At 69.1% G+C, this 55,688-nt stretch carries 52 protein-coding genes, 1 other RNA gene and 1 pseudogene (2 of these 54 only partly in view); 39 read left to right on the top strand and 15 right to left on the bottom strand.

Annotated features, from left to right (window positions below):
- Together ASD38_RS06315 and ASD38_RS06310 are read left to right on the top strand one after the other, a co-directional pair.
- Positions 1-696 carry the 3' portion of a hypothetical protein gene (locus tag ASD38_RS06315; protein ID WP_056458639.1) on the top strand. 216 nt of this gene lie to the left of the window's left edge, so the window shows 696 of its 912 coding nt (coding positions 217-912); its start codon lies off the left edge, out of view; it ends in the stop codon at positions 694-696.
- 10 nt (positions 697-706) lie between these two features.
- Positions 707-1,558: a hypothetical protein gene (locus ASD38_RS06310; protein WP_056458636.1), complete on the top strand. Its 852-nt coding sequence runs from the start codon at positions 707-709 to the stop codon at positions 1,556-1,558.
- On the opposite strand, the gene uvrA is transcribed toward ASD38_RS06310, so the two are convergent.
- Positions 1,555-4,464 (bottom strand): excinuclease ABC subunit UvrA, encoded by a 2,910-nt coding sequence (gene uvrA, locus ASD38_RS06305; protein WP_056458635.1) that lies wholly within the window; start codon positions 4,462-4,464, stop codon positions 1,555-1,557. The genes ASD38_RS06310 and uvrA overlap by 4 nt on opposite strands.
- A 212-nt stretch (positions 4,465-4,676) precedes the next feature.
- On the opposite strand from uvrA, the gene ASD38_RS06300 reads away from it, so the two are divergent.
- Entirely contained in the window at positions 4,677-5,141 is a 465-nt protein-coding gene (locus ASD38_RS06300) for a hypothetical protein (protein WP_056458633.1), read from the top strand.
- Between the two features lie 52 nt (positions 5,142-5,193).
- Here ASD38_RS06300 and ASD38_RS06295 read toward each other — a convergent pair whose 3' ends face one another.
- Positions 5,194-5,931 carry a DUF1223 domain-containing protein gene (locus tag ASD38_RS06295; RefSeq protein ID WP_056438027.1) on the bottom strand — a complete coding sequence of 246 codons (738 nt, stop codon included), beginning with the start codon at positions 5,929-5,931 and terminating at the stop codon, positions 5,194-5,196.
- A gap of 184 nt (positions 5,932-6,115) precedes the next feature.
- Between ASD38_RS06295 and ASD38_RS06290 the strand changes: the two genes are divergently transcribed.
- Complete coding sequence (locus tag ASD38_RS06290) at positions 6,116-6,304, top strand: hypothetical protein (RefSeq protein ID WP_056458630.1); 189 nt, start codon at positions 6,116-6,118, stop codon at positions 6,302-6,304.
- Positions 6,305-6,470: 166 nt separating this feature from the next.
- Here the strand turns inward: ASD38_RS06290 and ASD38_RS06285 are convergent, their stop codons facing one another.
- A complete protein-coding gene (locus tag ASD38_RS06285) occupies positions 6,471-8,276 on the bottom strand; it encodes an ATP-binding protein (RefSeq protein ID WP_056438022.1) in 1,806 nt (601 codons plus the stop codon).
- A gap of 94 nt (positions 8,277-8,370) precedes the next feature.
- On the bottom strand, positions 8,371-8,841 hold the full coding sequence (locus tag ASD38_RS06280) for a DUF1203 domain-containing protein (RefSeq protein WP_056438019.1): 471 nt from the start codon (positions 8,839-8,841) through the stop codon (positions 8,371-8,373).
- 205 nt (positions 8,842-9,046) lie between these two features.
- Between ASD38_RS06280 and ASD38_RS06275 the strand changes: the two genes are divergently transcribed.
- A complete protein-coding gene (locus ASD38_RS06275; protein WP_056458627.1) occupies positions 9,047-10,645 on the top strand; it encodes an ABC-F family ATP-binding cassette domain-containing protein in 1,599 nt (532 codons plus the stop codon).
- On the opposite strand, the gene ASD38_RS06270 is transcribed toward ASD38_RS06275, so the two are convergent.
- The 4 genes from ASD38_RS06270 to ASD38_RS06255 form a co-directional block, all read right to left on the bottom strand.
- Positions 10,620-12,200: a peroxidase family protein gene (locus ASD38_RS06270; RefSeq protein ID WP_082560686.1), complete on the bottom strand. Its 1,581-nt coding sequence runs from the start codon at positions 12,198-12,200 to the stop codon at positions 10,620-10,622. The genes ASD38_RS06275 and ASD38_RS06270 overlap by 26 nt on opposite strands.
- 274 nt (positions 12,201-12,474) lie before the next feature.
- Entirely contained in the window at positions 12,475-12,921 is a 447-nt protein-coding gene (locus tag ASD38_RS06265; RefSeq protein ID WP_056438010.1) for a hypothetical protein, read from the bottom strand.
- A 3-nt stretch (positions 12,922-12,924) separates the two neighbouring features.
- Positions 12,925-13,251, bottom strand: a complete 327-nt coding sequence (locus tag ASD38_RS06260) for a rod-binding protein (RefSeq protein ID WP_056438007.1) — start codon at positions 13,249-13,251, stop codon at positions 12,925-12,927.
- Positions 13,251-14,363 carry a flagellar basal body P-ring protein FlgI gene (locus ASD38_RS06255; RefSeq protein WP_056438004.1) on the bottom strand — a complete coding sequence of 371 codons (1,113 nt, stop codon included), beginning with the start codon at positions 14,361-14,363 and terminating at the stop codon, positions 13,251-13,253. The genes ASD38_RS06260 and ASD38_RS06255 overlap by 1 nt, the downstream gene beginning before the upstream one ends.
- Before the next feature lie 233 nt (positions 14,364-14,596).
- On the opposite strand from ASD38_RS06255, the gene fliX reads away from it, so the two are divergent.
- The 3 genes from fliX to ASD38_RS06240 all read left to right on the top strand — a co-directional run bounded on the left by fliX (position 14,597) and on the right by ASD38_RS06240 (position 17,604).
- Complete coding sequence (gene fliX / locus ASD38_RS06250; protein ID WP_056438001.1) at positions 14,597-15,025, top strand: flagellar assembly regulator FliX; 429 nt, start codon at positions 14,597-14,599, stop codon at positions 15,023-15,025.
- 175 nt (positions 15,026-15,200) lie between these two features.
- Positions 15,201-15,629: an RNA polymerase-binding protein DksA gene (gene dksA / locus ASD38_RS23210; protein WP_012287706.1), complete on the top strand. Its 429-nt coding sequence runs from the start codon at positions 15,201-15,203 to the stop codon at positions 15,627-15,629.
- A 145-nt stretch (positions 15,630-15,774) separates the two neighbouring features.
- Positions 15,775-17,604 carry a DUF885 domain-containing protein gene (locus ASD38_RS06240; RefSeq protein ID WP_056458621.1) on the top strand — a complete coding sequence of 610 codons (1,830 nt, stop codon included), beginning with the start codon at positions 15,775-15,777 and terminating at the stop codon, positions 17,602-17,604.
- Positions 17,605-17,608: 4 nt separating this feature from the next.
- Here the strand turns inward: ASD38_RS06240 and ASD38_RS06235 are convergent, their stop codons facing one another.
- Positions 17,609-18,220 carry a pyridoxamine 5'-phosphate oxidase family protein gene (locus tag ASD38_RS06235; protein WP_056437991.1) on the bottom strand — a complete coding sequence of 204 codons (612 nt, stop codon included), beginning with the start codon at positions 18,218-18,220 and terminating at the stop codon, positions 17,609-17,611.
- A gap of 51 nt (positions 18,221-18,271) precedes the next feature.
- Complete coding sequence (locus ASD38_RS06230; RefSeq protein WP_056437988.1) at positions 18,272-18,628, bottom strand: response regulator; 357 nt, start codon at positions 18,626-18,628, stop codon at positions 18,272-18,274.
- Between the two features lie 332 nt (positions 18,629-18,960).
- On the opposite strand from ASD38_RS06230, the gene ASD38_RS06225 reads away from it, so the two are divergent.
- From ASD38_RS06225 to ASD38_RS06215, 3 genes are all read left to right on the top strand, one after another.
- On the top strand, positions 18,961-19,785 hold the full coding sequence (locus tag ASD38_RS06225) for a crotonase/enoyl-CoA hydratase family protein (RefSeq protein WP_056437986.1): 825 nt from the start codon (positions 18,961-18,963) through the stop codon (positions 19,783-19,785).
- Positions 19,785-20,435, top strand: a complete 651-nt coding sequence (locus ASD38_RS06220) for a DUF3052 family protein (RefSeq protein WP_056458618.1) — start codon at positions 19,785-19,787, stop codon at positions 20,433-20,435. The genes ASD38_RS06225 and ASD38_RS06220 overlap by 1 nt, the downstream gene beginning before the upstream one ends.
- A gap of 109 nt (positions 20,436-20,544) precedes the next feature.
- A complete protein-coding gene (locus tag ASD38_RS06215) occupies positions 20,545-21,573 on the top strand; it encodes a tetratricopeptide repeat protein (protein ID WP_056458615.1) in 1,029 nt (342 codons plus the stop codon).
- Between the two features lie 144 nt (positions 21,574-21,717).
- Here the strand turns inward: ASD38_RS06215 and ASD38_RS06210 are convergent, their stop codons facing one another.
- A complete protein-coding gene (locus ASD38_RS06210) occupies positions 21,718-23,199 on the bottom strand; it encodes a flavin-containing monooxygenase (protein WP_056458612.1) in 1,482 nt (493 codons plus the stop codon).
- 178 nt (positions 23,200-23,377) lie between these two features.
- On the opposite strand from ASD38_RS06210, the gene ASD38_RS06205 reads away from it, so the two are divergent.
- From ASD38_RS06205 to murG, 15 genes and pseudogenes are all read left to right on the top strand, one after another.
- Positions 23,378-24,271, top strand: coding sequence for a DMT family transporter (locus ASD38_RS06205; protein ID WP_056437975.1), 894 nt, complete (start codon positions 23,378-23,380; stop codon positions 24,269-24,271).
- On the top strand, positions 24,268-24,987 hold the full coding sequence (locus tag ASD38_RS06200) for an N-acetylmuramoyl-L-alanine amidase (protein ID WP_056458610.1): 720 nt from the start codon (positions 24,268-24,270) through the stop codon (positions 24,985-24,987). Before ASD38_RS06205 ends, ASD38_RS06200 begins: the two co-directional genes overlap by 4 nt.
- Positions 24,987-25,589: an FMN-binding negative transcriptional regulator gene (locus tag ASD38_RS06195; RefSeq protein ID WP_056458607.1), complete on the top strand. Its 603-nt coding sequence runs from the start codon at positions 24,987-24,989 to the stop codon at positions 25,587-25,589. The genes ASD38_RS06200 and ASD38_RS06195 overlap by 1 nt, the downstream gene beginning before the upstream one ends.
- Positions 25,590-25,595: 6 nt before the next feature.
- A pseudogene (locus ASD38_RS25060) lies at positions 25,596-25,705 on the top strand (hypothetical protein); the annotation flags it as partial.
- Positions 25,706-25,757: 52 nt separating this feature from the next.
- Positions 25,758-26,155, top strand: an RNA gene (gene rnpB, locus ASD38_RS06465) — RNase P RNA component class A.
- Between the two features lie 313 nt (positions 26,156-26,468).
- Complete coding sequence (locus ASD38_RS06190) at positions 26,469-26,936, top strand: division/cell wall cluster transcriptional repressor MraZ (RefSeq protein ID WP_056458602.1); 468 nt, start codon at positions 26,469-26,471, stop codon at positions 26,934-26,936.
- Positions 26,933-27,913 (top strand): 16S rRNA (cytosine(1402)-N(4))-methyltransferase RsmH, encoded by a 981-nt coding sequence (gene rsmH / locus ASD38_RS06185; protein WP_056458600.1) that lies wholly within the window; start codon positions 26,933-26,935, stop codon positions 27,911-27,913. The genes ASD38_RS06190 and rsmH overlap by 4 nt, the downstream gene beginning before the upstream one ends.
- Positions 27,910-28,371, top strand: coding sequence for a cell division protein FtsL (ftsL, locus tag ASD38_RS06180; protein WP_056437957.1), 462 nt, complete (start codon positions 27,910-27,912; stop codon positions 28,369-28,371). Before rsmH ends, ftsL begins: the two co-directional genes overlap by 4 nt.
- The gene (locus ASD38_RS06175) at positions 28,368-30,122 is read left to right on the top strand and encodes a peptidoglycan D,D-transpeptidase FtsI family protein (protein ID WP_056458597.1); all 1,755 of its coding nucleotides are present in this window, start codon (positions 28,368-28,370) and stop codon (positions 30,120-30,122) included. Before ftsL ends, ASD38_RS06175 begins: the two co-directional genes overlap by 4 nt.
- Positions 30,119-31,576 (top strand): UDP-N-acetylmuramoyl-L-alanyl-D-glutamate--2,6-diaminopimelate ligase, encoded by a 1,458-nt coding sequence (locus tag ASD38_RS06170; RefSeq protein ID WP_056437952.1) that lies wholly within the window; start codon positions 30,119-30,121, stop codon positions 31,574-31,576. The genes ASD38_RS06175 and ASD38_RS06170 overlap by 4 nt, the downstream gene beginning before the upstream one ends.
- Positions 31,569-32,972 (top strand): UDP-N-acetylmuramoyl-tripeptide--D-alanyl-D-alanine ligase, encoded by a 1,404-nt coding sequence (locus tag ASD38_RS06165; RefSeq protein WP_056458594.1) that lies wholly within the window; start codon positions 31,569-31,571, stop codon positions 32,970-32,972. The genes ASD38_RS06170 and ASD38_RS06165 overlap by 8 nt, the downstream gene beginning before the upstream one ends.
- On the top strand, positions 32,972-34,087 hold the full coding sequence (mraY, locus tag ASD38_RS06160) for a phospho-N-acetylmuramoyl-pentapeptide-transferase (RefSeq protein WP_056437948.1): 1,116 nt from the start codon (positions 32,972-32,974) through the stop codon (positions 34,085-34,087). Before ASD38_RS06165 ends, mraY begins: the two co-directional genes overlap by 1 nt.
- Before the next feature lie 13 nt (positions 34,088-34,100).
- Positions 34,101-35,516 (top strand): UDP-N-acetylmuramoyl-L-alanine--D-glutamate ligase, encoded by a 1,416-nt coding sequence (murD, locus tag ASD38_RS06155; RefSeq protein ID WP_056458593.1) that lies wholly within the window; start codon positions 34,101-34,103, stop codon positions 35,514-35,516.
- A 209-nt stretch (positions 35,517-35,725) separates the two neighbouring features.
- Entirely contained in the window at positions 35,726-36,898 is a 1,173-nt protein-coding gene (gene ftsW / locus ASD38_RS06150) for a putative lipid II flippase FtsW (protein WP_056437943.1), read from the top strand.
- A gap of 88 nt (positions 36,899-36,986) precedes the next feature.
- Complete coding sequence (murG, locus tag ASD38_RS06145; RefSeq protein WP_056458590.1) at positions 36,987-38,072, top strand: undecaprenyldiphospho-muramoylpentapeptide beta-N-acetylglucosaminyltransferase; 1,086 nt, start codon at positions 36,987-36,989, stop codon at positions 38,070-38,072.
- An 18-nt stretch (positions 38,073-38,090) separates the two neighbouring features.
- Here the strand turns inward: murG and ASD38_RS06140 are convergent, their stop codons facing one another.
- Positions 38,091-38,684: a DUF1579 domain-containing protein gene (locus tag ASD38_RS06140; protein WP_200945993.1), complete on the bottom strand. Its 594-nt coding sequence runs from the start codon at positions 38,682-38,684 to the stop codon at positions 38,091-38,093.
- A gap of 162 nt (positions 38,685-38,846) precedes the next feature.
- Here ASD38_RS06140 and ASD38_RS06135 point away from each other — a divergent pair, with 162 nt between their 5' ends.
- A complete protein-coding gene (locus ASD38_RS06135) occupies positions 38,847-39,074 on the top strand; it encodes a hypothetical protein (protein ID WP_056437937.1) in 228 nt (75 codons plus the stop codon).
- A gap of 60 nt (positions 39,075-39,134) precedes the next feature.
- Here the strand turns inward: ASD38_RS06135 and ASD38_RS06130 are convergent, their stop codons facing one another.
- The gene (locus tag ASD38_RS06130) at positions 39,135-39,614 is read right to left on the bottom strand and encodes a hypothetical protein (RefSeq protein ID WP_156390599.1); all 480 of its coding nucleotides are present in this window, start codon (positions 39,612-39,614) and stop codon (positions 39,135-39,137) included.
- Positions 39,615-39,704: 90 nt separating this feature from the next.
- Here ASD38_RS06130 and murC point away from each other — a divergent pair, with 90 nt between their 5' ends.
- From murC to ftsZ, 8 genes are all read left to right on the top strand, one after another.
- Positions 39,705-41,123, top strand: coding sequence for a UDP-N-acetylmuramate--L-alanine ligase (gene murC, locus ASD38_RS06125; RefSeq protein WP_056458587.1), 1,419 nt, complete (start codon positions 39,705-39,707; stop codon positions 41,121-41,123).
- The gene (locus tag ASD38_RS06120; protein ID WP_056458584.1) at positions 41,120-41,587 is read left to right on the top strand and encodes a DMP19 family protein; all 468 of its coding nucleotides are present in this window, start codon (positions 41,120-41,122) and stop codon (positions 41,585-41,587) included. The genes murC and ASD38_RS06120 overlap by 4 nt, the downstream gene beginning before the upstream one ends.
- Complete coding sequence (murB, locus tag ASD38_RS06115) at positions 41,584-42,492, top strand: UDP-N-acetylmuramate dehydrogenase (protein ID WP_056458580.1); 909 nt, start codon at positions 41,584-41,586, stop codon at positions 42,490-42,492. Before ASD38_RS06120 ends, murB begins: the two co-directional genes overlap by 4 nt.
- Positions 42,493-42,693: 201 nt before the next feature.
- Positions 42,694-44,106 (top strand): M20/M25/M40 family metallo-hydrolase, encoded by a 1,413-nt coding sequence (locus ASD38_RS06110; protein ID WP_056458577.1) that lies wholly within the window; start codon positions 42,694-42,696, stop codon positions 44,104-44,106.
- A 228-nt stretch (positions 44,107-44,334) separates the two neighbouring features.
- A complete protein-coding gene (locus ASD38_RS06105; protein WP_056437920.1) occupies positions 44,335-45,291 on the top strand; it encodes a D-alanine--D-alanine ligase in 957 nt (318 codons plus the stop codon).
- Entirely contained in the window at positions 45,260-46,171 is a 912-nt protein-coding gene (locus tag ASD38_RS06100; protein WP_056458575.1) for a cell division protein FtsQ/DivIB, read from the top strand. Before ASD38_RS06105 ends, ASD38_RS06100 begins: the two co-directional genes overlap by 32 nt.
- 31 nt (positions 46,172-46,202) lie before the next feature.
- The gene (gene ftsA, locus ASD38_RS06095) at positions 46,203-47,528 is read left to right on the top strand and encodes a cell division protein FtsA (RefSeq protein ID WP_056437914.1); all 1,326 of its coding nucleotides are present in this window, start codon (positions 46,203-46,205) and stop codon (positions 47,526-47,528) included.
- Positions 47,529-48,007: 479 nt separating this feature from the next.
- Entirely contained in the window at positions 48,008-49,543 is a 1,536-nt protein-coding gene (gene ftsZ, locus ASD38_RS06090; protein ID WP_056458573.1) for a cell division protein FtsZ, read from the top strand.
- Positions 49,544-49,629: 86 nt separating this feature from the next.
- Here ftsZ and ASD38_RS06085 read toward each other — a convergent pair whose 3' ends face one another.
- Positions 49,630-49,899, bottom strand: a complete 270-nt coding sequence (locus tag ASD38_RS06085; RefSeq protein WP_056458570.1) for a hypothetical protein — start codon at positions 49,897-49,899, stop codon at positions 49,630-49,632.
- Positions 49,900-50,053: 154 nt separating this feature from the next.
- Between ASD38_RS06085 and ASD38_RS06080 the strand changes: the two genes are divergently transcribed.
- Positions 50,054-50,524 carry an Lrp/AsnC family transcriptional regulator gene (locus ASD38_RS06080; protein ID WP_056437904.1) on the top strand — a complete coding sequence of 157 codons (471 nt, stop codon included), beginning with the start codon at positions 50,054-50,056 and terminating at the stop codon, positions 50,522-50,524.
- A gap of 10 nt (positions 50,525-50,534) precedes the next feature.
- On the opposite strand, the gene ASD38_RS06075 is transcribed toward ASD38_RS06080, so the two are convergent.
- Positions 50,535-50,825 carry a DUF1330 domain-containing protein gene (locus ASD38_RS06075; RefSeq protein ID WP_056458568.1) on the bottom strand — a complete coding sequence of 97 codons (291 nt, stop codon included), beginning with the start codon at positions 50,823-50,825 and terminating at the stop codon, positions 50,535-50,537.
- A gap of 1,090 nt (positions 50,826-51,915) precedes the next feature.
- Here ASD38_RS06075 and ASD38_RS06070 point away from each other — a divergent pair.
- From ASD38_RS06070 to hmgA, 3 genes are all read left to right on the top strand, one after another.
- Positions 51,916-53,037 carry a pyridoxal phosphate-dependent aminotransferase gene (locus ASD38_RS06070; RefSeq protein WP_056458565.1) on the top strand — a complete coding sequence of 374 codons (1,122 nt, stop codon included), beginning with the start codon at positions 51,916-51,918 and terminating at the stop codon, positions 53,035-53,037.
- A gap of 175 nt (positions 53,038-53,212) precedes the next feature.
- Positions 53,213-54,274, top strand: a complete 1,062-nt coding sequence (hppD, locus tag ASD38_RS06065) for a 4-hydroxyphenylpyruvate dioxygenase (protein ID WP_056458562.1) — start codon at positions 53,213-53,215, stop codon at positions 54,272-54,274.
- A gap of 153 nt (positions 54,275-54,427) precedes the next feature.
- Positions 54,428-55,688 carry the 5' portion of a homogentisate 1,2-dioxygenase gene (hmgA, locus tag ASD38_RS06060; protein WP_056437891.1) on the top strand. Its footprint extends 23 nt past the window's final position, so the window shows 1,261 of its 1,284 coding nt (coding positions 1-1,261); the start codon lies at positions 54,428-54,430; its stop codon lies off the right edge, out of view.

Genomic DNA, 55,688 nt, shown 5'->3' with positions numbered 1-55,688 from the left:
ACGATTCTGATCGCCTCGATCATGGGAGCGGCCGTCTACCGCGCGATCCTGCGACCGACCGAGGCGCCGCTGACCCGGCTTCGGTTCGGCGGCGACGAACTGCGGCTGATCCTGCTGTCGGTGATCGTGAGCCTGTTGTTCGCCGTGCTGTCCCTCGCGCTGTTCATTCCCGTGGCCATTCTCGGGGTTGCGATCGGGAGCGGCTTTGGCCACGGCGAGTCGGTCGGCGCGACGGCCGGCGTGGTCCTGGTGACGCTGCTGGGCTATCTGCTCGTCCTGATCGGCCTGGTCTATTTCGCGGTCCGCCTGTCCCTGGCCGGGGTGATGACCTTCGCCGAGCGCCGGCTGCGGGTGTTCGAGTCGTGGCGGCTGACCAAGGGACGGTTCTGGCCGCTGCTGGGCGCCTATGGTTTGGCCGTGGCGCTGATGATCCCGATCTACCTGGTGATGACGACGCTCTATTTCGGCGTCAGCGTAGCCTTCGCCGGCGGCGACTTCAGCCGGGCCGCGAGCGAGGTCTTCCAGCCCGACATGACCACCCTGGCGGCCTATTTCAGCCCCGCCCGCATCGCCTATCTGGTGTTCGGCGGGGCGGTCGGCGGCGTGCTGACCGCCGTGACCTACGCGCCCGCCGCCGCCGTCTATCGCGACATCGCCGAAACCCGTCCGGAAAACCAGGCCGAAGTGTTCAGCTAGGGGGCGGGCCATGACCTCCAAGACCCTGCCCTGGCGCGACGCTGTCCTGTCCGGTTTCCGGCTCGTCGCCCGTAGGCCGGCGGCGGCGGCTTGCTGGGCTCTGTTATTCACCGTGGAAAGCCTGGCGGTCAGGGGATCCAAACTGGCTTTCGCGCAGGGCGTCGCGGCCGGGGGAAGTGTCGGACGCCTGGCGGTCGCGACCGGGATCTTCGCGGCGGTCGTCGATCTGCTGGCCTTCGCCATCGTCGGGGCGGCGGTGATGCGCGCGGTGATCCGCCCGGGCGACCGCGGCGCCTGGCCGCGGTTCGGAGGCGATGAGCTTCGACTGCTCTTGCTCGCGGCTCCAGTGCAGGTGATCGGGATTTTGGTCACGGGAATCCTGATCGGCTTGGCCATCGGATTCCTGGGGCTGGGCCCGCGCTCGTTCGGCGCCCTGGGCATGACCGGGACCATGGTCATGCTGGCGATCCTGGGCGCCCGGCTCGCCCTCGCCGCGCCGCTGACCATCGCCCGACGGCGTCTGACGGTGCGCGAGTCCGTCGCCCTGACCCGGGGGCGCCATCTTCAGCTGGCCGGGATCCTGGTCACGGTCATGGTCATAGCCGGCTTGATCAGTGTGTTCAGCCAGTTCGCGCGCGACGTGGTCGCCAACCTGCTGCAGGCCAACCGACCGCCAGGCCTGCTGGGCTCTCCGTCCCTCTCAGAAGCCCTAGAGGCCGCGTTCCCGCTCGGCCAGCTGCCGCTCCGGCTGATGTCGGGCGTCACCAACGCCCTGGCGACGGCGATCCAGGTCGCCCCGCTGGCCCATGTCTGCCGCGAGCTGGCGGGCGACCCGGTTGACCGGATCGCCGCCGAGCCCTAGGCCCGCTTGGCCGCCTTCAGGGCCGCGACGCGCTCCAGCCGCCGCTCCTCGTGGCGGGCCAGGACGTCCTTCAGATAGCGGCCGGTCCAGCTGGTCTCGACCTTGGCCACGTCCTGGGGCGAGCCCACGGCGACGATCTCGCCGCCTCCGTCGCCGCCTTCGGGACCGAAGTCCACCAGCCAGTCGGCGGTCTTCACGACGTCCAGGTTATGCTCGATGACGACCACGGTGTTGCCCTGGTCGACCAGCTCGTGCAGCACTTCCAGCAGCTTCTTGGTGTCCTCGAAGTGCAGGCCGGTGGTCGGCTCGTCGAGGATGTACAGCGTGCGGCCGGTGGCGCGCTTGCTGAGCTCCTTGGACAGCTTCACCCGCTGGGCCTCGCCGCCCGACAGGGTCGTCGCCTGCTGGCCGACCTTGATGTAGCTGAGGCCCACGCGCTTGAGGGTCTCCATCTTGTCGCGGATCGGCGGCACGGCCTTGAAGAAGTCGGCGGCCTCCTCGACCGTCATGTCCAGGACGTCGGCGATGGTCTTGCCCTTGAACAGAATGTCCAGGGTTTCGCGGTTGTAGCGCTGGCCCCGGCAGACGTCGCAGGTGACGTAGACGTCGGGCAGGAAGTGCATCTCGATCTTGATCAGGCCGTCGCCCTGGCAGGCCTCGCAGCGGCCGCCCTTGACGTTGAAGCTGAAGCGGCCGGGGCCGTAGCCGCGCGCCTTGCTTTCCGGCAGCTGGGCGAACCAGTCGCGGATCGGGCCGAAGGCGCCGGTGTAGGTGGCCGGGTTCGAGCGCGGGGTCCGGCCGATCGGCGACTGGTCGATGTCGATGACCTTGTCGAAGTTCTCCAGCCCCTCGATCCGCTCGTGCGAGGCCGGGGCGTCGCTGGCGTTGTTCAGGCGGCGCGCGGCGGCCTTGTACAGGGTCTCGATCGTGAAGGTCGACTTGCCGCCGCCCGACACGCCGGTGATGCAGGTGAAGGCGCCGACCGGGATCTCGCCGGTGACGTCCTTCAGATTGTTGCCCCTGGCCCCGACGACCCGCAGCATCTTCTTCTTGTTGATCGGCCGGCGCTGTTCGGGCACCTCGATCTCGCGCACGCCGGTCAGATACTGGCCGGTGATGCTGTTGGGATTGGCCATGATGTCGGCCGGCTTGCCCTCGGCGACGATCTCGCCGCCGTGCACGCCCGCCGCCGGACCCATGTCGATCACATAGTCGGCGGTGAGGATGGCTTCCTCGTCGTGCTCGACCACCAGCACCGAGTTGCCCAGGTCGCGCAGGCCCTGCAGCGACTGCAGCAGGCGGGTGTTGTCGCGCTGGTGCAAGCCGATCGACGGCTCGTCCAGCACGTAGAGCACGCCGGTCAGGCCGCTGCCGATCTGGCTGGCCAGGCGGATGCGCTGGCTCTCGCCGCCCGACAGGGTGCCCGAGCCGCGCGACAGGTTCAGATAGTCCAGGCCCACGTCGACCAGGAACCGCAGGCGGTCGTTGATCTCCTTCAGGATCCGCCGGGCGATCTCCATCTGCTTGTCGGAGAGGTGGCCTTCCAGCGCCGTGAACCAGTCGCGGGCCGGGCGGATGGCCAGGTTCGAGACGGCGGCGATGTCCAGGCCATGGATCTTCACGGCCAGGGCTTCGGGCTTCAGGCGCTTGCCGTGGCAGACCTCGCAGGGGGTGTCGGACTGGTAGCGGCCCAGCTCCTCGCGCACCCAGCTGGAGTCGGTCTCGCGCCAGCGGCGCTCGAGGTTCGGCAGCACGCCCTCGAAGGGCTTGGCCACTTCGTATTTGCGGGCGTTGTCGTCGTAGACGAACTTGATCTTCTCGCCCTTGGAGCCTTGCAGCACGATCTGGCGGGCGCTTTCCGGCAGCTTGTGCCAGGGCTCGTCCATCGAGAAGCCGTAGTGGCGGGCCAGGGCCTGCAGGGTCTGGGTGTAGAGCGGCGAAGGCCCTTTCGCCCAGGGCGAGACGGCGCCCTTGTGCAGGCTCTTGTCCTTGTCGGGAATGACCAGGTCGGCGTCGAAGGCCAGCTTGGCCCCCAGGCCGTCGCAGGCCGGACAGGCGCCCGCCGGGTTGTTGAACGAGAACAGCCGCGGCTCGATCTCGGCGATCGTGAAGCCGCTGACCGGGCAAGCGAAGCGTTCGGAGAACAGCAGCCGGCGCGGCTCCTTCTCGCCTTCCTCGACATTAGCCCACTCGGCGACCGCCAGGCCATCGGCGAGACGGAGCGCCTGCTCCATCGAGTCAGCTAGACGCTGCTCCATGCCCGGCTTGGTGACGATGCGGTCCACGACCACGTCGATGTCGTGCTTGAACTTCTTGTCGAGGATCGGGGCGTCCTCGATCGGATAGAACTCGCCGTCGATCTTCAGCCGCTGGAAGCCGGCCTTCTGCCACTCGGCGATCTCTTTCCGATATTCGCCCTTGCGGTCGCGGACGACCGGGGCCAGCAGGTAGAGACGGGTGCCTTCGGGCAGGGCGGTGATCTTGTCGACCATCTGGCTGATGGTCTGGCTCTCGATCGGCAGGCCGGTGGCCGGCGAATAGGGAACGCCGACCCGCGCCCACAGCAGGCGCATGTAGTCGTGGATCTCGGTGACCGTGCCCACCGTCGAGCGCGGGTTGCGCGAGGTGGTCTTCTGCTCGATCGAGATGGCCGGCGACAGGCCCTCGATCAGGTCGACGTCCGGCTTGCTCATCAGCTCCAGGAACTGGCGGGCGTAGGCCGAGAGGCTCTCGACATAGCGGCGCTGCCCCTCGGCGTAGATGGTGTCGAACGCCAGCGAGCTCTTGCCCGAGCCCGACAAGCCGGTCAGCACGACGAGCTCTCCCCGCGGGATGTCGACGCTGACGTTCTTGAGATTGTGCTCCCGCGCGCCGCGCACGCGGATGAAGTTCAGTTGTTCAGCCATGTTTTCCGGAACGCGTGGGGGCCGTGGGGGGAGCCGCGGCGCGACGGCTATATGTAGGGCGCGGGACGGGAATTAACACAAGAACAAGATGCGAACAAATGTCGCGGGTGCGTGCTTGCTCCAGCTGCTGACAGTAGGTGTCAGCAGGAGGCTCGCTGTGTGGTCAAGCTCGCCCCTTGTCTAAGTCCGGCGAAGGTTCCTAAGGTTGTCGCATGAACAGGGTTCGCCAGATTCTCGCCGCCGCCGCTTCGTTCGCCGCCCTGCTCGTGGCCGCGCCCGGCCACGCCGCCGAGCCGTCGGTGTTCGCGTCGCTGGACATCAACAAGGCGCAGGGATGGGCGGACGCCCTGGCCGCCTGCGACATGACCCGGTTCTTCCTGTCGAATCCCGACCTGGAGGCCGGCACGATCATCGCGCCAGGCGGGGGCATTCTCTACAAGCCGCTCTTCATCCCGGAAAAGACGCTCTACACGCCCTCGCTGAACGACGCGCTCGACACCTTGGTGCTGGTCGGCCAGGTCAAGCGTGAGGAGGTGGTCGAGGCGCGCTTCCAATTCGCCTCGACGCTGATCCCGCGGTTCCACAAGGCCGGCGAGGTCGACAAGGCCTTCCTTAAGGACCAGATGAAGCTCTGCAACGTCCTGACCGACGACGTGAAGAAGCGTTACGGCGGCTAGAGCGTGACAGCCGAAAGTGGATGCCGGTTTCGGCGTCCGTCACGCTTCTGAACTAGAGCCGCGCCGCCGCCAGGATCGGGCCGCCGTTCTTGGCCTGGACCAGCACCGCCGTGCGCAGGGCCGGATCCGCGGGCGGCAGGGTGGCGAACGCGACGGGCGCGCCGTTCCAGCCGCCCAGCCGGGTCAGTTCACGGACCACGTCGCGGTGGGGCAGGGTCTTGCCGTTGTTCTCGCCGCGCTGGATGGCCACTTGCTGGACGCGCGGATCGTAGCGCACCAGCCAGACATCGGCGCCGGCCTTGGGCGCTTGGCCCGCTCCGATCTCGACCCGGCCGCGCGACAGGGCGACGCTGGCGTCCACGGCCGGCCGGGCGCGGCGCAGGGCGGCGTCAAGCTCGCGGGCGTTCACGCCGATCAGGTCTTCGCGGCCCTCGACCACCATCTGCGGCGTGCCCAACTGGGCGCCCAGGCCGCGGGCATAGGCCTTCTGCCGGTCGGTGAAGGCCGGCTTGGCGAAGGTGTCCTTCCAGCCCAGCTGGTCCCAATAGGTGACCCCGAAGCTGAGCGCCAGGACATCGGGCCGGTCGGCGACGGCGTTGAGATTGGCGTTGGCCGGCGGGCAGGACGAACAGCCCTGGCTCTGGAACAGCTCCAGCACCACCGGGCGTTGGGCCGAGCCGCCGGCGGCCGCCCCCGGGGCCGACAGGGCCCAGGCCCCGACGGCCGCCGCCAGGACGCCGCCGGCCGCCAGGCTGGCCCAGGCCGTCTTCCGCATCGTCGTTCGTGTCATGGCGCGCGTCCCTGTTGACCGTCGAGGATCAGTTCGCGGCGGGGCGGGTCAAGGTTACAGCGTTCACGAACAATAAACCGCCTTTGGAAGCGCAACCTTCAGCACCGCCGGTGTCTAACGAAGCAAGGCCGCGCATCGAGCGCGCCGTTCGAGGACGACCAGCGTGGCCAAGGCGGCGGCGAAAATGGATGCGAAGCCGGCGACCCCCGCGGCCTCGGAAGCTCCGGCCAAGGGCAAGGGCAAGGGCGGCAAGGCCGCCAAGGTCGCTCGCCAGCGGTCCGAGATCGACGACATCATCACCCTGGTGGTCTGCGTCGCCTGCACGATCTGGGCCCTCAAGATCATCGTCGACCTGGGCGCGCTGAGCTTCTAGGCGGCTCGATCGGCGTCGCCCGATCTTTCAGCCGTCAAAGACGCTGTCATCCCGGACGTAGCGCAGCGCCGATCCGGGACCGACGCGTGAACTCGGCGCTTCCGGCGGTCCCGGATCATCGCTGCGCTACGTCCGGGATGACAGCTCTAGGATGTAGCTGGAGCAGTTACCCCAGCACCGCCGCGGCCGCGCCTTTCGGTGGACCGCTCAAGGCCGCGTCCAAGGCCGCCACCAGGCGTTGGGCCGCGATCGGCTTGGCCACGAAGCCGTCCATGCCGGCGGCGAGATAGCGGTCGGTCTCGTGGGTCAGGACGCTGGCGGTGACCGCCAGGATCGGCGTGCGGCTCCGGCCCTCGACCACCTCGCGCGCGCGGATGACCCGACCGGCCTCCAGCCCGTCCATGCCCGGCATGTGGATGTCCATCAGGATGGCGTCCCAGGGGGCCGCCTCCCACATCGCCACCGCCTCGTGACCGTCCCGCGCCACGCCGCAGGCGACGCCCATATGGCTCAGCATGGCCTGGAGGACGGTGCGGTTGGTGGCGTTGTCGTCGACGACCAGCATCTTCAATTCGCCGTCCATCGCCGGTTCGTCGTGCGCCGCTTGCGCGGGCGCCGGCGGGGCCAGCGGCGCCAGGGCCGGGCAGGGCGCCTCGAAGGTGAAGCAGGCGCCGCCCTGGGCCGGGCTTTCGAAGCTGATCTGGCCGCCCATCAGCGTCATCAGCTCGCGGCAGATGGCCAGGCCCAGCCCGCTGCCGCCCGTGCGGCGCGTGCTCGATCCGTCGACCTGGACGAACTTCTCGAAGATCTGGGCGCGGCGGGCCTCGGGCACGCCCAGGCCGGTGTCGGTCACGGCGCAGGTCAGGGTCGAGGCGTCGCCGCCGATGCGCACGGCCACGTGGCCCGAGTCGGTGAACTTGATGGCGTTGGAGATCAGGTTGCTGAGCACCTGGCGCAGCCGCGCGACGTCGCCGTCGCGCCAGCCGCCGGCTCCGGGCGCGACCTCGAGGGTGAACGCCAGACCCTTGTCGTGGGCCAGGCCGCCATAGAGTTGGCCCAGGGTGTGGGTCAGGGCGTCCAGGTCGAACGGCGCCCGGACGATCTCCATCTTGCCCGCCTCGATCCGCGAGATGTCGAGCACCGCGTTGATCACGTCCAGCAGGGTGGCGCCGGAGTCGTGGATCATGGCCAGACGGGCGCGCTGGGCGGCCGACAGCGTGTCCCGCTCCATGGCCTGGGCCATGCCCAGCACGCCGTTCAGGGGCGTGCGGATCTCGTGGCTCATGGTCTCGAGGAATTCGGTCTTCACCCGGCTGGCGGTCTGGGCGACGACGGCCAGCTCCTGGGCCTCGGTCCGCAGGCGGCGGTTCTCCTCGAGCTCGGACTCGAGCTTGCGGTTGAGGGCGTCGGACGCCAGGCGGGCCCGCAGTTCGCGCATCACCGCGCCGCGCATCAGGGTCGACATGCCCAGGGCGGCGAAGGCGCCGGCCACGCCGATGAAGCCGTACTGGCTGACCAGGTCGCCCGGCGCGTTGCGGGCCATCAGCACAAGGCCGACGGTCGCCGCGCCGACGCTGGCCAGGGCCACGCGCCGGGTCGGGGCCGAGGTGGCGAACACCAGGGCCATCAGCACGAAATAGACCAGCTTGGCCGGTTCGAAGTGGAAGGACTGGTAGGCCGCGACATTGGCCATGAAGAGCGCGTTCATCGCCACGGCGGCGGCTTCCAGCGCTGGCATCCGGGGCGGGTTGGTCTTCAGCCGGCGCCACAGCCAGAATCCGGCCGCGGCGGCGACCACCGCCAGCCCCTCCAGCACGACCAGGGCCGCGCCCTTTTCATAGAAGGGGTGCGACAGGCTGATCACGCAGTAATAGGTCGCGGCGGCCACCAGATAGCCACGCAGAATCGGCAGGTACGACCCGACGATTTCCTGCGTCGGTATGGGCTCGAGCCTGCCGATCGTACGCCTCATGAGCTGCGCGCCCTTTCTGCCTTCTGGCTTGAGCGGCACCCTAGGAGATCGGGGTTAAGTTGCAATTGAGACCGCTACCGTTCGCGGACGAAGTCTAGGTCGCGCGGTCGATCCTTGCAGCGTAGCAACCGGGCTTGGCGTAATGGGCGTGCAGGTAGGCCACGTCGGGATTTTCCAGCATTCTCTCGATCACCGGGACGGCGACGGCGCCCTCGATCACGTCGGCGTCGCGCAGCATGCCGGCCGCGTCGAATCCGCGCAGGGACAGCAATCGGCGGCGCAGGGCCGGGGGCAGGGCGTCGTTGGTCGAGGCCGGGGCCCGGGCGGCTTCACGGACATAGATGGCGTGGCGCGAGCGGAACGGCGTGTCGGCGGCCTGATGCTCGTGGTTCAGCAGGATCAGGGTCTCGCCCGGCGCGGCGTCCTCCAAGGTCACGCGGCACGGAAAGGCGAACGGCGCGTCGGCGACGACGCGCAGCATGCCGCGCTCGGCCAGGGTCGCGTCGTCGAGGGCGAACAGCGGCGCGAACGGCTCGATCGGCAAGCTGGAAACGGTGAAGGACATGGCGGGCTCCTGAGATCGGAGCCTGATCCTGACGTCGGCCGGACCAGGCCGACACCCGATCCTTGCGGTCGGCCGAAACTTGCCGAACGCCGGTCGATCGCTTAGAAAGTCGTGCTCGAAACCCCGGGCCGACCGATGGAGGCAACCATGGACATTGCGATGGACGACCGTTTCGCCCTTCCCACTGACCTGACCGTGGTTTCCCATGCCCGCCTTCATCACCCTGGATTCCGTCAGCGCCGCCGCCCCTGACGGCCGCGTCCTCTTCGACCATCTGAACCTGACCATCGGGGCCGAGCGCATCGGCCTGGTGGGCCGCAACGGCGTGGGCAAGTCCACGCTGCTGTTGCTGATCGCCGGGGCCCGCGCGCCGACCTCGGGGACGATCAATCGCGCCGGCGTCGTCGGGGTGCTGCCGCAGCTGCACGCCCCGCCGCCGGGCGCGCGCCTGGCCGACCTGCTGGGCGTCGGACCCGCCTGGGACCGGCTGTGCCGCATCGAGGCGGAGGAGGGGACGCAGGAGGACCTCGTCGAGGCCGACTGGACCTTGCCGGGCCGCGTCGCCGCCGCCCTGGCCGAGATCGGGCTGTCGCGCTGGGACGCCTCGCTTCCGGCGGCCGAGCTCAGCGGCGGCCAGATGACCCGCGCGGCCTTGGCCGGGCTGCTGATCGCCGCTCCCGACGTCGTCCTGCTGGACGAGCCGACCAACAATCTCGACGCCGCCGCCCGCAGCCTGCTGGCCGACGTGTTGCGGCGCTGGAAGGGCGGGGCGGTGGTGGTCAGCCATGACCGGGCCCTGCTGCGCGGCATGGACCGCATCGTCGAGCTGAGCAGCCTGGGCGCGACCAGCTACGGCGGCGGCTACGACCTCTACGCCGAACGCAAGGCCCAGGCCGTGGCCGCCGCCGAGCACGGCCTGGAGGCCGCCGAGCGCCAGGTGCGCCAGGCGGCCCGCGAGGCCCAGGTCGCCCGTGAGCGCAAGGCGCGCCGCGACGCCGCCGGCCGCAGGTTCGCCGCCAAGGGCAGCGAGCCGAAGATCCTGCTGGGCGCCCAGGCCGAGCGGGCCGAGTTGAGCGGCGCGCGCGATGGACGGCTGGCCGATCGCGCCGCCCACGACGCCGCACAGGCCCGCGAGGCCGCCGACGCCCGGGTCGAGCGTCTGCGCCGCCTGGCCTTCGACCTGCCGTCCTGCGGCCTGCCCGCCGGGCGGCTGGTGCTGGATTTCGACGCCGTCGGCCTCGCCTATCCGGAGGGGCCGCCGGTGCTGTCGAACCTGAGCTTCCGTCTGACCGGTCCCGAGCGCGTGGGATTGGTCGGCGCCAATGGGACGGGCAAGTCGACCCTGATCCGGCTGGCGACCGGCGGCCTCGCGCCCACCGCCGGCGCCGTGACCCGCGGCGTTCCGGCGGCCCTGCTGGACCAGCGGGCGGCGGTGCTGGACGAGACCCAGACCATCCTGGAGAACTTCCGTCGCCTGAACCCGGCCGCCGGCCAGAACGAGGCCCACGCCGCCCTGGCGCGGTTCCTGTTCCGCAACGTCGCCGCCCACCAGACGGTGGCCACGCTCAGCGGCGGCGAGCGTTTGCGGGCCGCCCTGGCCTGCGTGCTGATGGCCGCCGAGCCGCCCCAGCTGCTGATCCTGGACGAGCCGACCAACCACCTGGACCTCGACTCGGTCCAGGCGGTGGAGAGCGCCCTGGCGGGCTATGACGGCGCCCTGCTGATCGCCAGTCACGACCAGGACTTCCTCGACGCCGTGGGGGTGGAGCGGCGGATCGTCAGTGATGCCGGTCCACGAAGTTGATCAGCGACGCGATGGTGAAGCTTGCCGGATCCTCGCCCTCCAGATCCGGCTGGAAGGCCGGAAAGACGCTCAGATAGGAGAACTGGTCGTTGAGCAGCAGCGCCGCGAAGGTCTCCGCCACGATCGTGCTGCCCACCACGCCCAGCCGGTGACCGCCAAGCGATCCGCCGTCCTTCTGGGTGATCTCGGCCTCGCGCAGCACGTAGTACCAGAGCGGGGCGTTCATCTTGAACCCATGGAACTGGTCGTACACGGCCAGGCGCTTGGCGGCGGTCGCCGCATCGAGGTTGCCGGGGTCGCGCCACAGCGCGTCGTCGCTCAGGGGCGTCTCGCCGATCGCCAGGGCGACGCGCTGGCCGGAGGGCAGGCCGAGCGCGCGTCCCCGCACCAGGTTGCGGGCCGCCAGCGAGCGGCGCCAGTCGGGCGTCTGGCCCTGCATCTCGGGAAGCTCGGCGAGCTGGCCGACCAGCAGGGAGTCGATCCGGTAGCTGGGCTGCGGAACGATCTGACCGTCGAGGGCGCTCGTGGCGGCCACTCCGGCGAAGAAGAAGCTCCAGTCGATCCCCCAGAAATCGGGAAGGGGGCCAAAGCCGTTCAGATTGTTGCGGGGTTCCGGATCGCCCGAGAACACGGGGATGCGCGGGTGCTTTGCGTCGATGTCGGTCAGCACCGGATTGTTGAGCGAATAGCTGGGCCGGATCATCGAGTGGCCGAAGCGATAGGCCGCCACCGCGAATTCCACCGGGATGAAGGGGTAGGTTTCCGGCTCCTTGCGATAGAAGCGCAAGGCGGGCAGACCCTGGCTGAAATAGGTCGCCCAGACGTTCCGGTCGAGGATCGTCTTCAGGAAGTCGTTCACCACCAGCCACTGGTAGTGGAAGCGCACCTGCTGCTGGACCTTGAGAAAGCGATCGGGCGTTCCCTGGGGCGTCAAGCCGATCAGGATGTTGTGGAAGTCGGTGAACAGGGCGTGGAACTGCGAGACCAGCTTGTTCTCGTCGTTGCGGGGATCGCCCGTCATGGCCCGGCCGTCGGCGTTGCGGGCCAGGTCAAAGCGCGGCGGCAGGCCCGTCGGCGCCTTGTCGCCGCCCTGGTGCAGGCTGCAGAACCCGTCGGCGGCCCTGTAGAGATAGGGCTGATCCGAGGGGCCCTTGCCGTAGAGGCTGTCGAGGTCGAAGCGCGAGGTCCGGAAGTCCTGCACGGCGCGGGGATCGTTCACCCGGTCCAGGCTGGACGCGGTGTCGAAGGTCAGGTCGTGGTCGATGAACTGGCCGAAATAGGTGTAGCCGGCGGTGATCTCCGGGTTCTCGTCCTCGGGCTCTGCCTCGGTGATCGGGGCGCCGGGATCGGCCTTGAGCATGCTGCCGGCCAGCGCGATCAGCGCCTCCAGCGAACCGGGGAAGGTGGTCTGGGTGTCCGCGCCATAGACGGCGACGGGAAGGTCCGGAAACATCCGGCCGAACCGTCCGAAGCCTGACTCTGATCGGACCAGGTCCTGGACCTCGACCCCGGTTGGCGGCAATCCGCGAAGGAGCCGCCCGTGTTCGCTGGACATGCGTGTCTCTCCGTTCGGCGCGGGCGGCCGGCCGCGCGGACCAGGCCCCTTCGCTGGGTGGAACTGATGGCGTCCGGAGCGGCTGGCGACGGCCCGGACGACGCAGCGTCCCATCATCCGCCGAAGCCCACGCGTGACGGCGGTCACGGTCGTGGAGCCCATGCGCATCGCCCCGCCCCCGCGATGAAGCGGGGGCGGGGCGAGGTGGTCTTTGGCGATGTGAAGCGGGGCGTCGCGCCTCGGTCCGACGAGCGGATATCGCCCCCGGCGAGCCTTAGGCCCGTTGGTTCAGCGTGATCGCCGTGCCGTTCTGGCGATAGGCCGCGCCCTGGGCGCCGGGGCCGTAGCCGGAGGCGGTGGGGCGTTGTTCGGCGACTTCCTGGGCGATGGCGCGAACCAGGCCTTCGGTGACGGTCTTGGCGGCGGTGACAGCGCGGCCCTGGCGGGCCAGGACGGAGTCGAAGGCCTCGGTGGCGCGCACCAGGCGTTGGCGGCGCTGGAGCGAGGCGCCCGACACCAGGGCGACGTTGCCGCGGACCCGGGTCGACTCGTGGCGATAGAGGTTGGCCAGCTTGGCCACTTCGTCGACGTACTGCGCCGCCTCGTGCGGACGACGAGCCTCGAAGGCGGCCGACTGCCGGGCGATCAGGTCGGTCAGGCGCTCGGTCAGGATGATCAGCTGTTCGACGCGGTCGTCGCAATCGAGGGCGGTGAGGGCCATGGGCTACTCCTTCAGACCTTGCATCTTCAGCATTTCCTTCTGCACGGCGGCGGCGACGCCGATGCCGCCGGCCTTGGAGACCTGCTTGGCCATCTCCTCGGCCAGAAGGGACTTGAACATGTCCTCGCCGGCCCCGCCGCCGCCGATGTCCGGCGTCTTCATGCCGGCCGTCATCGACTGCATCATCACCGACAGGAACGAGGCCTCGAACTTCTGGGCCGTCTCGCGGATCTTGCCGCGCTTGAGCAGTTCGGCGGTGGAGGCGGCGGTCGGGCCGACGATGTCGACGCCAGAAGTCATGGGCGGGGTCGCGATCGTGGAGAGGTTCATCACATCACCTCGATTTCGGCTTGCAGGGCGCCCGAGGCCTTGATGGCCTGCAGGATCGAGATCATGTCGCGCGGGGTGACGCCCAGGGCGTTGAGGCCGCCGACCAGGCTCTTGAGCGAGGCGCCGCCGCCCAGGGTCAGCAATTGCCGGCCGGTCTCTTCGTTGACGCTGACGGTCGACTGCGGGACGACCTTGGTCTGGCCCTGGCTGAACGGGGCCGGCTGGCTGACGGCCGGAGTCTCCTGGACCGAGATGGTCAGGTTGCCCTGGGCGATCGCCACCTGGCTGATGCGGACGTCGTCGCCCATGACGATCACGCCGGCCACCTCGTCGATGATCACCTTGGCCGGGGCGTCGGGTTCGACCTCCAGGTTCTCGATGGCGGTGACGAAGCTGATCATGTCCATGCCGGCGGGCGGACGGACCGCGACGATCGTCGGGTTCTGGGCCTGGGCGCAGTTGGGGAAGCGGCCGTTGATGGCGTCGGCGATGCGACGCGAGGTGGTGAAGTCCGGATTGCGCAGGGTCATGCGCAGCACGTCCATGCTCACCATCTGGAAGCCGGTCTCCTTTTCGATGATGCCGCCGGCGGCGATCCGGCCCGCGGTCGGAACACCTTTCGTGACAGAACTGCCCGAGGCCCCGCCGGCCGAGACCGCGCCGGTCTGCACCGAGCCCTGGGCCACCGCGTAGGTCTGGCCGTCGGCGCCTTGCAGCGAGGTGACCAGCAGGGTGCCGCCCAGCAGACTCTTGGCGTCGCCGAGGGTCGAGACCGTGACGTCCATGCGCGCGCCGGCCGCCGAGAACGGCGGCAGGTTGGCCGTGACCATGACGGCGGCGGTGTTCTTGGTGTTGAGGTTGCCGTCGCGGACGTTGACGCCCTGGCGCTCGAGCATCGCTTCCAGGCTCTGCTTGGTCATCGGCGCGTTGCGCAGGCTGTCGCCCGAACCGTTCAGGCCCACGACGATGCCGTAGCCGACCAGCTGGTTGTCGCGCACGCCCTCGAAGGCGACGATGTCCTTGATGCGCGACTTGGCGTCGGCCGGGGTCGAAACCAGGGCGACGGCGGCGAGGGCGAGCCCCAGAACGGAAGCAAAGAATGAACGAGACATGGCGATCCTGCGGCGGGGTGGCATCCCCGCGCCGTCCCATGCCAGAACCGGGCCAGTCTGAATGTGTTGAAAAGTTCAATGAAATCAGTCGAAAGGCGGCGATTTTCTGCCTGCGACATTCTGGTTCGGCAGATTCTGCCCGGCATTAACCATACCGCAAGCGGCGCCCAGCAAGATGTGGTTAACGGGGAGGGGGTGACTCCCTTGATCGGCAGTCGGAACAGGATTTCGTCATGAAGGTTTCCAGCACGGGAGGCGCGGGCGCGGTTGGCGCATCGCGGGCCAAACCGGTGGGCGGCGGATCGGGGTTTTCCCTACCTTCGGTCGGCGGCGCCGGCGCCGCTTCCGGAGTCGCCCAGACGGGCGGCGTGGCCGGGATCGGATCGCTCGACGCGCTCCTGGCCCTGCAGGCCGACATGGACCCCACCGAGCGCAAGCGCCGGGCGGTGAAGCGGGCCGGCGGCCTGCTGGACCTGTTGGACGCGCTGAAGCTGGCCACCCTGGACGGCGAGGTTTCCACCGGCACGCTGTCGCGACTCAAGAGCGCCGTGCGCGAGCATCGCGAGGCGACCGACGATCCCAAGCTCGAAGCCATTCTCAATGAAATCGAGACCCGCGCGGCCGTCGAGGCGGCCAAGCTCGAACAGATGCGACTGGGCTGAAAACGCTGATGAAACCGTATCTTAAGAAACACGGTTCTCTGAATATCCCCAGAAACGCGGCATTCGTGCACGGCGGTGAACACGCCGCTCACGCGACGTTCATTGAACCGGGCTATCGTTTTGGTATAAGCACCCGGCCTGACCTGGGCGGAGTTCATCGGGGCGTGAGGCGTTAATGCAAACGGCCACTGTTCTTAAGGTACCAGACTCGTATCGTCCGTCGGATGACGAGCCTTTCATGAACGAGCGTCAGCTTGAGTATTTCAAGCAGAAGCTCCTGGCATGGAAAGAAGAGATCCTCCGCGAATCTCGCGAGACGGTCTCCCATCTGCAAGCTGAGACTGAAAACCATGCCGACCTCGCCGATCGCGCGTCGTCGGAAACTGATCGGGCGCTGGAACTTCGCACCCGGGATCGTCAGAGAAAACTTATCTCGAAAATCGACCAGGCGTTGCGCCGAGTCGAGGACGGTTCCTACGGCTATTGCGAGGAAACCGGCGAGCCGATCGGTTTGGCTCGACTGGACGCGCGGCCCACCGCGACGCTCAGCCTGGAAGCCCAGGAGCGTCACGAACGTCGGGAACGGGTTCACCGCGACGACTGAGGTCACCGACCTCGACTGGATGTGTTTTCGAGCGGCCCCGCCCCACGGCGGGGCCGTTTTCGTTTCGGGTGTTTCCATGGTCGGACTGAGGTGATTTGCTGAAGTCTTCGCCCCGGAAGGGCCGCGGCGACCGGGGAATTTCATCATGACCATGACGCGTCGCCATCTCCTGGCGACCAGCACGGCGGCCGCGAGCCTCGCGCCCTTCGCCGCCGCCTTCGCCGCGCAGGCCGGCTCGCCGGCCGCGGGACCCGTCGCCGACGCCAAGCTGGCCGCCCTGCTGGACAGGTTCGTCGAGCAGATGCTGACCGACTCGCCGGAAACCGCCACCTCGCTGGGCCTCGACAAGGGCGCGCGGGCCGGGCTGAAATCGCGGCTGTCGGGCGCCTCGACCGCCGATCGCCGCGCCCAGGTGGCCGCCGCCGCCGACCGGGTCAAGCGACTGTCGGCCATCGACCCCAAGAGCCTGAACCCCCACGACCTGACGATCCGCGACACCGTGCTGGCCGCCCAGACCCTGACTGTCGAGGGCGGGGCCTTCTCGTACGGCGTCGACTACGCCAACCCCTATGTGGTGACCCAGCAGAGCGGCGCGGTCTCCGGCGTTCCCGAGTTCCTCAACTCGCAGCACGCCGTCAACACCGCGGCGGACGTCGACGCCTACCTGGCCCGCACCCACGCCTTCGCCAAGGTGCTGGACCAGGAGACCGCCCGGATCGGCGAGGACGCCGGCGCCGGGGTGATCGCCCCGGCCTTCATCCTCGACACCGCCATCGCCCAGCTGACCGAACTGCGCGGCCAGGCGGCCGGAAGCACCCAGCTGGTCGCCTCCCTGGCCGAGCGGGCCAAGGCCAAGGGGCTGGCCGATCCCTCGGCGGCCGAAACGAAGATCGTCGCCGACGAGGTGTTCCCGGCGCTCGACCGGCAGCTGGCCGCCCTGAAGGCGGCGCGCGCCAAGGCCACGGCCGACGCCGGCGTCTGGAAGCTGCCCAAGGGCGACGAATACTATGCCTGGGCCCTGCGCGTGGGCACGACCACCACGATGTCGGCCGACCAAATCCATGCGATGGGCCTGGAGCAGGGCGCGGCCATCGCCGCCCGCATGGACCCGATCCTCAAGGCCCAGGGCCTGACCCAGGGCGGCGTCGGCGAGCGGGTCACCGCCCTGACCAAGGATCCCCGCTATCTGTACCCCGACAGCGACGCCGGCCGGGCCCAGCTGCTGGCCTATCTGGAGGACCGCATCGCCGCCACCCGGCTGATGATGCCCAAGCTGTCGCGCCTGGGGCTGAAGGCTGAGGTCCGGGTCAAGGCCGTGCCCAAGGAGATCGAGGCCGGCGCGCCGCAGGGCTACATGAACTTCGCCGCCCTCGATGGCTCGCGGCCGGCGATCTACTACATCAACCTCAAGGACATCGGGAACTGGCCGAAGTTCACCCTGCCGACCCTGACCACCCACGAGGCCATCCCCGGCCACGCCTGGCAGGGCGCCTACCTAGCCGAACGGTCCAGCCAGATCCCGCTGATCGCCTCGCTGATGGGCTTCAACGCCTTCATCGAGGGCTGGGCGCTCTATGCCGAGCAGCTGGCCGACGAGGGCGGCTTCTATGACGGCGATCCGCTGGGCCAGCTGGGCTATCTGCAGGCCCAGCAGTTCCGCGCCGCGCGGCTGGTGGTCGACACCGGCCTGCACCACAAGCGCTGGACCCGCGAGCAGGCCATCGACTACCTGGTCACCACCACCGGCCGGGCGCGACCGGCCATGACCAGCGAGGTCGACCGGTACTGCGCCAACCCCGGCCAGGCCTGCGGCTACAAGGTGGGCCACACCGAGATCGTCCGCCTGCGCGAAATGGCCAAGGCCAAGATGGGCGGAAAGTTCGACCTGCGCGACTTCAACGACGCCGTGGTCTCGACCGGCGGCGTGCCGCTGACCGTGCTGGCCGAGGTGGTGGATCGGTACGTGGCGGGCTAGCGGCTCACCACAGGCTCGCCGCCGCCCGCTCGGGCCAGGCCTTGTCGTAGTCATCGCCCCCGACCGCGTCCTCGCTCATCGCCGCCAGCATGGCGCCGGGCGAGGGCAGGTCGCGGGGATCGACCTGGCTTTCGGCCTTCCACAGGCCCGAGCGGACGATGGCGCGGGCGCACTGGAAATAGGCCTCGACCACGGTCACCACCAGGCAGGTGCGCGGCGCCTTGCCGTCGACGGCGAAGCTCCGCAGCAGGTCGGGATCGGCGCTGACCACGGCGCGGCCGTTGACCCGGAAGGTCGTGCCCGAGCCGGGGATCAGGAACATCAGCGCCACGCGCGGATCGCGGACCACGTTGCGCAGGCTGTCGATGCGGTTGTTGCCGCGACGGTCGGGCAGGATCAGGGTCCGCTCGTCCTGGATGCGGACGAAGCCGGCCTGGTCGCCGCGCGGGCTGCAGTCCAGGCCCTCGGGGCCGACGGTGGCCAGGGCCAGGAACGGCGAGGCCTCGATCAGGGCGCGATAGTGCGGGGTGATGCGGTCGGCGACCTTGACGATCGAGGCCGGGACCGGGGCCGGCGCGTAGAGGGCTTCGAGCGTTTCGAGGTCGTCGATGATCATGGGCGGCTCCCCTCAAGGGCCGCCAGCATAGCGGGTGTCTCGGCGGCGCGCCTAGACGCTGGCGTTCTGGACCATGGCGCAGGCCTCGGCCAGGCGGTGGGGCGAGATCGGCTTGTCGACCACGGCGCGCGTGCGAGGGGACAGCTGGTCGGCGTTGCCGGTCACATAGACCACGGGAATCGGCCCCAGCCGGGCGAGGATCGCGGTGACCGCCTCCACGCCGGTGCCGCCGATGATGCGATAGTCGGCCGTGATCAGATCCGGCGGGCGCCTTAGGGCGCAATCGAGCGCCGCCTGGGGGCTTTCCGCGATATCGAAGGTGTCGAACCCTTGCTCGCTGAGCAAAGCCTCGACCTCCATCGCGATGAGGATTTCATCCTCGATGATCAAAGCATGTCTCTGGGACATGTGCACTGCACGCCACCGCTTCTTAAAATCGTCCCTGCAGTTAGTAGAAGCCTATGATTCCCTTCCGCGCCAACGCTTTTTACGGCTCAGCTTGTCTAAAAAGCCGCTGGGCCGTTGTTGCGTCTGGTTCGCAGCTCGCAAGTTCTTCCAGGTGTTGTGTGTGATCACAAAAAGAAGCGCTGGGTCTTGTCCATCTCGGTCGAAGTCCGGGATTTACCTTAGTTTGTAAAACAAAGCCCGCCGAGCGTTGGTCTCTTGCCTCTCCCTCGCCGATTTGCGCTATGCAGATCAAAAATGGCCCAGGCCAGAAACCCCGCAGGAGCGCCCTCGCCATGTCGCAAGACACCCCTTCCACCCTTCCGCCGCTGATCCTCACCGAGAAACGCGGCCACGTCGCGATCCTGACGCTCAACCGACCCGACGCCATGAACGCCCTGGGCGCGCCCGGCGACGGCGACCAGGTGGCGGCGGCCTGCGAGGCGATCAACGACGACCAGGACATCCGCTGCGTGATCCTGACCGGCGCGGGCCGGGCCTTCTCGGCCGGCGGCGACGTCAAGGCGATGAAGGCGCGGGAAGGGGCGTTCGGGGGCAACGGCGTCAAGATCCGCGACGGCTACCGCAAGAACATCCACCGCGTTGTGCGGGCCATCTACGGCCTGGAGGTTCCGTCGATCGCCGCGGTCAACGGCGCGGCCATCGGCCTGGGCTGCGACGTGGCCTGCATGACCGACATCCGCATAGCCGCCGACACCGCCAAGTTCGGGGTGACCTTCCTGAAGCTGGGCCTGATCCCCGGCGACGGCGGCGCCTGGCTGATGCCGCGCACGATCGGCATGAGCCGCGCGGCCGAACTGCTGTTCACCGGCGACGTCATCGATGCGGCCAAGGCCGAGGCCTGGGGCCTGATCAGCAAGGCCGTGCCGGCCGAGACGCTGATGGACGAGGCCATGGCCCTGGCCACGCGGATCGCGCAGCAGCCGCCCCACGCCCTGCGCATGGCCAAGAGCCTGCTCAAGCACGGCCAGACCGCCAGCTACGACACCCTGATGGAGATGAGCGCCGCCGCCCAGGCCATCGCCCACCACACCGACGACCACATGGAGGGCGTCGACGCCATCCTCGAGAAGCGCCAGCCCAACTTCCGGGGTTCGTGATGGGCAAGGAGGCCAAGGGCGTCTGGGGCCAGCTCTCCGACGGCGAGAGCGACGGCAAGCTGGTCTGGGAGCCGCCCAAGCTGATCTTCCGCGGCGCGGTGCGCGGCATCTTCCAGGGGCACGCCCTGCGCGACCTGCGGGTCGAGGGCGATGACCTGGTGCTGACCGACGGTACGCGCTTCACCCTGGAGCCAGGCCAGGCCGACAAGTGGCTGCACGCCATCCATAATCCGCCCGGGCGGCTGGACAAGCTGGGCGTCAAGGCCGGCCAGACGGTGGTGGTCCAGGCCATAGACGACGGCGAGTTCCTGGACGAGCTGTCGACCCGCGTCGAGCCGGTCGAGGCCTATGAGGACATCGACCTGCTGTTCCTGGGCGTCGAGGATCTGGCCGATTTCGACCAGCTGGAAGACCTGGTCGGCGGGCTCGGGCCCAAGGGCGCGATCTGGATCGTCGCGCAGAAGGGCAAGGGCGCGCCGCTGAAGGACGTCGAGATCCTGACCGCCGCGCGCGAGCAGGGCCTGGTCGACACCAAGGTCTGCGCCTTCTCCAAGACCCATACGGCGCTGCGGTTCGTCAGGCGCAAGGGCGGGGCGGCGGTGAAGCCCGCGCCGGTTGAAGACGAGGATCAGGGGTTCGACGAGGACTGAGGCGCGGCTCGTTCCCATCGGGTCTCGGCCCGCGGCGCGCGCGTGATCCACCTGATGGGGGCGGCCCGCGTCGGCGGCTAGGCTGGCGCGTCTGTCCAGGGTTCAACCGATGACCGCGCCCCGCGCCTCCGCGATGATCTTCCGCGTCGCCACGACGCCCTTCGCGACCTGCTGTCTCTTCCTCGCCGCGAGCCTGAGCGTCCTGCCGAGCGGCCCGCCGGTTTCGGCCCAGACCAGCTCCCAAACCGCGGCCAAGACCTGGACGCCGCCGCCGCCGGCCGCCGATCTCCAGGCCGCGCTGGACAAGGCGGCCACGGGCTCGCCCGAGACCCTGACGGCCCTGGCCGACAGCGGCAGGGCCGACGCCCAGGCCTATGCCGGGCTGCTGTTCGTCATGGGGCGGGGCAAGATCGCGCCGAACCCGCCGCGCGGCTGCGCCTACGCCGCCAAGGCGGCGGACGAGCGCGCCGACGCCATGCACCTGCGCGCGCGGTGCCTGCAGTACGGCCTGGCGGGCGGCAAGCCCGACGTCGAGGGCGCCAAGGCCGCCTACACCCGCGCCATGCAGATGGGCTATCCGCAGTCCAAGTGCGCCCTGGGCCAGATGCTGATGGCCGAGCCGGCCTCGGTCGACCGCGGCCTGGCGCTATGCAAGGAAGCCGCCCGCGCCAGCGACAACGAGGCGCAGCTGGCCCTGGGCTCGGCCTATCTGGCCGGCAAGCCCGTGGCCCGCGATCCGCGCGAGGCGCGCAAATGGTACGAGATGGCCGTCAAGGAGAACCCCCTGATGGCCGCGCGCAAGCTGGGCGATCTGTACGCCAGCGGCGAGGGCGGCAGGCGCGACACCAAGAAGGCGCTCGAACTGTGGGGCGCCGCCGAGAAGGCGGGCGATCAGGCGGCCTGCATCCTGATGGCCGACCAGCTGTTTTCGGAGATGACGGGCGGCCGCAAGCCTGGCCCAGGGACCTATGCGTTCAAGGGCGGCGTGCCGCTCAAGGACATCGAGGTGGTCGAGCTGTGGTACCAGGCCGCGCTCGAGCGCGATCCCAGGCCCGAGGTCAAGACCCGCGCCGACTACGCCCTCAAGCTTCTCAAGAGCTTCAAGACCGCCAACGTGTCGACGAAGAAGCCGAAATAGATGAGCGGCCCTCCCCCTGTGGGGGAGGTGTCGGCGAAGCCGACGGAGGGGGGAGCGATCGGCTCTTTCCGCATCCCGGATCGATCGCCCAAAGAATCCCCCCACCGATCGCTGCGCGATCGCCTCCCCCACAGGGGGAGGACCTTACGCCGCGACCTTCTCCTTGGCCGGGGCCCTGGCCTTCGAGAACTCCATCGTTCCGTCGTCCACCTTGCCGTAGCGCAAGGTCACCAGGTCCAGCGCGTAGTTCTGGTGCACCTTCCACGGCGTCTTGGCGCCCTGCTTGGGCAGGATCTTCAGGGCGCGCTGGACGTAGCCCGACGAGAAGTCCAGCCAGGGCTCGATCTCCATCTGGCCCTCGGGCAGGCGCGGGGTGCAGATCTGGGCCCCCGTCCGGTCCATGTGGTTGAGCAGGCGGCAGACATATTCGGCCGTCAGGTCGGCCTTCAGGGTCCAGCTGGCGTTGGTGTAGCCGAAGGTCGAGGCCAGGTTCGGCACGTCGCTGAACATCATGCCCTTGTAGCTGGTGGTCTCGTGCGGCGCGATCTTCCGGCCGTCGACCACCACCTCCATCTCGCCCAGCAGCTGCATGCGCAGGCCGGTGGCGGTGACGATGATGTCGGCGTTCAGGCTCGCGCCCGATTTCAGCTTCAGGCCGGTTTCGGTGAAGGTCTCGATCTGGTCGGTGACCACCGACGAGGTCCCGGCCTTCAGGGAGTCGAACAGGTCGGCGTCCGGCACCAGGCACAGCCGCTGGTCCCAGGGATTGTAGCGCGGCGTGAAGTGGGTCGCGATGTCGTAGTCGGGACCCAGGTGCTCGCGCACCAGGCCCAGAAGCCGCTCCTTGGTCTTCTCCGGCTTCTTGCGGGCGATGTTGAAGAACAGCAGCTGCATCAGCACGTTCTTCCAGCGCGTGATGCCGTAGGCGGTCATGGCCGGCAGCTTGGCGCGCAGCCAGTTGGCGATCCCGTCCTCGGCCGGGCGCGAGACCACATAGGTCGGCGAGCGCTGCAGCATGGTCACGTGGCCGGCGGTCTTGGCCATTTCCGGGACCAGGGTGACGGCCGTGGCGCCGCTGCCGATGACCACGACTTGCTTGCCGGCGTAGTCCAGGTCCTCGGGCCAGTGCTGCGGGTGGACGACGCGGCCCTGGAAACGTTCGACCCCGGGGAAGTCAGGCGTGTAGCCGGCGTCGTAGTTGTAGTAGCCGCTGCACATCGACAGGAAATTGCAGGTCACCTTCACCGTCTTGCCGTCGTGCTCGGCCTCGACGGTCCAGGTGGCGGTCTCCGAGGACCAGCTGGCCCGCTTGACCTTGTGGCCGTAGCGGATGTGGCGGTCGATGCCGTTCTCGGCGGCGGTCTCGTGGACATAGTTCAGGATCGACGGGCCGTCGGCGATGGCTTTCGCCTCGCGCCACGGCTTGAAGGCGTAGCCCAGGGTGTACATGTCGCTGTCGGACCGGATGCCCGGATAGCGGAACAGGTCCCAGGTGCCGCCCATCGCCGCCCGCGCCTCGAGGATGGCGTAGGTCTTCTTCGGACAGTCGCGTTGAAGATGGTAGGCCGCGCCGATGCCCGACAGGCCCGCGCCCACGATCAATACGTCGAAATGCTCGATGGCCATCGTGCCTCCGCCCTGAAGTTCACCCGGCCCGGTGGTCCGGGCGCTCGCGTATGTGAACATTGTTCACCAGCAAACGACCGTTTAGCCCATCCGTCAACCGCGGCGTCGCGCAAGACGATGTCGGCGGTCATCGGTTTTGATTGCAAACCCTCGTCAGCGGCGCGTATCGGTCATTCCCATGTCTTTGCGCGACTTTGGTTTGCTGGTCCTGGTCTGTCTGGTCTGGGCCTGCAACAACATCATTTCCAAGATCGTGGTCGCCCACTGGGGCGTGCCGCCGCTGTTCTATGCGGCGGTGCGTTTCGCCATCGTCGCGGCGGTGACCCTGCCGTGGCTGCTGCCCGCGCCGCGCCCGACCTGGCGGATCGTGACCGTGGGTCTGCTGATGGGGGCGGGCAACTTCGCCCTGCTGTTCATGGGCTTCAAGACCGCCTCGCCGTCGGCCTCGGCGGTGGTGATCCAGCTGGGCGTGCCGTTCACGACGCTCCTGTCGATGCTGATGCTGGGCGAGAAGGTGCGCTGGAAGCGCGGCCTGGGCATCGCCCTGACCCTGGCGGGCGCGGTGGTGGTGATGTGGAACCCGCACGGCCTGCAGCTGTCGCCGGGCCTGTGGTTCATCGTCGCCTCGGCGTTCACCGGTTCGCTGGGCGCGGTGATGATGAAGCAGATCGAGGGCGTGAAACCGCTGCAGTTCCAGGCCTGGGTCGGCGCCACCTCGGTCGCGCCCCTGGCCCTGCTGAGCCTGGCGACCGAACCCGGCGGCCTGGACCTGGCCCTGAAGGCCGGCTGGCCGTTCCTGGCGGCGCTGCTGTTCTCGGCCCTGATCGTCTCGGTCCTGGCCCACACCGCCTATTACGGCCTGATCCAACGCCACGACGCCAATCTGGTCGCGCCGCTGACCCTGATGACCCCGCTGATGACCATTGGCCTGGGCGTTCTGATCACGCACGATCATTTCGACGCCCGCATGGGAATCGGCACGCTGCTCGCGCTAGTGGGGGTGCTGATCATCGCCCTGCGCAAGAACCAGGTGATGCCGCTGCTGATGCTGACGAGGAACCGCTCTCAATGACGTTGATCGACGCCCCGTCGCCGAACTTCGACGCGCGCAAGGCCGTGCCCGACTGCGTCGTCCTGCACTACACCGGCATGGAGACCGGCCCGGCCGCCCTGGCGCGGCTGTGCGACCCCGAAGCCAAGGTCTCGGCCCACTATCTGGTCGAGGAGGATGGCCGGATCTTCCGCCTGGTGCCCGAGGAGCGCCGCGCCTGGCACGCCGGGGCCGCCTTCTGGAAGGGCGTCAAGGACATCAACTCGGCCTCGATCGGCGTCGAGATCGTCAATCCCGGCCACGAGTTCGGCTATCGCCCGTTCCCCGACGCTCAGATCGCCGCGGTGATCAACCTGCTGGCCGACATCCGCTCGCGCTGGATGATCGACGACGACATGATCATCGGCCACTCCGACATCGCCCCCGGCCGCAAGATCGATCCGGGCGAGCTGTTCCCCTGGAAGCGTCTGGCCGAGGCCGGCCACGGCCTGTGGGTCGAGCCGCCGCCGTCGCCCGGCGCGCCGCTGGGCCAGGGCGAGGAGGGGACCGGCGTCTTCGCCCTGCAGGCCGGCCTGACCCGCCTGGGCTACAACTGTCCGCCGTCCGGCCAGTACGATGAGTGGACCGAGACCGTGGTCGCCGCCTTCCAGCGCCACTGGCTGCAGACCCGCTTCGACGGCGTCGCCGACGGCGAGACCCGGGCCCGGCTGGTGGCCCTGCTGCGGGCCGCCGGCTGATGCATCCTGCCAAGCCGTTCCACGTCGACGACCGCGAGACGTTGCTCGGCTTCTTCCGCGCGCGTCCGTTCGTGACGATCGCGGCGGCGGTGGGCGGGCGGCCATTCACCGCCCAGGCGCCGGTGGTGGTCCGCGAACTGGACTTCGGCGAGGTGGCGCTGGACTTTCACCTGTCGCGCGGCAACGCCCTGGCGCCATACGTGGTCCAGGGCTTCCGCGCCGTGGCCCTGGCGACCGGACCGGACGCCTATGTCAGTCCCGACTGGTACGGCACGGAGGACCACGTGCCGACCTGGAACTACGTCTCGGCCGAGGCCGAGGGCCTGGTCGCGCCGCTCAGCGACGCCGAGTTCGTGGCCTTGCTCGACGACCTCTCGGCCCAGGAGGAGGCGCGGCTCCTGCCCAAGACGCCCTGGACCCGCGCCAAGATGAGCCCCGGCCGCTTCGAGACCATGATGCGCGGCGTCATCGGCTGCCGGCTCAGCGTCGAGCGCCTGGAAGGGACCTGGAAGCTGTCGCAGAACAGGACCGCCGCCGAGCGGGCCGGCGTGGTCGCGGCGCTGGGCGATCATCCGATCGCGGGGTTGATGCGGGATCTCTAGGTCTCGTTGAGCGATGCCTGCGGGCCCGCCCTGGTCCTTCGACAGGCTCAGGATGAGGACGACTTCGCGAAGCCGACATTCGAATTCCTCATCCTGAGCTTGTCGAAGGACGAGGAATTCGCGCCACGGCTTGACCCCAACGCTCCCAACCGTCACACAACCCCCGGACCAGATGGTCGGGCGGCCGCGGCATCTTCGGATGTCGAGGAAAGTCCGGGCTCCACGGTGACAAGGCGGCGGGTAACGCCCGCCGGGAGCGATCCCAGGGATAGCGCCACAGAAAGCAAACCTCCTCCCTCCGGGGCGGGAAGGGTGAAAGGGTGGGGTAAGAGCCCACCGCGGACCTGGCAACAGGGACGGCATGGCAAGCCCCGCCTGGAGCAAGACCGAATAGGGACCCCGCGCCGGCCTCGCGTCGGATAGGCCGTCACTGGCTGAGAGGGTCCGGGTAGGTCGCGAGAACCGTCCAGCGATGGGCGGTCCAGAGGAATGGCCGTCTCGCGGTCGTCTTTCTTTCGGGAGGGGCGGGCGTCAGACAGAACCCGGCTTACAGACCATCTGGTCCATTCGCCCCGCATCGGGGCCACGAAAAAGTGGGTTTCAGCCCCACTTCTCCCCAAGACGTCGACAGCGCGGCCGTGGGTTCCCTTATCCGCAAGGGACTCGCGCAGAGTCTAGCGCGCCGCAAGTCTTAACAAGTTCCATGTATGTTCTGTGGATAGATTCTAGCGCTCTGTGAAAGAGCGCCGCGACACCTTTGTTTTGACGGCTAAACGGCCGTTGGTGTCATTGTGTCCCAATCAATCCCATGTTAACCCACTTCTGCCGGAGCGATCGTGGCAGGGCGTCCGGCGGCGGGCTTAAACAGGGGTAGGCGAGGTGTTTCTCTCGACGTTCGAGAAGCAGCTGGACAGCAAGCGGCGCATCGTCGTGCCGCAGGACTTCCGCGCCGCGCTCTCGGGTCCGTTCGACGGGATCTTCTGCTTCCCCTCCATCGAGGCCGACTGCCTGGAAGCTGGCGGAAAAAGCCTGTTCGACCGTTACCAGGACGTGATCGACGAGCTGCCGTTCGGCGATCCCCTGCGCTCGGCCCTGGAGACCAGCGTCCTGGGCGGCATGGCGCGGCTGTCGTTCGACACCGCCGGCCGCATCACGCTTCCCGACACCCTGTGCGAGATGTTCGGCCTGACCGACTGGGTCGCCGTGGTCGGTCTGGGCGAGCGGTTCCAGATCTGGTCGCGCGAGGCCTTCCAGGCCCACCGCGCCGCCCAGCGCGAACTGGCCCGCGACGGCCTGGCCGCCATGCGCGCCCAGCAGCGCACCGCCCGGATCGGGGGCGCGGCATGAGCGACCAGGAAACCGTCCGGGAGCCCGGCGCGCCGCACGTCTCGGTGCTGCTCGACGAGGTGGTCGGCGCTTTGGCCTCGGGGCCCGGCGACGTGGTCGTCGACGGCACCTTCGGGGCCGGCGGCTACACCCGCGCCATCCTGGCGACGGGTGCCTCGGTCATCGCCTTTGACCGCGATCCCAGCGTCGCTCGCTTCGCCGCCGAGTTCGCCGCGACGGCCAATTCTTCCGCGACGGATAGTCGCTTTCGGTTGATTCAGGACCGCTTTTCGCAAATCACCGAGTATCTGGAGGATGCGTCGGTCGACGGCGTCACCCTGGATCTTGGCGTTTCCTCCATGCAGCTCGACGAGGCTGAGCGCGGTTTCTCTTTCATGCGCGACGGTCCTCTGGACATGCGCATGGGCGCCGACGGCCCCACCGCCGCCGATCTGGTCAACGAGCTGGATCAGGTCGAGCTGGCCCGCATCCTCTACGTCTATGGCGAGGAGCACGCCTCGCGCCGCATCGCCAGCTTCATCGTCAAGCGCCGGGCCGAGCGTCCGTTCACCCGCACCCTGGACCTGGCCCACGTGATCGAGCGCGCCCTGGGCGGCCGCAAGGGCGCCAAGGTCCACCCCGCCACCCGCTCGTTCCAAGGCCTGCGGATCGCCGTCAACGCCGAGCTGGAAGAGCTGGAGGCCGGCCTCGTGGCCGCCGAGCGCGTGCTGAAGCCGGGCGGCCGCCTGGCGGTGGTCACCTTCCACTCGCTGGAAGACCGTATCGTCAAGAATTTCCTGGCCGAGCGCGCCGGCCGCACGCCCGGCGGGTCGCGCCACGCGCCGCCGGTCGAAGCCGGCGCCCCGCCCAGCTTCCAGCTGATCTCGTCTAAGGCCATCGCGCCGGGCGAGGCCGAGCTGGCGGTCAATCCGCGCGCCCGGTCGTCCAAGCTGCGCGCCGCCGTGCGCACCCAAGCTCCCGTCTGGAGCGCCGCATGAGCCTGTCGAGCATCTTCGACCGCCGCGTGCGGGGCTTCCGGGTCGTCGAGCTGGTCTGCCTGACCATCCTGCTGATCCTGGTCCTGGGCGTCTATATGGCCAAGACCTTCGCCGGCCGCGAGCGGGCCCAGATCGCCTCGGTCGAGGAGCAGATCGTCCAGGAGAAGGCCCGCGTCCGCCTGCTCAAGGCCGAGGTCGCCTACCTGGAGCAGCCGCGCCGCATCGAGCAACTGGCTCAGCAGCTGCAGCTGGCGCCGATCAGCCCCGAACACGAGACGACCGAGGACGCCCTGATCGACGTGGCGCGCCACGCGCCCGCCGCCCACGCCCCGGCCTCGCCGACGGCGGCGGCGAACAACGAGGCGGCCTCGGCGGAGGCGCCCGAGGCGACGCCGGACGACTATCCGCCGCCCCAGCCTGCGACCGGCCAGGCGCCCTCTGGGGAGGCTCCGCGATGAGCCTGGCCAACCTCGCTCCCGGCGGCGCGCCCGCGGCCTGGCGCTGGCTGATCGAACGGGTCTGGCGGCTGGAGCACGCCTTCGAGCGCTCGCGCGCCGCCGCCCGGCCGCAGGACGACACCCGCATCCGCATCTTCTTCGTCATGGCCATCTTCGGCCTGGCCTTCACCGTGCTGGCCCTGGGCGCGACCTGGGCGGCGGTGTTCTCCAAGGTGGGCGGCAACGGCTATCTGGCCTCCACCGACGGGGCGCGGGGCGACCTGGTCGACCGCAACGGCCAGCTGCTGGCCGTCGACCTGACCCACTACGCCCTCTACATCAATCCCAAGGACGTCTGGGACGCCAAGGCCACGCGCCGGGCCCTGGGCAAGGCCCTGCCGGCGGTTCCGGCCAAGCGCCTGGACCAGGCTGTGCTCTCCGACCGCCGCAGCTTCGTGGTCGGCGGCATGACCCCGGCCGAGAAGGACGCGATCTTCGACCTGGGCCTGCCCGGCGTCGAGTTCGAGGAACAGGCCGCCCGGGTCTATCCGCTGGGCTCCAGCGCCGCCCACTTCATCGGCTTCGTCGACAAGGGCGGCAAGGGCCTGTCCGGCGTCGAGAAGGCTCTGGACAAGTCGGTGCGCGAGGCCGCCGCCAAGGGACCGGACGGCGCGATCCCGCTGTCGATCGACCTGCGCGTCCAGGCCGCCCTGGAGGACGAGGTCCGCAAGGCCGCGATCGAGTTCCAGGCCAAGGGCGCCGTCGGCATCGTGACCAATGTCCATACCGGGGAGATCCTCGGCATGACCAGCTTCCCGGACTACGACCCCAACCGGCTGGACCAGGCGTCCGCCGAGCAGATGACCAATCACGCAGCCGCCTCGGTCTATGAGATGGGCTCGACTTTCAAGGCCTTCACCGTGGCCATCGGCCTGGACACCGGCGTGGCGACCACGGCCTCGACCTTCGACGCCCGCGAGCCCTTCAAGCTGGGCTACCGGACGATCCATGACTTCCACGCCGCGCGGAAGATCCTGACCCTGGTCGAGGTGTTCCAGCACTCGTCCAACATCGGCACCGCCATGCTGGCCGAGCGCATCGGCGGCGAGCGCCTGAGCCGCTACTTCACGGCCCTGGGCCTGACCAAGCCGGCCAAGGTCGAGCTGCTGGAGTCGGCCCGCCCGCTGACCCCGAAGAAGTGGGACGACGACGCGGTGGCCTCGACCTCGTTCGGCCACGGCATCAACGTCTCGCCTCTGGCGCTGGCCCAGGCGATGGGCGCGGTGCTGAACGGCGGCACGCTGCAGCCGCTGACCATCCACAAGCTGGCCCAGGGCGTGCGTCCGGAAGCCCCGCGCGCCGTCTCGGAAGAGACCTCCCAGCAGATGCTGCGGATCATGCGCGCCAACGTCACCGGCGGCAGCGGCAAGTCGGCCAACATCCCAGGCCTGTCGGTGGGCGGCAAGACCGGCACCGGCGAGAAGTACGACCCGGCGATCCGGGGCTATAACCACCAGCGCCAGGTCTCGTCGTTCGCCGCGGTGTTCCCGACCGAGGGGCCGGTCGAGGCCGACCGCTACTTCGTGCTGGTGCTGCTGGACGAGCCCAAGGGCAACGCCAGGACCGCCGGCTTCTCGACCGGCGGCTGGGTGGCCGCGCCGGCCGCCGGCCGTGTTATCGACCGCATCGCTCCGTTCCTCGGCGTCCGCCGGCAGAGCGACATCTTCACCGTGGCCCAGTCGCCGCAAGCCGCTTCGGAGGCGGGACTTTGAGCAAGACCCTTTCGCAGATTCTGAACCGGCCGTGCGAGGTCGATCCCGTGATCACCGGGGTCACCGCCGACAGCCGCAAGGTGCGTGAAGGATTCCTGTTCGCGGCCCTGCCGGGCAGCAAGGCCGACGGTCGCAGCTTCATCCCCGGCGCGATCGCCTCCGGCGCGGCGGCCGTGCTGGCCCCGGACGACGTCGAGGGCCTGTCGGTTCCCGTCGTCCACGCCGGCGACCTGCGCCGCGCCTACGCCCTGGCGGCCGCCCAGTTCTGGGCCGAGCAGCCGGCGACCTGCGTGGCGGTGACCGGCACCAACGGCAAGACCTCGGTCGCCGGCTTCTGCCGCCAGATCTATGCCCGGCTCGGTCATAAGGCGGCGAGCATGGGCACCCTGGGCGTCGTGGTCAGCGCGCCGGGCGCGCCGGACCAGCAACTGACTCCGCCGGGCCTGACCACGCCGGACGCGGCCGACGTCGCGGAAATGATGGCCAAGCTGGCGGCGATGGGCGTGACTCATCTGGCCGTCGAGGCCTCGTCGCACGGCATCGACCAGCGCCGCCTGGACGGCGTGCGCCTGGCCGCCGCCGGCTTCACCAACTTCACCCAGGACCACCTGGACTATCACGGCACCATGGGCTGCTACCGGGCGGCCAAGCTGCGGCTGTTCGAGACCCTGCTGCCCCGCGCCCGCACCGCCGTTCTGAACGCCGACAGCGACGCCTTCCCGGCCTTCGCCTCGGCCGCCGTCACCTCGGGCCAGACCGTCCTGTCGGTCGGTCATGAAGGGCAGGGGCTGACGCTGGTCTCGCGCACCCCCGTGCCGCAAGGCCAGCGCCTGAAGATCGCCGCCCAGGGCCGCGAGTTCGACGTGCTGCTGCCGCTGGCCGGCGACTTCCAGGCCTCCAACGTCCTGGTCGCCGCGGGCCTGGTCCTGGCCACCGGCGAGGACCTCGACGCGACCATCGCCGCCCTGGCCACCCTCGAAGGCGCGGCCGGCCGGCTGCAGCGGGTCGGAACCGGCGCGCGCGGCGGCGAGGCCTATGTCGACTACGCCCACACCCCCGACGGGCTTGAGACGGTGCTGGCCGCCCTGCGTCCCCACACCCGCGGCAAGCTGATCGTGGTGTTCGGGGCCGGCGGCGACCGCGACCGCGGCAAACGACCCTTGATGGGCGAGATCGCCGCCCGTCTGGCCGACGTGGCCATCGTCACCGACGACAATCCCCGCTCCGAGGAGCCCGCCTCGATCCGCGCCGCCATCCTGGCCGCCGCGCCGGGCGCGAAGGAATATGGCGACCGTCGCGAAGCCATCCGGGCCGGCGCGTCGCTGCTGGCCGACGGCGACGTGCTGGTGGTGGCCGGCAAGGGCCACGAGCAGGGCCAGTTGGTGGCCGGCGTGAACCATCCGTTCGACGACGTGACCGAAACCGCCAAGGCGCTGGAGGCCGTCCATGCCTGACGCCGCCAAGATCGTTCCCCTGTGGACCGCCCACGAGATCGCCGCCGCGACCCAGGGGCGGGTGCTGGCCGACTTCGAAGCCACCGGCGTGTCGATCGACAGCCGCAGCATCGAGCCGGGCGACCTGTTCGTGGCCCTGTCGGGCGCGCGCGACGGCCATGAGTTCGTGGTCCAGACCGCCGACAAGGGCGCGGCCGGGGCGCTGGTCTCCAAGCCCGTCGCCATTCCCGCGGTGCTGGTCGAAGACACCTTCCGGGGCCTGGAGCGCCTGGGCGTCGCCGCCCGCGAGCGCGCGCCCCAGGCCCGGCGCGGCGCGGTCACCGGCTCGGTCGGCAAGACCAGCGTCACCCGCGCCGTCGAGGCCGGCCTGCGCCGGGCGGGCAAGGCCCACGCCTCGGTCAAGTCGTACAACAACCACATCGGCGTGCCGCTGACCCTGGCGCGCATGCCGCGCGACACCCAGCGGGCGGTGTTCGAGGTCGGCATGAACCACGCCGACGAGATCACGCCGCTGTCGGACTTCATCCGGCCCCATGCGGTCGCCATCACCACCGTGGGCCCGGTCCACCTGGAGAACTTCGCCGACGGCGAGGAGGGCGTCGCCCGCGCCAAGGCCGAGATCTTCGCCGGCATGGAGCCCAACGGCGTCGCGGTGCTGAACGCAGACAACCCGTGGTTCCCGCTGCTGAAGGCCGAGGCCGAGAAGGCCGGCGCCCAGGTCTGGAGCTTCGGCGCGGGCGAGGGCGTCACCGCCCAGTTGACCGGCTTCGCCGCCGGCCCGAACGGCGCGACCATCACCGCCGTCGTGCGCGGCGAGACCCTCAGCTTCCCTATCCTGCAGACCGGCGTGCACTGGGGCCTCAATAGCCTGTGCGTGCTGCTGATGCTCGAGGCCCTGGACGTCGACCGCGAGACCGCCCTGGCGGCCCTGGCCGAGTTCGAGCCGATCGAGGGCCGCGGCGCCGAGCGTCTGGTCCACCTGCCCGGCGGGACCTTCACCCTGGTCGACGAGAGCTACAACGCCAATCCCGTCTCGATGCAGGCCGCCCTGGCCACCCTGGGCGCCCGCAAGGTGGCCGGTCGCCGGATCGTGGTTCTGACCGACATGCTGGAGCTGGGCCCGCAGAGCGCCCGCTTCCATGGCGACCTGGCCGCGCCGATCGCCGCCGCCGACATCGATCTGGTGTTCTGCGGCGGACCGTTAATGAAATCTTTATGGGAAGCGCTTCCGCCGACTCGGCGAGGCGGGTACGCCCAGAGCGCCGCCGAACTCGTGCCCCAGGTCGTTTCGGCGATGCGGGCGGGGGACGTGGTGATGGTGAAGGGATCGAATGGGTCGAAGGCCGGGGCCGTGGCCGCCGCCTTGGGCGCGCTCGACCTCCAGGGACAGGGCTGATGCTGTATTTCCTCTATAATTGGCTCTCGCAGGGCGGGCACGAGCACGTTCCGGTCCTCAACCTGCTGAAATACCTGACCTTCCGAACCGGCATGTCGATGCTGACGGCCTATGTCGTGGCCGTGGCCATGGGCTCGCGCTTCATCCGCTGGATGAAGGCCAAGCAGGGCAAGGGCCAGCCGATCCGCACCGACGGCATCGCCCGCCACGTCACCGAGAAGGCCGGCACGCCCACCATGGGCGGCTTCATGATCCTGGCCGGCCTGTTCGTCGGCTCGCTGCTGTTCGCCGACCTGCGCAACGTCCACGTCTGGGTGGTGCTGGGCATCACCGCCGCCTTCGGCGTGCTGGGCTTCATGGACGACTACGCCAAGGTCACCAAGCAGACGACCGCCGGGCTCTCCAGCGGCCAGAAGCTGATCGCCCAGTTCATCATCTCGATCCTGGCGGCCGTGGCGCTGATCCTGTTCGCGCCCAAGTCCCAGATGACCCCGGGCCTGGAGACCTCGCTGGTCTTCCCGATCCTGAAGAACCTGGTGATCAACATGGGCTGGTTCTACGTGGCCTTCGCCGCGGTCACGATCGCCGGCTTCTCCAACGCCGTGAACCTGACCGACGGCCTGGACGGCCTGGCCATCGTGCCGGTGATGTTCGCCGCCTCGACCTTCGGCCTGATCGCCTACCTGGTGGGCAACTACAAGTTCGCCGGCTATCTGAACCTGCACTTCGTGCCCAGCGTCGGCGAGCTGGCCGTGGTCTGCGGCGCGATCATCGGCGGGGGCATGGGCTTCCTCTGGTACAACGCTCCGCCGGCCAAGATCTTCATGGGCGACACCGGGTCCCTGGCCCTGGGCGGGGCCCTGGGCTCGATCGCGGTCTGCGCCAAACACGAGCTGGTCCTGGGCATCGTCGGCGGCCTGTTCGTCGCCGAGGCGCTGAGCGTGATGATCCAGGTCGCCTACTTCAAGAAGACCAAGAAGCGCATCTTCCTGATGGCGCCGATCCACCACCATTTCGAGAAGCTCGGCTGGGCCGAGAGCACCGTCGTGGTCCGCTTCTGGATCGTGGCGATGATGCTCAGCTTCGTCGGCCTCGCCACCCTGAAGCTGAGATAGGAGAGGGCGCGCCATGATCCCGGTCCGCGGTTTCGAGGGCAAGACCGTCGCCGTGTTCGGCCTGGGCCGGACGGGGCTGACGGCCGCGCGCGCGCTGATCGCCGGCGGGGCCAAGGTGGCGCTGTGGGACGAGAAGCCCGAGAGCCGCCAGGCCGCCGTGGCCGAGGGCCTGAACGTCGTCGACCTGACCACCGCCGACTGGGGCCAGTTCGCCGCCCTGATGCTGTCGCCGGGCGTGCCGCTGACCCATCCCAAGCCGCACTGGACGGTCGGCAAGGCCAAGGCCGCCGGGGTCGAGATCCTGGGCGACATCGAGCTGTTCGCCCGCACGGTCAACGCCGCGCCCGAGCACAAGAAGCCCAAGATCGTCGCCATCACCGGCACCAACGGTAAGTCGACCACCACCGCCCTGATCGGCCACCTGTGCCGCCAGGCCGGGCGCGACACCCGGGTGGGCGGCAATATCGGCGAGGGCGTGCTTGGCCTGGAGGACATGCACGGCGGCGCGGTCTACGTGCTGGAGCTGTCGTCGTACCAGCTGGACCTGACCTCCAGCCTCAAGCCCGACGCCGTGGTGCTGCTGAACATCTCGCCCGACCACCTGGACCGCCATGGCGGCATGGACGGCTATATCGCCGCCAAGCGCCGGATCTTCCTGAACCAAGGCAAGGGCGACACGGCGATCATCGGCGTCGACGATCCCTGGTGCCAGCAGATCTGCACCGAGATCACCGCCGCCAACCGCCGGACCATCTGGCCGATCAGCGCCGGCAAGGCCATGGGCCGCGGCGTCTACGCCCTGCAGGGCGTGCTGTACGACGCCACCGGCGAGCGGGTCACCGAGATGGCCGATCTTCTTCGCGCCAGAAGCCTGCCGGGCCGCCACAACTGGCAGAACGCCGCGGCCGCCTACGCCGCCGCCCGCGCCCTGGGCATCCCGCCGCACCAGGCCGTCGACGGCCTGATGAGCTTCCCGGGCCTGGCCCATCGGATGGAGACGGTCGGCAAGATCGGCAAGGTCCGCTTCGTCAACGACAGCAAGGCCACCAACGCCGACGCCGCTCGCCAGGCGATGTCCAGCTATCCCAAGTTCTACTGGATCGCCGGCGGCGTGGCCAAGGCCGGCGGCATCGACGATCTGGTCGACCTGTTCCCGCGCGTCGCCACCGCCTATCTGGTCGGCCAGGCGGCCGAGGACTTCGGCAAGACCTTGGAGGGCAAGGCCCCGGTGCGCCAGTGCGGCGACATCGAGACCGCCGTGGCCGCCGCCTACGCCGACGCGGCCGCCAGCGGCGAGGAGGCCATCGTCCTGCTCTCGCCCGCCTGCGCCTCGTTCGACCAGTTCGCCGACTTCGAGCAGCGGGGCGAGGCGTTCCGCGCGGCGGTGAATGGGCTGGGCAAGGCTCCGGCTTCGGCGAAAAGGGCCTAGTTTTCGGCGGCTGACACTTGCCCCCTACGGGTCGCTGCGCGACCGTCTTCCCCCAGAGGGGGAAGAGGTTCACGAGCGCGGCTCCTCCGCCCCCATGGGGGCGGACAGGTGGCGTAGCCGCCAGGTGGGGCAAGTTTGAGTCCATTCGCCACACGGCTTCCAAGCTCAACAACAACACTCGCTTAACCCTAAACTCCGACCCTCCGGCCATGACGTTCCAGACCACCCACGCCTTCGCCCGCACCGACCGTTCGCGGCTCGGCGTCTGGTGGTGGACGACCGATCGCTGGCTGCTGGGCGCCACCGCGATCCTGGTCACCGTGGGCGTGCTGCTGTCGTTCGCCTCCAGCCCGGCCGCGGCCGCGCGGATCGGCCTGGACGACCAGTTCCACTTCGCCGTGCGCCAGTGCGTGTTCGGCCTGGGCGCGGCGTTCATCGTGCTGTCGGTGTCGATGCTCAGCCCCAAGGGCATCCGGCGCTCGGCCTTCTTCATCTACCTCCTGGCCATCGGGGTGATGGCGGCCCTGCCGTTCATCGGCCACAGCGCCAAGGGCGCGGCCCGCTGGCTGCTGATCGGCGGCTTCACGTTCCAGCCGTCGGAATTCATGAAGCCGGCCCTGATCGTGCTGGTCTCCTGGATGTTCGCCGAGGGCCAGAAGGGCGAGGGGGTGCCGGGCGTCTCGATCGCCTTCTTCCTGTATTTCGTCGCCGTGGCCCTGCTGCTGATCCAGCCCGACGTCGGCCAGACCGTGCTGATCACCATCGCTTTCGGGGCCGCCTTCTGGATGGCCGGGGTGCCGATCTCGTGGATCATGGGCCTGGGCGCCGTGGCGGTCGGCGGGCTGATGTCGACCTATTTCCTGTTCGACCACGTCCATGCCCGGGTGCAGAAGTTCCTCAGCCCCGACCAGGCCGACACCCACCAGATCACCCGCGCCGCCGAGGCCATCCACGCCGGCGGCCTGTTCGGGCGCGGCCCGGGCGAAGGCGTCATGAAGCGCCACGTGCCCGACCTGCACACCGACTTCATCTATTCGGTCGCGGCCGAGGAATACGGCCTGGTGTTCTCCCTGGCCCTGATCACCCTGTTCGCCTTCATCGTGGTGCGCGGGCTCTACAAGGCGATGAAGCTTTCCGACACCTTCGAGCAGGTGGCCGCCTCGGGCCTGTTCGTGCTGGTGGGCCAGCAGGCCTTCATCAACGTGGCCGTGAACCTCAACATGATCCCGACCAAGGGCATGACCTTGCCCTTCATCTCGTATGGCGGCTCGTCGATGCTGGCCATGGGCCTGACCCTGGGCATGGCCCTGGCGTTGACGCGCAAGCGTCCGGGGGCCTATGGCGGAGCGGGAGAGTTCGATCAGGCGGGGGGCCTGGACTGAGCTCTTTCGAGGAGGCCCGTCTTGTCGCAGCCATTCTTGTTGAGGGCCTCTCGCCCATGAACCGCTCGCGTATCGGAGCCGCAGTTAAATGAACAAGCTGGCAGTCGTCGCCGCCGGGGGCACCGGCGGGCACCTGTTCCCCGCCCAGGCCCTGGCCGAGACCCTGGCCGCGCGCGGCTGGCGCATCGTGCTGGCCACCGACGAGCGCGGCGCGCTCTACGCCGACAAGTTCCCCGCCGAGGAGCGCCTGGCGCTGTCGGCCGCCACCGCCAAGTCCGGCGACCCGATCGGCATGCTCAAGGCCGGGATCGTGGTCATGCAGGGCGTCGGCCAGGCCAAGGCCGCCTTCAAGCGGCTGGACCCGGCCGTGGTCGTCGGCTTCGGCGGCTATCCGGCCCTGCCGGCCCTGCTGGCCGCCGTGGGCCAGAAGCGCCCGACCGTGATCCATGAGCAGAACGCGGTGCTGGGCCGCGTGAACCGCTATCTCGCCCCCAAGGTCAACGAAGTCGCTTGCGCGTTCCCGACCCTGGAGCTGGCCAAGCCGGCCGTGAAGGCCCGCGCCCACGTGGTCGGCAATCCCGTGCGGCCGGCGATCCGGGCCCTCTACGACGTGCCCTACCTGCCGCCCGAGGTGCAGCTGCGCATCCTGGTCACCGGCGGCAGCCAGGGCGCGCGCCTGCTGTCCGAGCTGATCCCGGAGGCCGTCGCCAAGCTGCCCGAGGACCTGCGCGGCCGCCTGAAGGTGTTCCAGCAGGCCCGCGCCGAGAGCATGGAAGGCGCCCGCAAGATCTATCGCAACGCCATGGTCGAGTGCGAGGTCGCGCCGTTCTTCCGCGACATGGCCGGCTATCTGCGCCAGGCCCACCTGGTGATCGGCCGGGCCGGCGCCTCGACCTGCTGCGAGCTGGCGGTCGCCGGCCGCCCGTCGATCCTGATCCCGCTGAAGATCGCCGCCGACGACCACCAGCGCTTCAACGCCCGCCAGTTGGAAGAGGCCGGCGCCGCCGCCGTGTGCCTGGAAGACGAACTGACCGTCGACGCCATGGCCGGGGCGCTGAACGCCCTGCTCAAGGACCCCGAACGCCTGGGCCGCATGGCGGCGGGGGCGCGGAAAGTGGCCACGCCCGACGCGGCCGAGCAGCTGGCGGACCTGGTGGAGAAGACGGCGCGGTAGCTGGCCGCCGCGAGCGCCTCAGGCGGGCGCCCGGGTGAACCACATCAGCCAGTTGGTCTCCCAGGTCTTGCCGCCGTCGGTCGAGAAGGCCTGGTCCCATTTCGCCGTCTTGGCGGTGAGCTCCGACCAGCGGAAGCGCACCGTGACGGGCTGGCCCTTATGGACGTCGTCGCCCAGGAAGGTCCCGACGCCGTCCTTGAAGCCGCCCCGCACCGGCGGGTCGATCGTCGCGAGGCGTGAGTCGATCCACCAGATCGACCATTGGCGCGTCTGGCTGTTGAAGGCCCGGACGCCGACGCCGCGATAGGTCCCGCCCGGCAGCTCCAGCACGTTGTCGTCGACATTGCCCTGGCCATCCAGCAGGGGCCAGTTGACGCAGGTGCCGGCGAAATCCTCCCACTGCGTGCTGCCGACCAGCCGTTCCTTCAAGCGGCGATGCTGGACCTTCCAGCGCCCGACCAGGAACGCCCAGTCGTCGGGGCCGCCGGTGATCCCCTGACTCGGATCCTCGCCCGAGGGGCGGGCCTCGGCGCCCGCCCCGGTCAGGGCGCTGATGATCAGGCCGGCGGCGATCGCGCCGCGGCGGGTCTGGAACGGGGGACTCGCTGTCATGACGACCTTTCTGGGGGCCTACGGAGATTTGTCGCCCAGGATAGCGCTCCTCCTGTGTCGCGCTTGGGGGCGATTGCGAAAATCGAAGCCGCCCGCCGGCGAAGGATCAGCGAACCCGTTCGCGCGTTCCTCAGACCTGGTTCCGTGTTCGGGAGAACACTCATGCGCACGAACATCGCCATCATCGCCCTGATCTATCCCATGGTGCAGGCCGTGGTTTTCGGACTGGGCATACTTGGCTTGCTGGTCTTCGGCGCGCCCTCCAGCCTGTTTCCAGTCATGATCGCCGCGACCTTCGTCATCGCGTTGCCGATCGCCGTGGTGATTGGTCCTCGGCTCAGGTCGCGCCTCTGGCGTCGACGCCATGGCGAGGACCTGAAGCCGTCGTGACCTGAAAGGGCGGGTCAATGGAGCGCGAGGCCGCGCCCCGCGCCGCTTCCGAAAGAGCGATCAGGGTTCCGCGCCGGTCGCGATCAACCCTCGACCAAGCTTGACGGCGTCTTCCACGCTCGTCGCCACCGCGACGCCCGCATAGGGCCGCCGGCCGTCGCAGACCACCTTGGCCACCGCGTCGTCCGCGCCGCCCGTTGGGATCGGCTCGGCGGGCCGCTGGTCGCCGCTGATCGGGCCCTCCTTGCCGCCGACCCTCACGCTGGAGAAACCGGCGTGGGCGATGGTGCGGGCGTCGCAGTCGAGCACCGCGTGGCGCCAACCGCCCCAGAACGCCTCGGTCCCGGCGAGGAAGCCCTCCTCGGCCACCTGCAGCACGCGCAGCCGAGCGGTGCGGCCGGTCCAGGCGATCCCGCCCATGTCAACGAAGACGGCGAAGCGGCCAACGTCGGCCAGGCGCAACTCCAGCGGGGCCGGGGCCGGGGCCGGCGTCTGCGCAAAGGCGGGGGAGGCGAGGGCGATGACTCCTCCCCCGAGCAGCGCGGCGAAACGGGGGAGGAGAGAGGAATCCACACGATCTGCACCAAACATCCCGTTTCACCCCGCTGACAAATCGTCTAATCGAGCCAGATGATCCAGCGTCGACGACCCGTCCCCTTCGAACTCGGCCCCGTGCACTTCATCGGCATCGGCGGCATCGGCATGTCCGGCATCGCCGAGATCATGATCCGCATCGGCTACACCGTGCAGGGCAGCGACGCCAAGGCCAGCGCCAACACCGAGCGGCTGGAAAAGCTGGGCGCGCGCATCTTCATCGGCCAGGACGCGGCCAATGTCGAAGGCGCCTCGGCCATCGTCTATTCGACGGCGATCAAGGCCGACAACGTCGAGATGGCCGCCGGCCGCGACAAGCGCCTGCCGCTGGTCCGCCGCGCCGAGATGCTGGCCGAGCTGATGCGCCTGCAGTTTTCCGTGGCCGTGGGCGGCACCCATGGCAAGACCACCACCACCTCGATGGTCGCGGCCCTGCTGGACGCCGGCGCCCTGGATCCGACCGTGGTCAACGGCGGGATCATCAACGCCTACGGCACCAACGCCAAGGTCGGCGAGGGCGACTGGATCGTGGTCGAGGCCGACGAGAGCGATGGCAGCTTCCTGAAGCTGAAGTCCACCGTGGCCATCGTCACCAACATCGACGCCGAGCACCTGGACCACTGGGGCGACTTCGACGCCGTCAAGAAGGGCTTCCAGGACTTCATCGAGAACATCCCGTTCTACGGCTTCGCGGCGGTCTGCACCGACCACCCGGAAGTCCAGGCCCTGACCTCGCGGATCGAGAACCGCCGCCTGGTGACCTACGGGACCAATCCCCAGGCCGAGGTCCGCGTCTCCAACATCGAGATGGGCCCCGAGGGCGCGAAGTTCGACATCCTGATCTCGCCGCTGTCGGGCGACCTGGTCCTCTATGAGGGCCTGAAGATGCCGATGGCCGGCCACCATAACGTGCTCAACGCCACCGCCGCCGTGGCCGTGGCTCGCGAGCTCGGCGTGAACGCCGACGCCATCCGCGCCGGCCTGGCCGGCTTCGGCGGGGTCAAGCGCCGCTTCACCACCACGGGCGTGGCCAACGGCATCCGCATCGTCGACGACTACGGCCACCACCCGGTCGAGATCGCCGCCGTGCTGAAGGCCGCCCGCGCGGTCTCGACCGGCAAGGTGATCGCCGTGGTCCAGCCGCACCGCTTCACCCGCCTGCGCGACCTGATGACCGAGTTCAGCAGCTGCTTCAACGACGCCGACACCGTGATCGTCGCCGACGTCTACACGGCCGGCGAGCAGCCGATCGAGGGCGTCGACCGCGACCACTTGGTCGAAGGTCTCAAGAAGTTCGGCCACCGCCGCGCCCTGTCGCTGGAAAGCCCCGCCGCCCTGCCGGCCCTGATCGCCGCCGAGGCGCAGTCGGGCGACCTGGTGGTGCTGCTGGGAGCCGGCGACATCACGTCCTGGGCCTATGCGCTGCCGGGGCAGTTGGAAGCGCTGGCGAAGTGAGCGAGGGCGATCTCGCCTGGGCGGCGATAGAGCCGTACTGGGACGCGATCAGAATATTGGAGTCGGCCGAGGTCGCGCTCGCTGACTTCGCTCAAACGCCAACGCCTGCGCGGGATCTGTTCGCCGCTTGGTGGCTCCAAAGCGAAGTCTGCAACGGCGGTTTCGCGCAGTTTTTCTTCAATTCGGCCGGAGTGCTTGGGCCCGAGGCCGCTGCGGCGTTCCGCCTGCTGGGCATGACCGAGACCGCCGCGCTGATCGATCGAGCGATCGCGAGGCTTGGCGCGCCCTACAAGCGGGAGCTCAATGAGCGCCGCGCCGTGCTCGCGGCCCTACGGTGCGATTTCAGCGGTTCACGTGGCGACTGTCCTCTGGATTCTCTGGACGATCCCTTCTACGCGCTGATCACTACCGAAGCCGGCGGCTTCCACGCCAACGCCGATCGTATCGCCGAGACCTGCAAGTGACCTGGAAAACCCAACTCCCCGCCGTTCGCGGCAAGCTGCTGGTCGACGAGGCCCTGGCGCCGTTCACCTGGTTCCGGGTCGGCGGTCCGGCCGACGTGGTGTTCCTGCCGGCCGACGAGCAGGACCTGGCCGACTTCCTCAAGGCCCTGGACCCGGCCGTACCGGTGCTGGCCATCGGCGTGGGCTCCAACCTGCTGGTCCGCGACTGCGGCGTCGAGGGCGTGGTGATCCGGCTGGGCAAGGGCTTCAACACGGTCGAGGCGCTGGGCGACAACCGCATCAAGGCCGGCTCGGCCGTGCCCGACGCGATCCTGGCCCGCAAGGCGGCCGACGCCGGCATCGCGGGGCTGGAGTTCTACGCCGGCATCCCCGGCACGATCGGCGGCGCGGTGATCATGAACGCCGGGTGCTACGGGTCGGAGACCGTCAATGTCGTGAAGTCCGTCCGGCTGATGGATCGCGCCGGCCAGGTGCGCGAACTGGCGGTCGAGGACCTGCACTACACCTATCGCCACAGCGCCCTGCAGGACGGCGAGACCGCGATCGTGCTGGACGCCGTCTTCGAAGGCGCGGCCGACGAGCCGTCCGAGATCAAGTCCCGCATGCGCGCCATCACCGAGCGCCGCGAGAAAACCCAGCCGATCCGCGAGAAGACCGGCGGCTCGACGTTCAAGAACCCGCCGGGCCATTCGTCCTGGAAGCTGGTCGACGAGGCCGGCTGGCGTGGGCGGCTGTACGGCGGGGCGATGTTCTCGCCCCTGCACAGCAACTTCCTGATCAACACCGGCGAGGCCACCGCCGCCGACCTGGAAGGCCTGGGCGACACGGTCCGCGCCGACGTGCTGGCCAAGACCGGCGTGCAGCTGGACTGGGAAATCAAGCGGATTGGTCGGGTCGCGGAGTAGGCCCGGGACAGAGGTGGGGACACACACTCGCCCCACCGCTTCGGCCGAGGTGGCCAAGGTCTTGCCGCGAGTGTGTGTCCCCATCTTCGTTCGCGGCGACTCAAGGTTGAGCATCCCAAAGGTTACCGATAGTTCATCCGACTGTTGCCTATCCGCCGGTCAGAGCGGTGCTATGAGAATGTCCCAAACGAGGGAGTCTCCATGCGCCTGTTTCGCACTCTGCTGACCGCCGCCGCCGTGTCCGCCCTGATGGCCGGCGCCGCTTTCGCCCAGGACGCCGCCACGGGCGCGGCCCTGCGCGACAAGGCCCTGACCGACAAGACCGGCTGGACCATCCTGGAAGCCCTGACCACCGACATCGGTCCGCGCAACGTCGGCTCGCCCGGCGCGATCCGCGCCAAGGACTGGGGCCTGGCCACCTTCAAGGCCCTGGGCTTCCAGAACGTCCGCGCCGAACCGTTCGCCAAGCCGTCGTGGATCCGCGGCGAGGAGTCGGCCTCCATCACCGCGCCCTACGAGATGAAGCTGTCGATCCTGGGCCTGGGCAACTCGGTCCCCACCCCGGCGGGCGGCGTCGAGGCCGAGATCGTGGTGTTCACCACCCTGGCCGACCTGGCCGCCGCGCCCGACAGCGCCGTGAAGGGCAAGATCGTGGTCATCAACCAGCCGATGACCCGCACCCAGGACGGCTCGGGCTACGGCGCGGGCACCATGGTCCGCTACACCGGTCCGGCCCTGGCCGGCAAGAAGGGCGCGGTCGCCTACCTGACGCGCTCGGTCTCGACCAGCGACAGCCGCCAGGCCCACACCGGGGCCATGGCCTATGTCGGCGACGGCCCCAAGGTGCCGGCCGGCGCCCTGGGCGTGCCGGACGCCGACCTCCTTCAGCGTCTGGCTTCGCGTGGCAAATCCGTGAAGATCAAGCTGAACCTGCAGTCGCACGTCGACGAGAAGGCCATGGCCTGGAACGTGATCGGCGAGATCCCCGGCTCGGCCAAGCCCGAGGAACTGATCGTGATCGGCGGCCACCTGGACGCCTGGGATCCGGGCGAGGGCGCGATCGACGACGGCGCGGGCATCGCCATCACCACGGCCGCCGCCAAGCTGATCGGCGACCTGCCCAAGCATCCCAAGCGCACCATCCGCGTGGTGATGTTCGGCTCGGAAGAGACCGGCGGCTCCAGCGACGCCTACATGGCCGCCCACAAGGACGAGGTCGCCCGCACGGTGTTCACCGGCGAGAGCGACGTCGGCGGCGACCGGATCTTCGAGGTCCGCCTGCCCGCCGGCTCGGCCGACCATCCGGCCATGAAGGCGGCGGTCAACACCCTGCTGCCGCTGAAGATCTTCCTGGCCCGCGAGCCGGTCGGCCACGCCGGCTCGGACGTCGAGGGCCTGCAGGAAGCCGGCGTGCCGGCCTTCGGCTTGACCCAGGACGCCAGCCGCTACTTCGACCTGCACCACAGCGCCGACGACACCCTGGACAAGGTCAAGCCAGAGAACCTGGCTCAGAACGTCGCCGCCTGGGCGTCGCTGCTGTACTTCGCGGCCGACAGCGACATCGACTTCCGGGCGCTGACGGCGGCGAAGGCGGCGACGCCGGCGGGTCACTAGCTCGTCCATCCACCTTTCAGCCGTCATCCCGGGCCTTGTGCCCGGGACCCCTTTGTCCATCGCAAGGGCAGAGGTTTGGCGCGCCGGCGCGCCACGGCGCTTCACCGTCAGCTGAACCAGGGTTCCCGGGCACAAGGCCCGGATGACGAGCTGGGGTAGGAGAGGGCGCATCAAAGCTCCACTCTCTCTCCCTCCCAGCTCCACATCGCCCCGCTACCGCTGCGGTCCATGACCCAGCCCCTCGCCAACCAGCACATCGTCGTCCTGCTCGGCGGCCCGTCGGCCGAGCGCGAGGTCAGCCTGGCCACAGGCGCGGCCTACGCCGCCGCGCTCGAGCGGCTGGGGGCGCGGGTCACGCGCGTGGATCCCGGCCCCGACATCGCCCAGGTCCTGACCGCCCTGCGGCCCGACCTCGTCTTCAACGGCCTGCACGGCCGCTGGGGCGAGGACGGCTGCGTGCAGGGCGTGCTGGAGACCCTGGGCCTGGCCTACACCCACTCCGGCGTCCTGGCCTCGGCCCTGGCGATGGACAAGGCCAGGTCAAAGGCGGTGCTGGCGGCGGCGGGGATCGCCGTGCCGGGCGGCGGCCTGTTCGACCGCCACGATGTCGCCCGCGACCATGTGATGCCGCCGCCCTATGTGGTGAAGCCCAACGCCGAGGGATCGTCGGTCGGGGTGTTCATCGTGCCCGAGGGCGCCAACGCCCCGCCGACCGAACTGGCCGCGCCGGGCTGGGCCTACGGCGAAACGGTGATGGTCGAGCCGTATGTCCCCGGACTGGAGCTGGCCGTCGCGGTGGTGGGTGAGTCAAATCGTCCCAGGGCCCTGGCGGTCACCGAAATTCGCTCATCCACAGGTTTCTATGACTACGACGCCAAGTACTCGCAAGGCGGCTCGATTCACCTCCTGCCGGCCCCGATTCCCGACGCCGTAAGGGATCGGGCCCTGCGCGCCGCCGAGCTTGGCCATGCAAGTCTTGGTTGCCGAGGTGTGACTCGGGTCGACTTCCGTTATGACGACATTAACGACCTTCTGGTCCTTCTAGAGGTCAATACGCAGCCCGGCATGACACCCACTTCGCTCGCCCCCGAGCAGGCGGACCACGCCGGTGTTTCGTTTGATCGTTTAGTGTTCTGGATTGTGGAGGACGCTTATGCCCGCAGGTTTGCGGGGGGGATCGCGTAAGCCAACGCGCCCCCGGGCCGAAGCGCCCGCAAGTCCGAAGGCCCGATCGGCCGCGCGCACCGCCGCGCCGCCGGCCGGGAAACTGCAAGCCGCGCGCGGCGGCGTGGGCGTGTCGCCCCGCCTGGCCCTGACCGTGGCCGGCGGCGCGCTGGTCGTCGCCCTGGTCGCCACCCTGGCCACCGGCCACCGGATCGAGCGCCTGGGCCAGGCCCTGATGCGCGGCGTCGACGGCGAGTTCGCCGACATGGGCTTCAAGCTGAAGACCGTGCACATCGAGGGCGCCTCGCCGATGGCGAAGGCCGACATCATGAACGCCGCGGCCCTGTACCAGGACCAGCCGACCCTGGGCCTGGACCTGGCCGCCCTGCGCACGCGGGTCGAGGCCGTGGGCTGGGTCAAGTCCGCCAAGGTCGTGCGCCTGCTGCCCGACACCGTGTTCATCTCCGTCGAGGAGCGCCCGGCCCTGGCCGTCTGGCAGCATTCCGGCGCCATGCGGGTGATCGACGGCGAGGGCCGGATCATCCGCGAGGCCGACGCCGCGCGCTTCCCGCAGCTGCCGCTGGTGGTGGGGCAGGGCGCCGACCAGGCCGCCGGCGCCATCCTGCCGGCCGTCAACGCCCGGCCGCGCCTGCGCGACCGTCTGGAGGCCCTGGTGCGCGTCGACGACCGCCGCTGGGACCTGCGCCTGAAAGATGGTTCGCTGATCCAGCTTCCGGCCATTGACGAAGAGTCCGCGCTGATTCAATTGGATCAGCTCGATCAACGACAACGAATCCTCGATCTCGGCTTCGCGCGCATCGATCTGCGCGATCCCGAGATGGTGGCCGTGAGGCCTCGTGACGCGGCGCTGCCCGGGCAGCCCGTCGCCGGCGGGGCTTGAACATGAACTTGTGTGTGAGGTGACTGTAGCGATGTCGCGACTGGATGACCGGAAACAGGCCCGCGAAGGCCTGAAGGCGACGCTCGTGCGTCAGCCGGCGGTCGCGGCCGTCGATCTTGGCGCGTCCAAGGTCACCTGCTTCATCATGAAGGCCGATGGGATCCATCGCGACAACCGCACCCTGACCACGGCCGGCGTCGGCTATGTGCAGTCGCGCGGCGTGCGCGGCGGGGCGATCGTCAATCTGGACGAGGCGGCGCAAGCCATCGCCCAGGCCGTCGAGCGCGCCGAGACCGTGGCCGGCGTCAACGTCCAGGGCGTCAGCGTCTGCACGGCCGGCGGCCAGCTGGCCAGCCACCGCGTCCAGACCCAGGTGTCGCTGGGCGCCCGCCCGATCGGCGACGGCGACCTGTCGCGCGCCATCGCCTCGGCCCTGGCGCAAGTCCGCATTCCCGGCCGCAAGCCGATCCACCTGCTGCCGATCGCCTGGTCGGTCGACGGCCAGCGCGGCATCCGCGATCCGCGCGCCATGTTCGGCCGCGCCCTGGGTCTGGAGCTGCTGGTCGTCTCGATCAACGAGAACATCTTCCACACCCTGGCCCACTGCGTCGAGCGGGCCCACCTGTCGTTCGAGGGCGTGGTCGCCGCGCCCTTCGCCTCGGCCCTGGCGGCCCTGGAAGAGGACGAGATGGACCTGGGCGCCGTCTGCATCGACATGGGCGGCGGTTCGACCTCGGTGGCGGTGTTCAACAACGGCGCCCTGTGCCACGTCGACAGCCTGGCCGTCGGCGGCGGGCACGTGACGCAGGACATCGCCCGCGGCCTGCAGACCTCGGTCGCCGGCGCCGAGCGCATCAAGACCCTGCACGGATCGGCCATCGCCTCGGCCAACGAGGACCGCGAGATGATCGAGGCCCCGCCGCGCGGCGACGATCCGGGCGCCGGTCCGGTGATCGCGCCCCGCAGCCTGCTGAAAGGCATCATCCAGCCGCGCGTCGAGGAGACGCTGGAGCTACTGCGCGAGCGCCTGAAGGCCTCGGGCGCCCCGGTCGAGCCGGGCGCGGGCATCGTCCTGACCGGCGGCGCCAGCCAGCTGGCCGGCGTGCGCGAAGTGGCCGTGCGCGTCTTCGATCGTCCGGTCCGCCTGGGCCGTCCGCGTCGGGTGCCGCACCTGGCCGACGCCGCGTCGGGTCCGGCCTTCTGCGCCGCCGCCGGCGTCCTGCACCGCACGGCGTTCGGCCCGCGCGAGGTGGTCTCGCCCAAGGCCCTGGCCGGCGCGGCGATCCGCAAGCGTCCGATGGACCCCAACGCCAGTCCCGTGGCCAAGGCCGCCGCCTGGCTGCGCGACAATCTCTGATAGAGCAGTCGCGGGACGCGCGCCCGCGCGACGCAAGCTTGGCTGAGTCGCGCCCGTCGGAGCGCGACTGTAAAATTCCCCGTCGACGGGAATTTTTTCGTCTTGGCGTCAGACGCCAAGAACAACGGCCAAGTCTTAACAGAACTTAAGCATAAGCGTTTACGATCTAAGTGTCGGAAACACCTAACAGCCTAGTTTTCAAGGCTCCGAAAACGGGGTTTTCCAAGGCTTTTCCGGTCAGCGGCGTTCCGCCGCATGGCCCTTCGGGGTACCCTGGGGAACCTGCGGAATCCCCTGTGATTCCTTTGGATAACTGGATTTTTTCGACCCGTTCGGGGTCGACCGGGAGCCGACTCACTTTATGGAGTTAACCACCGATTAAGGTTGGTGGTTGTTCTGTTAACCGGATCGTCGAGATGACTCCCGACGGTGATCTGTTCGGCAGTTGACGAATTCGGCGTTTAAGACGCGAGGCTCCCATGGCTATTTCTCTTTCCGCGCCGCGCACCACTGAACTGAAGCCGCGTATCGTGGTGTTCGGGGTCGGCGGCGCCGGTGGCAATGCCGTCAACAACATGATCGAGGCCGGCCTCGAGGGTGTTGAGTTCGTGGTGGCCAACACCGACGCGCAGCAGCTTCAGTTCGCCAAGACCGACCGTCGCATCCAGCTCGGCGTGCAAGTGACCCAGGGCCTGGGCGCGGGCGCTCACCCCGAAGTCGGCATGAGCGCCGCCGAGGAGAGCTTCCCCGAGATCGGCGAGCACCTGGACGGCGCGCACATGGTGTTCATCACCGCCGGCATGGGCGGCGGCACCGGCACCGGCGCCGCCCCGATCATCGCCAAGTGCGCCCGCGAGCGCGGCATCCTGACCGTCGGCGTGGTCACCAAGCCCTTCCACTTCGAAGGCCGCCACCGCATGCGCCTGGCCGACGCCGGCATCGGTGAGCTGCAGCGCTATGTCGACACCCTGATCGTCATTCCGAACCAGAACCTGTTCCGCGTCGCCAACGAGCGCACGACCTTCGCCGAAGCCTTCGGCATGGCCGACCAGGTGCTGCACTCGGGCGTCCGCTCGATCACCGACCTGATGGTCCTGCCGGGCCTGATCAACCTCGATTTCGCCGACGTCCGCACGGTCATGACCGAAATGGGCAAGGCGATGATGGGCACCGGCGAGGGCACCGGCGAAGACCGCGCCCTGATGGCCGCCCAGAACGCCATCGCCAACCCGCTGCTGGACGAAGTCTCGCTGAAGGGCGCCAAGGCCGTGCTGGTCAACGTGACCGGCGGCATGGACATGACGCTTCTCGAAGTCGACGAAGCGGCGAACGCGATCTCCGACCAGGTCGACCCGGAAGCCAACATCATCTTCGGCGCCGCCTTCGACCCGTCGCTGGACGGCGTGATCCGCGTGTCGGTGGTCGCCACCGGCATGGACGGCGCCTCCATCGCCCAGATCGAACCCAAGCCGGTCTCGCGCAACACCACGGCCCAGCCGCTGATCGCCGAGACCCGTCCCGCCGCGCCGCAGCCCGCGCCCGCCCCGGTCACCGCCGAGGCCGGCCGTCCGGGCATGCGCTACGAGCCGCGCCCGATCGAGCGTCCGGCCGCGACCGCGTCCTACGCGCCGGAACCGGCCTATGAAGAACCCGCCCCGGTCGTCGAAGCCCAGGAAGACCTGCACTTCGAAGAGCCGGTGATGGAAGCCGAGCCGCGCATCGCCGCCCCGGCGCCGCGCGTCACCCGCATCGTCGACCCGCTGGTCGCCGACGGCGCCGAGGTCGAGGACGAGCCGCTCTACAGCGAAACCTACGAGGACCGCCGGGCCCAGAAGTCGGGCGGCTGGATGAGCCTGTTCGGCGGCGGCCGCCAGCAGCGCTACGAGCAACCCACGGCCCAGCAGCCGCGCCAGACGGGTTCGGCCCGCCCGCAGCTGCAGCCGCTGGACCAGCCGGCGGCCGACGAAGGCGAGGATCTGGAGATTCCGTCCTTCCTGCGCCGCCTGGCCAACTGAAAGTCCCGATAAGTTTAGTGGCGTACCAGTAAGCGTAACCGAGACCCCCGGAGCGAGAGCTCCGGGGGTTTTGCTTTGCGGATGATCTAGTGGGTCTTGGCGGCCGCGTCGGCGGCGGCGTCGGTCTTGCGCTCGGCGGCGCCGACGGCGTCGGACGTGTTGTCGGCCGCCTTGTCCGTCGCCGCGGCGGTGTTGGCGGCGGCCGTATTGGCGTTGTTGGCGGTGTCCTGGGCGGCCGACGAGGCGGCGGCGCCGGCCTGGTCGGCGGCGGCGGCCGTGTGGTCCTCGGTCTTCTGCGAGCAGGCCATCAGCGACAGGCTGGCGATCGAGGCGGAAATCAACAGGGCGGTGCGCATGGGGTTCTCCGTGGGGCGGGACGTTGATCGTCCTCGCGGGCTCCAACGCCTCAGTCCGGCCTAAGGCTCCGCTCGAACGCCCGGCGGTGTCCTGGAGCGATCAATCACGCTAGTCTTGGCACGATATGCCAAGCCGCTCGAAGATTGGGTCACGATGAAGCTCACCCGCGCCGATCGCAAGATCCTTGAGATCCTCCAGCAGGACAGCTCGGTCACGAACGTCGAGCTGGCCGAGCGCGTGGGCCTGTCGCCCAGCCCCTGCCTGCGGCGGGTCAAGCAGTTGGAGGCCTCGGGCCTGATCTGCGGCTACGTCGCCCTGCTCGACCGGCGCAAGGCGCGGCTGGACCTTCTGGCCTATGTCGAGGTGCAGGTCGACCGCCACAGCGAGACCGCCGCCGAGGCCTTCGCCGAGGCCGTGCGGCGCGAGCCGATGGTGGTGGGCTGCCACGCCATGACCGGCGGCTACGACTACCTGTTGCGGGTGGTGGCCCCCAATCTCGACGCCTATGCCGACTTCACGATGAAGCGCCTGCTGAAGATGCCGGCCGTGAAGGACATCCGCTCCAGCTTCGTGCTGGAGACCATCAAGGACGCGACGGCGTTGCCGCTGGACTATCTGGAGTAGGGGGGGCGGGCTACGAGCATCCGTCGGCGAGCACGAGCTTGCTGGTCGTCGTGTCGTGTCGAACCTTGAACAGATCCTGGATGCCGGGATCGCCCAGAAACGCCTCGGCGTTCGCGCGGTCGGGAAACTCAATGATCACCAGACGCTGGGGCTTCCAGTCGCCCTCGATGTAGGTCGGCTCGGCGCCTTGGACGATGTATCGCCCCCCGTGCCGGGCGATGTACGCGGGGATCGCCGCGATGTACGGGCTGAAGCTGGCGAAGTCGTGGACCTCCAGGTCGAGCACGAGATAGGCCTTCATCGTCCCCCCTTGGGTTGGGCCGCCGGTCGACCGCCCATCCGCCCCGGATGGGGCCGCGCCTTAAAGCCTTGGTGGATCGGAGCTCTGGCGTCTGGCCGTGTCAAGGACGGCGCGTCGCGCCGCCGCGACGCGGCTGGCCGGAGGCCAGTCCTTGACACGGCCAGACGCCAGAGCAGGCTCGCCTCCAAGGTTTCAAGGCGCGGCCTCGCCGCTGCGGGCGGAGGTTTAAAGGGGTAGGGCCTTCCCCTTTTGGAACCGTCATCCCGGGCCTTGTGCCCGGGACCCCTCTGTCCGCCGCAGGTGCGGAGGTGTGGCGCGCCGGCGCGCCATTTCGCTTCACCGTCAGCTGAACCAGGGGTCCCGGGCACAAGGCCCGGGATGACGGTGGTTTAGGGGGATCGAGCGGCGTTCATCCCCGTCAGCCGCTAGAAGAACGCCAGCAACTTCAACGCTCTGCAAAATAATCAGCGTCACCGATCCGCCAGTGCTCAAACTCGCTGCACAATAAACCCGTCCCCATCGCGGGGGAGGGCTCTTGGTACCGGCCCAAGCAGGCGATGGAGATCGAACCGAGCGGGGCCGGGCTGGCCTGGCGGGCGGATCGTGTCGGGAGGCGGGTCTCAGAAGGATCCAAGGCCCGGGATGGACGAACGCAAGACAGCCGGGGTCGACGGGGCCGGGAGTTCGGCGACCTGATCCTGCCCGTCCGAGGGGGAACGTCGATCGGGATGAAACAGGCCCTCAATCGACGTCCCTTGGTCAAAACGGTTCGGCGGAGCGGTCAAGTCTAGCCGAAACGCATACACAACACCCACGGTCATCCGGGCTGGGCCCGGACCGCTCCGCGCCTCCCCAGCCCGCCGGCGTGATCCGGACGGGGACATGCGCTCGCGTGGTCCAGATCGGGGGCCTCGTCCGTTGGGGACATGTTCAAGGGCATGGCCCGGCGAAGCGGTCTCAAAGATCCAATGAAATGATCCAAAGCGGCAGAAAATGACCGTTTGTGGATAATCTTCGGTCATCATCGCCACGATCCACCGCCGACAACGCCCTATCCTGCCGCGCGTACCCACTTCCCGGAGCGCGGCGCATGCTGGTTGTCGATCAAAAGTCCCTGTCGCCCGCCGTGGTCTCGCCGGTGCGCCCGGCCCTGGAAGGCGTCACCGCCTACAAGGCCGGCATGACCCTGGCGCAGGCCGGTCGCCTGGCCGGCCGCGCCGACCTGTCCAAGCTGGCCAGCAACGAGAACCTGCTGGGCTGCAGCCCCAAGGTCGCCGAAGCGGTGCAGGCGGCGCTCGCCAGCCCCGAGATCTATCCCGACCCCTATTGCGAGACCCTGCGCGCCGCGATCGGCGAGCGGCTGAAGGTTGACCCGGCCCGCATCGTCATGACCCCGGGCTCCGAGGCCCTGATCGACTACCTGTTCCGCGCCGTGCTGCACCCGGGCGACAGCATCCTGCTGAGCTCGCCGACCTTCCCGACCTACGAGATCTTCGGCCGCTGCGCCGAGGCGACCTTCATCGACGTGCCGCGTCTTCCCGGCTTCGGCCTGGACGTCGAGGCCTTCAAGGCCGAGGCGGCCAAGGGCCCCAAGCTGCTGGTCCTGTGCACCCCCAACAACCCGACCGGCAACGCCCTGAGCGGCGTCGACATCGGCGAGATCCTGGCCGTCACCCCGCGTTCGACCGTGGTCTTCGTCGACGAGGCCTATCGCGAATATCACGAGGATTTCGACACCTTCGACCTGCTGAAGGCCTGGGGCGGGACCTGGGTTTCGGGCCGCACCTTCTCCAAGGCCTACGGCCTGGCCGGCATGCGGGTGGGCTACGGGATCTGCTCGTCGGCCGAGCTGGTCGGCTATCTGGACCGCATCCGTCCGCCGTTCAACGTCACCGCCATCAGCCAGGCCGCCGCCCTGGCGGCGTGGAACGACGTGGAGCATCTGGAGCGCACCGTCGCCCTGACGATCGCCGAACGCGGCCGGGTCGAGGCCATGCTGGACTCCATGGGCGTGGAGCACACCGCCAGCGCCGCCAACTTCGTCTTCCTGCGCAGCCCGGCCGGCGCCGAAGCGACCGCCATGCGTTTGCTGCAGGATGGGCTTATCGTGCGCCCCACGCCGGTGCCCGGCGGCTGGGTCCGGATCACCATCGGCCGTCCCGCCGACAACGACCGCCTGATCGCCGCCCTGCCGGCCGCTCTTGCCGTGTGAGGGAGGTCGGCCGTGCCGGAAACCTCGTCCTTCGACAAGCTCGGGATGAGGGTTCTTGCAAGCCGTCGCGGGTCTTGCCCGCTCCTCCCGCCGTCACATTCGACCTCATCCTGAGCTTGTCGAAGGACGAGGGCGCACCACCTTTCCACTACGATCGCTTCGCTGGAGCCATCCCATGACCACCAACGCTCAAAACCCCCTGGGCCTCGACGGCTTCGCCTTCGTCGAGTTCACCAGCCCCGAACCGGCCGCCATGAAGGCCCTGTTCGAGCAACTGGGCTTCGTCGCCGCCTCGACCCATCCGACCAAGGCCGTGACCCGCTTCAAGCAGGGCCGCATCAACCTGCTGGTCAATGATGAGCCGACCGGCCAGGTCGCCGAGTTCCGCGCCGCCCACGGCCCCTCGGCCAACGGCATGGCTTTCACCGTGGAGAATGTGGAACAGGCCTATGCCGAGGCGCTGAAGCGCGGGGCTGTGGCGGCCGACGCGTCCAAGACCCTGCTGGGCCAGGGCGCCCGGGTGCTGGAAGGCATCGGCGGTTCGATGCTGTACCTGGTCGCCGGCCCCGACGCGGTGTTCGCCGACTGGGCCCCGGTCCCCGGCGCGGCCGAGGCGGAAGCCGCCAACAACGTCGGCCTCGACCTGCTGGACCACCTGACCCACAACGTCAAACGCGGCCAGATGCGCACCTGGTCGACCTTCTATCGCGACGTCTTCGGCTTCGAGGAGCAGAAGTACTTCGACATCAAGGGCCAGGCGACCGGCCTGTTCAGCCAGGCGATGATCGCCCCCGACAAGGCCATCCGCATCCCGCTCAACGAGAGCCAGGACGACCAGAGCCAGATCGAGGAGTTCATCCGCCAGTACAACGGCGAGGGCATCCAGCACCTGGCCCTGACCACGCCCGACATCTACGACACCGTCGAGAAGCTGCGGGCCCGTGGCGTCAAGCTGCAGGACACCATCGAGACCTATTACGAGCTGGTCGACAAGCGCGTGCCCGGCCACGGCGAGGACACCGAGCGGCTGCGCAAGAACCGCATCCTGCTGGACGGCAATGTCGGCGAGGAAGGCCTGCTGCTGCAGATCTTCACCGAGAACCTGTTCGGGCCGATCTTCTTCGAGATCATCCAGCGCAAGGGCAATGAAGGCTTCGGCAACGGCAACTTCCAGGCCCTATTCGAGAGCATCGAGCTGGACCAGATCCGTCGCGGCGTGATCACGGTCGAGGCCTGATCCCATAACGATTGTCATCCCGGACAAGCGCGTAGCGCGCCGATCCGGGACCGACGCCCGAGCGCCGCGCTTCCGGCGGTCCCGGATCGGGCTTCGCTTGTCCGGGATGACAGCGTTAGGGTGCTTCCGAGAGAACGAGCCAGGGACCCAACCATGGACCTCCAGCACCAATCCGGCTTCGGCAACCACTTCTCCAGCGAGGCGGTCCCCGGCGCCCTGCCGGTGGGCCAGAACTCGCCGCAGACGCCGCCGTTCGGCCTCTATGCCGAGCAGCTGTCGGGCACGGCCTTCACCGCGCCGCGCCACGAGAACCGCAGAAGCTGGCTCTACCGTCTGCGGCCCAGCGCCGGCCATGGGCCCTATGCGCCCTACGCCCAGGATCGCCTGAAGAGCGGTCCGTTCGACGCCGCGGCCCCGACGCCCAACCGCCTGCGCTGGGACCCGCTGGAAATCCCGGCCGAGCCCACCGACTTCGTCGACGGCCTGGTCACCCTGGGGGGCAACGGCGACGTGGCGACCCAGGCCGGCATGGCCGCCCACCTTTATCTGGCCAACCGTTCGATGATCGACCGGGTGTTCCAGAACGCCGACGGCGAGCTGTTGATCGTGCCCCAGCAGGGCGACCTGCATCTGGTCACCGAGTTCGGCCGCCTGGACGTCGCCCCGGGCGAGATCGTCGTGATCCCCCGCGGCGTCCGTTTCCGGGTCGAGGTCGCCGGCCCGGCGCGCGGCTATGTCTGCGAAAGCTACGGCGCGGCCTTCCGCCTGCCGGACCTGGGGCCCATCGGCTCGAACGGCCTGGCCAACAGCCGCGACTTCCTCTCGCCCGTCGCCGCCTTCGAGGACCTGGCGTGTCCGACGCAGGTGATCCAGAAGTTCCAGGGCGGCCTGTGGATGGGGACCTGGGGTCATAGCCCGCTGGACGTCGTCGCCTGGCACGGGAACCTGGCGCCCTACAAGTACGACCTGGCGCGGTTCAATACGATCAACACGGTCAGCTTCGACCATCCCGACCCGTCGATCTTCACCGTGCTCACCGCTCCCAGCGAGATCCCCGGCACGGCCAATGTCGACTTCGTGATCTTCCCGCCGCGCTGGATGGTGGCCGAGCACACGTTCCGCCCGCCCTGGTTCCATCGCAACGTGATGAGCGAGTTCATGGGACTGGTGCGCGGCGCCTACGACGCCAAGGCCGGCGGCTTCAGCCCCGGCGGGGCCAGTCTGCACAACGCCATGAGCGACCACGGCCCCGACGTCGCCAGCCACGAGGCGGCGACGCGGGTCGAGTTGAAGCCCCACAAGATCGACGGAACCATGGCCTTCATGTTCGAGAGCCGCTGGGTGATCCGCCCTACGAAATACGCTCTGGAGACTTCGGCGCTTCAGGCCGACTATGACGCATGCTGGACGGGCT

It is taken from the genome of Caulobacter sp. Root487D2Y (assembly GCF_001427165.1).
GTDB lineage: Bacteria > Pseudomonadota > Alphaproteobacteria > Caulobacterales > Caulobacteraceae > Caulobacter.
The sequence above is the reverse complement of the archived record's forward strand: the minus strand, read 5'-3'. Positions and strand labels throughout refer to the sequence as shown.

Coding starts and splice junctions, on each gene's coding strand:
- ASD38_RS06310 (WP_056458636.1), top strand. CDS start 707: ATGACCTCCAAGACCCTGCCCTGGCGCGACGCTGTCCTGTCCGGTTTC.
- uvrA (WP_056458635.1), bottom strand. CDS start 4,464: ATGGCTGAACAACTGAACTTCATCCGCGTGCGCGGCGCGCGGGAGCAC.
- ASD38_RS06300 (WP_056458633.1), top strand. CDS start 4,677: ATGAACAGGGTTCGCCAGATTCTCGCCGCCGCCGCTTCGTTCGCCGCC.
- ASD38_RS06295 (WP_056438027.1), bottom strand. CDS start 5,931: ATGACACGAACGACGATGCGGAAGACGGCCTGGGCCAGCCTGGCGGCC.
- ASD38_RS06290 (WP_056458630.1), top strand. CDS start 6,116: ATGGATGCGAAGCCGGCGACCCCCGCGGCCTCGGAAGCTCCGGCCAAG.
- ASD38_RS06285 (WP_056438022.1), bottom strand. CDS start 8,276: ATGAGGCGTACGATCGGCAGGCTCGAGCCCATACCGACGCAGGAAATC.
- ASD38_RS06280 (WP_056438019.1), bottom strand. CDS start 8,841: ATGTCCTTCACCGTTTCCAGCTTGCCGATCGAGCCGTTCGCGCCGCTG.
- ASD38_RS06275 (WP_056458627.1), top strand. CDS start 9,047: ATGCCCGCCTTCATCACCCTGGATTCCGTCAGCGCCGCCGCCCCTGAC.
- ASD38_RS06270 (WP_082560686.1), bottom strand. CDS start 12,200: ATGTCCAGCGAACACGGGCGGCTCCTTCGCGGATTGCCGCCAACCGGG.
- ASD38_RS06265 (WP_056438010.1), bottom strand. CDS start 12,921: ATGGCCCTCACCGCCCTCGATTGCGACGACCGCGTCGAACAGCTGATC.
- ASD38_RS06260 (WP_056438007.1), bottom strand. CDS start 13,251: ATGAACCTCTCCACGATCGCGACCCCGCCCATGACTTCTGGCGTCGAC.
- ASD38_RS06255 (WP_056438004.1), bottom strand. CDS start 14,363: ATGTCTCGTTCATTCTTTGCTTCCGTTCTGGGGCTCGCCCTCGCCGCC.
- fliX (WP_056438001.1), top strand. CDS start 14,597: ATGAAGGTTTCCAGCACGGGAGGCGCGGGCGCGGTTGGCGCATCGCGG.
- dksA (WP_012287706.1), top strand. CDS start 15,201: ATGCAAACGGCCACTGTTCTTAAGGTACCAGACTCGTATCGTCCGTCG.
- ASD38_RS06240 (WP_056458621.1), top strand. CDS start 15,775: ATGACCATGACGCGTCGCCATCTCCTGGCGACCAGCACGGCGGCCGCG.
- ASD38_RS06235 (WP_056437991.1), bottom strand. CDS start 18,220: ATGATCATCGACGACCTCGAAACGCTCGAAGCCCTCTACGCGCCGGCC.
- ASD38_RS06230 (WP_056437988.1), bottom strand. CDS start 18,628: ATGTCCCAGAGACATGCTTTGATCATCGAGGATGAAATCCTCATCGCG.
- ASD38_RS06225 (WP_056437986.1), top strand. CDS start 18,961: ATGTCGCAAGACACCCCTTCCACCCTTCCGCCGCTGATCCTCACCGAG.
- ASD38_RS06220 (WP_056458618.1), top strand. CDS start 19,785: ATGGGCAAGGAGGCCAAGGGCGTCTGGGGCCAGCTCTCCGACGGCGAG.
- ASD38_RS06215 (WP_056458615.1), top strand. CDS start 20,545: ATGACCGCGCCCCGCGCCTCCGCGATGATCTTCCGCGTCGCCACGACG.
- ASD38_RS06210 (WP_056458612.1), bottom strand. CDS start 23,199: ATGGCCATCGAGCATTTCGACGTATTGATCGTGGGCGCGGGCCTGTCG.
- ASD38_RS06205 (WP_056437975.1), top strand. CDS start 23,378: ATGTCTTTGCGCGACTTTGGTTTGCTGGTCCTGGTCTGTCTGGTCTGG.
- ASD38_RS06200 (WP_056458610.1), top strand. CDS start 24,268: ATGACGTTGATCGACGCCCCGTCGCCGAACTTCGACGCGCGCAAGGCC.
- ASD38_RS06195 (WP_056458607.1), top strand. CDS start 24,987: ATGCATCCTGCCAAGCCGTTCCACGTCGACGACCGCGAGACGTTGCTC.
- rsmH (WP_056458600.1), top strand. CDS start 26,933: ATGAGCGACCAGGAAACCGTCCGGGAGCCCGGCGCGCCGCACGTCTCG.
- ftsL (WP_056437957.1), top strand. CDS start 27,910: ATGAGCCTGTCGAGCATCTTCGACCGCCGCGTGCGGGGCTTCCGGGTC.
- ASD38_RS06175 (WP_056458597.1), top strand. CDS start 28,368: ATGAGCCTGGCCAACCTCGCTCCCGGCGGCGCGCCCGCGGCCTGGCGC.
- ASD38_RS06165 (WP_056458594.1), top strand. CDS start 31,569: ATGCCTGACGCCGCCAAGATCGTTCCCCTGTGGACCGCCCACGAGATC.
- mraY (WP_056437948.1), top strand. CDS start 32,972: ATGCTGTATTTCCTCTATAATTGGCTCTCGCAGGGCGGGCACGAGCAC.
- murD (WP_056458593.1), top strand. CDS start 34,101: ATGATCCCGGTCCGCGGTTTCGAGGGCAAGACCGTCGCCGTGTTCGGC.
- ftsW (WP_056437943.1), top strand. CDS start 35,726: ATGACGTTCCAGACCACCCACGCCTTCGCCCGCACCGACCGTTCGCGG.
- murG (WP_056458590.1), top strand. CDS start 36,987: ATGAACAAGCTGGCAGTCGTCGCCGCCGGGGGCACCGGCGGGCACCTG.
- ASD38_RS06140 (WP_200945993.1), bottom strand. CDS start 38,684: ATGACAGCGAGTCCCCCGTTCCAGACCCGCCGCGGCGCGATCGCCGCC.
- ASD38_RS06135 (WP_056437937.1), top strand. CDS start 38,847: ATGCGCACGAACATCGCCATCATCGCCCTGATCTATCCCATGGTGCAG.
- murC (WP_056458587.1), top strand. CDS start 39,705: ATGATCCAGCGTCGACGACCCGTCCCCTTCGAACTCGGCCCCGTGCAC.
- ASD38_RS06110 (WP_056458577.1), top strand. CDS start 42,694: ATGCGCCTGTTTCGCACTCTGCTGACCGCCGCCGCCGTGTCCGCCCTG.
- ASD38_RS06105 (WP_056437920.1), top strand. CDS start 44,335: ATGACCCAGCCCCTCGCCAACCAGCACATCGTCGTCCTGCTCGGCGGC.
- ASD38_RS06100 (WP_056458575.1), top strand. CDS start 45,260: ATGCCCGCAGGTTTGCGGGGGGGATCGCGTAAGCCAACGCGCCCCCGG.
- ftsA (WP_056437914.1), top strand. CDS start 46,203: ATGTCGCGACTGGATGACCGGAAACAGGCCCGCGAAGGCCTGAAGGCG.
- ftsZ (WP_056458573.1), top strand. CDS start 48,008: ATGGCTATTTCTCTTTCCGCGCCGCGCACCACTGAACTGAAGCCGCGT.
- ASD38_RS06085 (WP_056458570.1), bottom strand. CDS start 49,899: ATGCGCACCGCCCTGTTGATTTCCGCCTCGATCGCCAGCCTGTCGCTG.
- ASD38_RS06080 (WP_056437904.1), top strand. CDS start 50,054: ATGAAGCTCACCCGCGCCGATCGCAAGATCCTTGAGATCCTCCAGCAG.
- ASD38_RS06075 (WP_056458568.1), bottom strand. CDS start 50,825: ATGAAGGCCTATCTCGTGCTCGACCTGGAGGTCCACGACTTCGCCAGC.
- ASD38_RS06070 (WP_056458565.1), top strand. CDS start 51,916: ATGCTGGTTGTCGATCAAAAGTCCCTGTCGCCCGCCGTGGTCTCGCCG.
- hppD (WP_056458562.1), top strand. CDS start 53,213: ATGACCACCAACGCTCAAAACCCCCTGGGCCTCGACGGCTTCGCCTTC.